This window comes from Pseudomonas sp. LFS044, from assembly GCF_047978245.1.
Taxonomy (GTDB): domain Bacteria; phylum Pseudomonadota; class Gammaproteobacteria; order Pseudomonadales; family Pseudomonadaceae; genus Aquipseudomonas.
Genome location: NZ_JBFPFX010000006.1, coordinates 1 through 57671 on the forward strand (window position 1 = coordinate 1; position 57671 = coordinate 57671).

The 57671-nt window shown below is 63.0% G+C and carries 43 protein-coding genes, 1 other RNA gene and 1 pseudogene (1 of these 45 running past the window's edge); 35 read left to right on the forward strand and 10 right to left on the reverse strand.

Annotated features, from left to right (window positions below; translation table 11 throughout):
• Positions 1–19: 19 nt before the first annotated feature.
• The 6 genes from ACNQPL_RS06455 (at position 20) to ACNQPL_RS06480 (ending at position 19361) form a co-directional block, all read left to right on the forward strand.
• Positions 20–14959, forward strand: coding sequence for a beta strand repeat-containing protein (locus tag ACNQPL_RS06455; RefSeq protein WP_416466252.1), 14940 nt, complete (start codon positions 20–22; stop codon positions 14957–14959).
• 154 nt (positions 14960–15113) lie between these two features.
• Positions 15114–15455 (forward strand): tryptophan synthase subunit beta, encoded by a 342-nt coding sequence (locus tag ACNQPL_RS06460; RefSeq protein ID WP_346615296.1) that lies wholly within the window; start codon positions 15114–15116, stop codon positions 15453–15455.
• Positions 15456–15677: 222 nt separating this feature from the next.
• The gene (locus ACNQPL_RS06465; protein ID WP_416466253.1) at positions 15678–16577 is read left to right on the forward strand and encodes a TauD/TfdA dioxygenase family protein; all 900 of its coding nucleotides are present in this window, start codon (positions 15678–15680) and stop codon (positions 16575–16577) included.
• Between the two features lie 17 nt (positions 16578–16594).
• Positions 16595–17614: an ABC transporter substrate-binding protein gene (locus ACNQPL_RS06470; protein WP_346615225.1), complete on the forward strand. Its 1020-nt coding sequence runs from the start codon at positions 16595–16597 to the stop codon at positions 17612–17614.
• Positions 17615–17620: 6 nt separating this feature from the next.
• Positions 17621–18484 (forward strand): ABC transporter ATP-binding protein, encoded by an 864-nt coding sequence (locus ACNQPL_RS06475; protein WP_346615226.1) that lies wholly within the window; start codon positions 17621–17623, stop codon positions 18482–18484.
• Positions 18485–18497: 13 nt separating this feature from the next.
• On the forward strand, positions 18498–19361 hold the full coding sequence (locus ACNQPL_RS06480; protein WP_416466254.1) for an ABC transporter permease: 864 nt from the start codon (positions 18498–18500) through the stop codon (positions 19359–19361).
• A gap of 55 nt (positions 19362–19416) precedes the next feature.
• Here the strand turns inward: ACNQPL_RS06480 and ACNQPL_RS06485 are convergent, their stop codons facing one another.
• Positions 19417–19974 (reverse strand): WYL domain-containing protein, encoded by a 558-nt coding sequence (locus ACNQPL_RS06485; RefSeq protein ID WP_346615228.1) that lies wholly within the window; start codon positions 19972–19974, stop codon positions 19417–19419.
• A 206-nt stretch (positions 19975–20180) separates the two neighbouring features.
• On the opposite strand from ACNQPL_RS06485, the gene ACNQPL_RS06490 reads away from it, so the two are divergent.
• From ACNQPL_RS06490 to ACNQPL_RS06535, 10 genes are all read left to right on the forward strand, one after another.
• Complete coding sequence (locus ACNQPL_RS06490; protein ID WP_346615229.1) at positions 20181–20975, forward strand: tetratricopeptide repeat protein; 795 nt, start codon at positions 20181–20183, stop codon at positions 20973–20975.
• A 226-nt stretch (positions 20976–21201) separates the two neighbouring features.
• Entirely contained in the window at positions 21202–21654 is a 453-nt protein-coding gene (locus ACNQPL_RS06495; protein ID WP_346615230.1) for a MarR family winged helix-turn-helix transcriptional regulator, read from the forward strand.
• Positions 21651–23738 carry an FUSC family protein gene (locus ACNQPL_RS06500; RefSeq protein WP_416466255.1) on the forward strand — a complete coding sequence of 696 codons (2088 nt, stop codon included), beginning with the start codon at positions 21651–21653 and terminating at the stop codon, positions 23736–23738. The genes ACNQPL_RS06495 and ACNQPL_RS06500 overlap by 4 nt, the downstream gene beginning before the upstream one ends.
• Entirely contained in the window at positions 23735–23947 is a 213-nt protein-coding gene (locus ACNQPL_RS06505) for a DUF1656 domain-containing protein (RefSeq protein WP_274908143.1), read from the forward strand. Before ACNQPL_RS06500 ends, ACNQPL_RS06505 begins: the two co-directional genes overlap by 4 nt.
• Positions 23944–24819 (forward strand): HlyD family secretion protein, encoded by an 876-nt coding sequence (locus ACNQPL_RS06510; protein WP_346615232.1) that lies wholly within the window; start codon positions 23944–23946, stop codon positions 24817–24819. The genes ACNQPL_RS06505 and ACNQPL_RS06510 overlap by 4 nt, the downstream gene beginning before the upstream one ends.
• Positions 24816–26234: a TolC family protein gene (locus ACNQPL_RS06515; protein WP_346615233.1), complete on the forward strand. Its 1419-nt coding sequence runs from the start codon at positions 24816–24818 to the stop codon at positions 26232–26234. The genes ACNQPL_RS06510 and ACNQPL_RS06515 overlap by 4 nt, the downstream gene beginning before the upstream one ends.
• A 509-nt stretch (positions 26235–26743) precedes the next feature.
• On the forward strand, positions 26744–27007 hold the full coding sequence (locus tag ACNQPL_RS06520; protein WP_416466256.1) for a hypothetical protein: 264 nt from the start codon (positions 26744–26746) through the stop codon (positions 27005–27007).
• 32 nt (positions 27008–27039) lie between these two features.
• Complete coding sequence (locus ACNQPL_RS06525; RefSeq protein WP_346615297.1) at positions 27040–27255, forward strand: DUF3077 domain-containing protein; 216 nt, start codon at positions 27040–27042, stop codon at positions 27253–27255.
• A gap of 200 nt (positions 27256–27455) precedes the next feature.
• A complete protein-coding gene (locus tag ACNQPL_RS06530; protein ID WP_416466257.1) occupies positions 27456–29396 on the forward strand; it encodes an FTR1 family protein in 1941 nt (646 codons plus the stop codon).
• A 134-nt stretch (positions 29397–29530) separates the two neighbouring features.
• Complete coding sequence (locus ACNQPL_RS06535; protein WP_346615236.1) at positions 29531–29983, forward strand: YaiI/YqxD family protein; 453 nt, start codon at positions 29531–29533, stop codon at positions 29981–29983.
• Here the strand turns inward: ACNQPL_RS06535 and elbB are convergent, their stop codons facing one another.
• Positions 29984–30649, reverse strand: coding sequence for an isoprenoid biosynthesis glyoxalase ElbB (elbB, locus tag ACNQPL_RS06540; protein WP_346615237.1), 666 nt, complete (start codon positions 30647–30649; stop codon positions 29984–29986).
• 113 nt (positions 30650–30762) lie between these two features.
• Here elbB and ACNQPL_RS06545 point away from each other — a divergent pair.
• Positions 30763–31389, forward strand: a pseudogene (locus tag ACNQPL_RS06545) (sterol desaturase family protein); the annotation flags it as partial.
• Between the two features lie 501 nt (positions 31390–31890).
• Here the strand turns inward: ACNQPL_RS06545 and ACNQPL_RS06550 are convergent.
• Positions 31891–32535: a DedA family protein gene (locus tag ACNQPL_RS06550; protein ID WP_416466258.1), complete on the reverse strand. Its 645-nt coding sequence runs from the start codon at positions 32533–32535 to the stop codon at positions 31891–31893.
• A 215-nt stretch (positions 32536–32750) separates the two neighbouring features.
• On the opposite strand from ACNQPL_RS06550, the gene ppk1 reads away from it, so the two are divergent.
• Positions 32751–34991 carry a polyphosphate kinase 1 gene (gene ppk1, locus ACNQPL_RS06555; protein WP_416466259.1) on the forward strand — a complete coding sequence of 747 codons (2241 nt, stop codon included), beginning with the start codon at positions 32751–32753 and terminating at the stop codon, positions 34989–34991.
• Here the strand turns inward: ppk1 and ppx are convergent.
• Entirely contained in the window at positions 34978–36480 is a 1503-nt protein-coding gene (ppx, locus tag ACNQPL_RS06560) for an exopolyphosphatase (RefSeq protein ID WP_346615240.1), read from the reverse strand. The genes ppk1 and ppx overlap by 14 nt on opposite strands.
• A 243-nt stretch (positions 36481–36723) precedes the next feature.
• Here ppx and trxA point away from each other — a divergent pair, with 243 nt between their 5' ends.
• The 5 genes from trxA to ACNQPL_RS06585 all read left to right on the forward strand — a co-directional run bounded on the left by trxA (position 36724) and on the right by ACNQPL_RS06585 (position 42076).
• Entirely contained in the window at positions 36724–37053 is a 330-nt protein-coding gene (trxA, locus tag ACNQPL_RS06565; RefSeq protein ID WP_009684153.1) for a thioredoxin TrxA, read from the forward strand.
• Between the two features lie 227 nt (positions 37054–37280).
• The gene (gene rho, locus ACNQPL_RS06570; RefSeq protein ID WP_003253661.1) at positions 37281–38540 is read left to right on the forward strand and encodes a transcription termination factor Rho; all 1260 of its coding nucleotides are present in this window, start codon (positions 37281–37283) and stop codon (positions 38538–38540) included.
• 204 nt (positions 38541–38744) lie between these two features.
• Positions 38745–40211 (forward strand): 4-hydroxy-3-polyprenylbenzoate decarboxylase, encoded by a 1467-nt coding sequence (ubiD, locus tag ACNQPL_RS06575; protein ID WP_346615241.1) that lies wholly within the window; start codon positions 38745–38747, stop codon positions 40209–40211.
• A complete protein-coding gene (locus ACNQPL_RS06580) occupies positions 40211–41179 on the forward strand; it encodes a CDP-6-deoxy-delta-3,4-glucoseen reductase (protein ID WP_416466260.1) in 969 nt (322 codons plus the stop codon). Before ubiD ends, ACNQPL_RS06580 begins: the two co-directional genes overlap by 1 nt.
• 246 nt (positions 41180–41425) lie before the next feature.
• A complete protein-coding gene (locus ACNQPL_RS06585) occupies positions 41426–42076 on the forward strand; it encodes a gamma-glutamylcyclotransferase (RefSeq protein WP_346615243.1) in 651 nt (216 codons plus the stop codon).
• A gap of 110 nt (positions 42077–42186) precedes the next feature.
• Here the strand turns inward: ACNQPL_RS06585 and ACNQPL_RS06590 are convergent, their stop codons facing one another.
• Positions 42187–43164: an NADPH:quinone oxidoreductase family protein gene (locus ACNQPL_RS06590; RefSeq protein ID WP_416466262.1), complete on the reverse strand. Its 978-nt coding sequence runs from the start codon at positions 43162–43164 to the stop codon at positions 42187–42189.
• Between the two features lie 157 nt (positions 43165–43321).
• Here ACNQPL_RS06590 and ACNQPL_RS06595 point away from each other — a divergent pair, with 157 nt between their 5' ends.
• Positions 43322–43726: a flagellar basal body-associated protein FliL gene (locus ACNQPL_RS06595; protein WP_387522970.1), complete on the forward strand. Its 405-nt coding sequence runs from the start codon at positions 43322–43324 to the stop codon at positions 43724–43726.
• Positions 43727–43795: 69 nt separating this feature from the next.
• On the opposite strand, the gene ACNQPL_RS06600 is transcribed toward ACNQPL_RS06595, so the two are convergent.
• Complete coding sequence (locus ACNQPL_RS06600) at positions 43796–44248, reverse strand: EVE domain-containing protein (RefSeq protein ID WP_346615246.1); 453 nt, start codon at positions 44246–44248, stop codon at positions 43796–43798.
• A gap of 178 nt (positions 44249–44426) precedes the next feature.
• On the opposite strand from ACNQPL_RS06600, the gene ACNQPL_RS06605 reads away from it, so the two are divergent.
• Positions 44427–44576 carry a hypothetical protein gene (locus ACNQPL_RS06605; RefSeq protein ID WP_346615247.1) on the forward strand — a complete coding sequence of 50 codons (150 nt, stop codon included), beginning with the start codon at positions 44427–44429 and terminating at the stop codon, positions 44574–44576.
• Positions 44577–44593: 17 nt separating this feature from the next.
• Here ACNQPL_RS06605 and ACNQPL_RS06610 read toward each other — a convergent pair whose 3' ends face one another.
• From ACNQPL_RS06610 to ACNQPL_RS06625, 4 genes are all read right to left on the reverse strand, one after another.
• The gene (locus tag ACNQPL_RS06610) at positions 44594–45202 is read right to left on the reverse strand and encodes a 5-formyltetrahydrofolate cyclo-ligase (protein WP_416466263.1); all 609 of its coding nucleotides are present in this window, start codon (positions 45200–45202) and stop codon (positions 44594–44596) included.
• A gap of 68 nt (positions 45203–45270) precedes the next feature.
• Positions 45271–45450, reverse strand: a non-coding RNA gene (ssrS, locus tag ACNQPL_RS06615) — 6S RNA.
• Between the two features lie 17 nt (positions 45451–45467).
• Positions 45468–45788 (reverse strand): cell division protein ZapA, encoded by a 321-nt coding sequence (locus ACNQPL_RS06620; RefSeq protein WP_346615249.1) that lies wholly within the window; start codon positions 45786–45788, stop codon positions 45468–45470.
• On the reverse strand, positions 45785–45967 hold the full coding sequence (locus tag ACNQPL_RS06625; protein WP_042112137.1) for a TIGR02449 family protein: 183 nt from the start codon (positions 45965–45967) through the stop codon (positions 45785–45787). Before ACNQPL_RS06625 ends, ACNQPL_RS06620 begins: the two co-directional genes overlap by 4 nt.
• A 182-nt stretch (positions 45968–46149) precedes the next feature.
• On the opposite strand from ACNQPL_RS06625, the gene ACNQPL_RS06630 reads away from it, so the two are divergent.
• From ACNQPL_RS06630 to gcvP, 10 genes are all read left to right on the forward strand, one after another.
• Entirely contained in the window at positions 46150–46704 is a 555-nt protein-coding gene (locus tag ACNQPL_RS06630) for a YecA family protein (protein WP_416466264.1), read from the forward strand.
• 22 nt (positions 46705–46726) lie between these two features.
• The gene (gene pepP / locus ACNQPL_RS06635) at positions 46727–48061 is read left to right on the forward strand and encodes a Xaa-Pro aminopeptidase (protein ID WP_346615251.1); all 1335 of its coding nucleotides are present in this window, start codon (positions 46727–46729) and stop codon (positions 48059–48061) included.
• Positions 48058–49257, forward strand: a complete 1200-nt coding sequence (ubiH, locus tag ACNQPL_RS06640) for a 2-octaprenyl-6-methoxyphenyl hydroxylase (protein WP_346615252.1) — start codon at positions 48058–48060, stop codon at positions 49255–49257. Before pepP ends, ubiH begins: the two co-directional genes overlap by 4 nt.
• Positions 49254–49736 carry a DUF4442 domain-containing protein gene (locus ACNQPL_RS06645; protein ID WP_346615253.1) on the forward strand — a complete coding sequence of 161 codons (483 nt, stop codon included), beginning with the start codon at positions 49254–49256 and terminating at the stop codon, positions 49734–49736. The genes ubiH and ACNQPL_RS06645 overlap by 4 nt, the downstream gene beginning before the upstream one ends.
• Before the next feature lie 9 nt (positions 49737–49745).
• Positions 49746–50963 (forward strand): 2-octaprenyl-3-methyl-6-methoxy-1,4-benzoquinol hydroxylase, encoded by a 1218-nt coding sequence (locus ACNQPL_RS06650; RefSeq protein WP_346615298.1) that lies wholly within the window; start codon positions 49746–49748, stop codon positions 50961–50963.
• A gap of 97 nt (positions 50964–51060) precedes the next feature.
• A complete protein-coding gene (locus tag ACNQPL_RS06655; protein WP_346615254.1) occupies positions 51061–52062 on the forward strand; it encodes an extracellular solute-binding protein in 1002 nt (333 codons plus the stop codon).
• A gap of 143 nt (positions 52063–52205) precedes the next feature.
• The gene (locus ACNQPL_RS06660; protein ID WP_346615255.1) at positions 52206–53828 is read left to right on the forward strand and encodes an iron ABC transporter permease; all 1623 of its coding nucleotides are present in this window, start codon (positions 52206–52208) and stop codon (positions 53826–53828) included.
• 123 nt (positions 53829–53951) lie between these two features.
• Positions 53952–55034: a glycine cleavage system aminomethyltransferase GcvT gene (gene gcvT, locus ACNQPL_RS06665; RefSeq protein ID WP_416466265.1), complete on the forward strand. Its 1083-nt coding sequence runs from the start codon at positions 53952–53954 to the stop codon at positions 55032–55034.
• Positions 55035–55081: 47 nt separating this feature from the next.
• Positions 55082–55465, forward strand: a complete 384-nt coding sequence (gene gcvH / locus ACNQPL_RS06670; RefSeq protein WP_346615257.1) for a glycine cleavage system protein GcvH — start codon at positions 55082–55084, stop codon at positions 55463–55465.
• A 176-nt stretch (positions 55466–55641) separates the two neighbouring features.
• On the forward strand, positions 55642–57671 hold the 5' portion of the coding sequence (gcvP, locus tag ACNQPL_RS06675) for an aminomethyl-transferring glycine dehydrogenase (RefSeq protein WP_346615258.1). The gene runs 844 nt beyond the window's last position; only the first 2030 of its 2874 coding nucleotides appear in the window; it begins with the start codon at positions 55642–55644; the stop codon falls past the right edge of the window.

Below are 57671 nucleotides of genomic sequence, written 5' to 3' on the forward strand. Positions count from 1 at the left end.
GGTCAATCCAGCCGAAGCCGTGACCAACGTCAGCGATACCATCGACACGTCGACCGTGACCCTGACCGCCACTCCAAGCGTGGTCGAGGGCGGCACCGTGGTGTACACCGCTTCGGTGTCGGCACCGGTCACCGGTTCGCCACTGGTCGTGACCTTGGCCAACGGTCAGAGCATTACCATCGGCGTGGGTGAGTCGTCCGGCTCGGTCAACTTCGTTGCGCCAAACAACGTCTACAACACCAATGCTCCGCTGACCAACAGCATTACCAAGGTCGAAGGCGGCAATTACGAGAAGCTCGAAACTGCGGGTAACCCGACCACTGCCGTCACCGACAGCCCGGATACCCAGGCCACCACCAACCTGGTGCTGAGTGCCACCGGCGATGTCGCTGAAGGCGGTCAGATCGTCTACACCGCCACGCTGAGCAACCCAGCCGGCACGGCAATGACCGTGACCTTGAGCAACGGCGCGACCATCAACATCGCGGCCGGTCAAACGACTGGCCAGGTGACGGTCGCAGCGCCAGCCGATGACGTCTACAAAGACGCCGGTCAAGTCAAAGCCACCATCACTGGCACCACCGGCGGTGACTTCGAGAGGCTGGCGGTCAACCCGGCTGAAGCCGTGACCAACGTCAGCGATACCATCGACACGTCGACAGTGACCCTCACTGCTAACGCTTCGGTCGTGGAAGGTGGCGTGATCACCTATACCGCTTCCGTTAGCGCCCCGGTTACCGGCAGCCCGCTGGTGGTCACCCTGGCCAACGGCCAGAGCATCACCATTGGCGTCGGTGAGTCCTCCGGTTCGGTCAACTTCACCGCGCCAAACAACGTCTACAACACCAATGCTCCGCTGACCAACAGCATCAGTGAAGTGTCGGGTGGTAACTACGAGAAGCTTGAAACCGCAGGTAACCCGACCACTACGGTCACCGACAGCCCGGACACCCAGGCCACCACCAACCTGGTGCTGAGTGCCACCGGCGATGTCGCTGAAGGCGGTCAGATCGTCTACACTGCCACGCTGAGCAACCCAGCCGGCACGGCGATGACCGTGACCCTGAGCAACGGCGCGACCATCAACATCGCCGCCGGTCAAACGACTGGCCAGGTCACTGTTGCCGCGCCGGCCGATGACGTCTACAAAGACGCCGGCCAAGTCAAAACCACCATTACTGGCACCACCGGTGGCGACTTCGAGAAGCTGGCGGTCAACCCGGCCGAAGCCGTGACTAACGTCAGCGATACCATCGATACCAGCACGGTCACGTTGACCGCCAATGCCTCAGTCATCGAAGGCGGCGTGGTCACTTACACCGCTTCCGTTAGCGCCCCGGTCACCGGTAGCCCGCTGGTGGTCACCCTGGCCAACGGCCAGAGCATCACCATCGGCGTCGGCGAGTCGTCCGGCTCGGTCAACTTCACCGCGCCGAACAACGTTTACAACACCAACGCTCCGCTGACCAACAGCATCAGCAAGGTCGAAGGCGGCAATTACGAGCAGCTCGAAACCGCAGGTAACCCGACTACTACCGTCACCGACAGCCCGGCCACTCAGGCCACCACCAATCTGGTGCTGAGCGCCACCGGTGATGTCGCCGAAGGCGGCCAGATCGTCTACACCGCGACCCTGAGCAACCCAGCGGGCACGGCGATGACCGTGACCCTGAGCAACGGCGCGACCATCGCTATCGCCGCCGGCCAAACTGTCGGTCAAGTCACCGTCGCGGCACCGGCCGATGACGTCTACAAAGACGCCGGTCAGGTCAAAGTAAGTGTCACCGGCACCACCGGTGGCGATTTCGAGAATCTGGCCGTTAATCCAGCCGAAGCCGTCACCAACGTCAGCGATACGATCGATACGTCGACCGTGACCCTCACTGCTAACGCTTCGGTCGTGGAAGGTGGCGTGGTCACCTATACCGCCTCGGTGTCGGCACCGGTCACCGGTTCGCCACTGGTCGTGACCTTGGCCAACGGTCAGAGCATCACCATCGGTGTCGGCGAGTCCTCCGGTTCGGTCAACTTCACCGCGCCGAACAACGTCTACAACACCAATGCTCCGCTGACCAACAGCATCAGCAAGGTTGAAGGCGGCAATTACGAGCAGCTCGAAACCGCAGGTAACCCGACCACTACCGTCACCGACAGCCCGGATACCCAGGCCACTACGGACCTGGTGCTGAGCGCCACCGGCGATGTCGCTGAAGGCGGTCAGATCGTCTACACCGCCACCCTGAGCAACCCGGCGGGCACGGCGATGACCGTGACCCTGAGCAACGGCGCGACCATTGCTATCGCTGCCGGCCAGTCCTCTGGCCAGGTAACGGTCGCGGCGCCGGCCGATGACGTCTACAAAGACGCCGGCCAGGTCAAAGTGAGTGTCACCGGCACCACCGGCGGTGACTTCGAGAAGCTGGCGGTCAACCCGGCCGAAGCCGTGACCAATGTCAGTGACACCATCGACACGTCGACCGTCACCTTGACCGCCACTCCAAGCGTGGTCGAGGGCGGCACCGTGGTGTACACCGCTTCGGTGTCGGCCCCGGTCACCGGCAGCCCGCTGGTGGTCACGCTGGCCAACGGTCAGAGCATCACCATCGGTGTCGGTGAGTCGTCCGGTTCGGTCAACTTCACCGCGCCAAACAACGTCTACAACACCAATGCTCCGCTGACCAACAGCATCAGCAAGGTTGAAGGCGGTAACTACGAGCAGCTCGACACTGCAGGTAATCCGACTACTAGCGTGACCGACGGTCCTGACACCCAGGCCACCACCAACCTGGTGCTGAGTGCCACCGGCGATGTCGCTGAAGGCGGGCAGATCGTCTACACCGCGACCCTGAGCAACCCAGCCGGCACGGCAATGACCGTGACCTTGAGCAACGGCGCGACCATCAACATCGCGGCCGGCCAGACCGCAGGCCAGGTAACGGTCGCCGCACCGGCGGATGACGTCTACAAAGACGCCGGCCAGGTCAAAGTGAGTGTCACCGGCACCACTGGCGGTGACTTCGAGAAGCTCGCGGTCAACCCGGCTGAAGCCGTCACCAACGTGAGCGATACCATCGACACGTCGACCGTGACCCTGACCGCCACTCCAAGCGTGGTCGAGGGCGGTACCGTGGTGTACACCGCTTCCGTCAGCGCCCCGGTCACCGGCAGCCCGCTGGTGGTAACCCTGGCCAACGGCCAGAGCATCACCATCGGCGTCGGCGAGTCGTCCGGTTCGGTCAACTTCACCGCACCGAACAACGTCTACAACACCAACGCCCCGCTGACCAACAGCATCACCAAGGTCGATGGCGGCAACTACGAGCAGCTCGAAACTGCGGGCAACCCGACCACTACCGTCACCGACAGCCCGGACACCCAGGCCACCACCAACCTGGTGCTGAGCGCTACCGGCGATGTCGCCGAAGGCGGGCAGATCGTCTACACCGCCACGCTGAGCAACCCAGCGGGTACGGCGATGACCGTGACCCTGAGCAACGGTTCGACCATCAACATCGCCGCCGGCCAGACCACTGGCCAGGTGACGGTCGCGGCGCCGGCCGATGACGTTTACAAAGACGCCGGTCAAGTCAAAGCCACCATTACTGGCACCACTGGCGGTGACTTCGAGAATCTGGCGGTTAATCCAGCCGAAGCTGTGACCAACGTCAGCGATACCATCGATACCAGCACGGTCACGTTGACCGCCAATGCTTCGGTCGTTGAAGGTGGCGTGGTCACCTACACCGCTTCCGTCAGCGCACCGGTCACCGGCAGCCCGCTGGTAGTCACCCTGGCCAACGGCCAGAGCATCACCATCGGCGTCGGCGAGTCGTCCGGCTCGGTCAACTTCACCGCGCCGAACAACGTCTACAACACCAACGCTCCGCTGACCAACAGCATCACCAAGGTTGAAGGCGGCAACTACGAGCAGCTCGAAACCGCAGGTAACCCGACCACCACCGTCACGGACAGCCCGGATACCCAGGCCACTACGGACCTGGTGCTGAGCGCGACCGGCGATGTCGCCGAAGGCGGGCAGATCGTCTACACCGCCACGCTGAGCAACCCAGCGGGTACGGCGATGACCGTGACCCTGAGCAACGGCGCGACCATCAACATCGCCGCCGGTCAGACCTCTGGCCAGGTGACGGTCGCGGCGCCGGCCGATGACGTCTACAAAGATGCCGGCCAGGTCAAAGTGAGTGTCACCGGTACCACCGGCGGCGACTTCGAGAAGCTGGCGGTCAATCCAGCCGAAGCCGTGACCAACGTCAGCGATACCATTGACACGTCGACTGTGACCCTGACCGCCACTCCAAGCGTGGTCGAGGGCGGTACTGTGGTGTACACCGCTTCGGTGTCGGCGCCGGTGACCGGTTCGCCACTGGTCGTGACCCTGGCCAACGGCCAGAGCATCACCATTGGCGTCGGTGAGTCGTCCGGTTCGGTCAACTTCGTTGCACCGAACAACGTCTACAACACCAATGCTCCGCTGACCAACAGCATCAGCAAGGTCGAAGGCGGTAACTACGAGCAGCTCGACACTGCAGGTAATCCGACTACTAGCGTGACCGACGGTCCTGACACCCAGGCCACCACCAACCTGGTGCTGAGTGCCACCGGCGATGTCGCTGAAGGCGGGCAGATCGTCTACACCGCGACCCTGAGCAACCCAGCCGGCACGGCAATGACCGTGACCTTGAGCAACGGCGCGACCATCAACATCGCGGCCGGCCAGACCTCTGGCCAGGTGACGGTCGCGGCGCCGGCCGATGACGTCTACAAAGACGCCGGTCAGGTCAAAGTGAGTGTCACCGGTACCACCGGCGGCGACTTCGAGAAGCTGGCGGTCAATCCAGCCGAAGCCGTGACCAACGTCAGCGATACCATCGACACGTCGACCGTGACCCTGACCGCCACTCCAAGCGTGGTCGAGGGCGGCACCGTGGTGTACACCGCCTCGGTGTCGGCACCTGTGACTGGTTCGCCGCTGGTTGTGACCTTGGCCAACGGTCAGAGCATTACCATCGGCGTCGGCGAGTCGTCCGGCTCGGTCAACTTCACCGCGCCGAACAACGTCTACAACACCAATGCCCCGCTGACCAACAGCATCACCAAGGTCGATGGCGGTAACTACGAGCAGCTCGACACTGCAGGTAATCCGACCACCACGGTTACCGACAGCCCAGCGACCCAAGCCACCACTGACCTGGTGCTGAGCGCCACCGGCGATGTCGCTGAGGGCGGCCAGATCGTCTACACCGCGACCCTGAGCAACCCGGCGGGCACGGCGATGACCGTGACCCTGAGCAACGGCGCGACCATCAACATCGCCGCCGGTCAAACGACTGGCCAAGTGACGGTCGCGGCGCCGGCCGATGACGTCTACAAAGACGCCGGTCAGGTCAAAGTGAGTGTCACCGGCACCACTGGTGGCGACTTCGAGAATCTGGCGGTCAACCCGGCCGAAGCCGTGACCAATGTCAGTGACACCATCGATACGTCGACCGTGACCCTCACTGCTAACGCTTCGGTCGTGGAAGGTGGCGTGGTCACCTATACCGCTTCCGTTAGCGCCCCGGTTACCGGCAGCCCGCTGGTGGTCACCCTGGCCAACGGCCAGAGCATCACCATTGGCGTCGGTGAGTCCTCCGGTTCGGTCAACTTCACCGCGCCAAACAACGTCTACAACACCAATGCTCCGCTGACCAACAGCATCAGTGAAGTGTCGGGTGGTAACTACGAGAAGCTTGAAACCGCAGGTAACCCGACCACTACGGTCACCGACAGCCCGGACACCCAGGCCACCACGGACCTGGTGCTGAGCGCCACCGGCGATGTCGCCGAGGGCGGCCAGATCGTCTACACCGCGACCCTGAGCAACCCGGCCGGCACGGCAATGACCGTGACCCTGAGCAACGGCGCGACCATCAACATCGCCGCCGGTCAAACGAGTGGCCAGGTAACGGTCGCGGCGCCAGCCGATGACGTTTACAAGGATGCTGGTCAAGTCAAAGCCACCATCACCGGTACCACCGGCGGTGACTTCGAGAAGCTGGCGGTCAACCCGGCCGAAGCTGTGACCAACGTCAGTGACACCATCGACACCAGCACGGTCACGTTGACCGCCAATGCTTCGGTCGTGGAAGGTGGCGTGGTCACCTACACCGCTTCCGTCAGCGCGCCGGTCACCGGCAGCCCGCTGGTCGTGACCCTGGCCAACGGCCAGAGCATCACCATCGGCGTCGGCGAGTCGTCCGGCTCGGTCAACTTCACCGCGCCGAACAACGTCTACAACACCAATGCTCCGCTGACCAACAGCATCATCAAGGTCGATGGCGGCAACTACGAGAAGCTGGTTTCTGTTGGCAACACTACAACCAGCGTCACCGACAGCCCGGCCACCCAAGCCACCACCAATCTGGTGCTGAGCGGCACTGGCGATGTCGCCGAGGGCGGCCAGATCGTCTATACCGCCACGCTGAGCAACCCAGCCGGCACGGCAATGACCGTGACCCTGAGCAACGGCGCGACCATCGCTATCGCTGCCGGCCAGACCACTGGCCAGGTGACCGTCGCGGCGCCAGCCGATGACGTCTACAAAGATGCCGGCCAGGTCAAAGTAAGTGTCACCGGCACCACCGGTGGCGACTTCGAGAAGCTCGCGGTCAACCCGGCTGAAGCTGTCACCAACGTCAGTGACACCATCGACACGTCGACCGTCACCCTGACCGCCACTCCAAGCGTGGTCGAGGGCGGTACTGTGGTGTACACCGCCTCGGTGTCGGCACCTGTGACTGGTTCGCCGCTGGTTGTGACCCTGGCTAATGGCCAGAGCATCACCATCGGTGTCGGCGAGTCGTCCGGCTCGGTCAACTTCACCGCGCCGAACAACGTTTACAACACCAACGCTCCGCTGACCAACAGCATCAGTGAAGTGTCGGGTGGTAACTACGAGAAGCTTGAAACCGCAGGTAACCCGACCACTACTGTCACCGACAGCCCGGATACCCAGGCCACTACGGACCTGGTGCTGAGCGCCACCGGCGATGTCGCTGAAGGCGGCCAAATCGTCTACACCGCGACGCTGAGCAACCCAGCCGGTACGGCGATGACCGTGACCCTGAGCAACGGCTCGACCATCAACATCGCCGCCGGTCAAACGACTGGCCAGGTCACTGTTGCCGCGCCGGCCGATGACGTCTACAAAGACGCCGGCCAGGTCAAAGTGAGTGTCACCGGCACCACCGGCGGCGACTTCGAGAATCTGGCCGTTAATCCAGCCGAAGCCGTCACCAACGTCAGCGATACCATCGATACGTCGACCGTGACCCTCACTGCCAATGCCTCGGTCGTGGAAGGTGGCGTGGTCACCTATACCGCCTCGGTGTCGGCACCGGTCACCGGTTCGCCACTGGTTGTGACCCTGGCCAACGGCCAGAGCATCACCATCGGCGTCGGTGAATCGTCTGGATCGGTCAACTTCACCGCACCGAACAACGTCTACAACACCAACGCTCCGCTGACCAACAGCATCAGCAAGGTTGAAGGCGGTAACTACGAGCAGCTCGACACTGCAGGTAATCCGACCACCACGGTTACCGACAGCCCAGCGACCCAAGCCACCACGGACCTGGTGCTGAGTGCCACCGGCGATGTCGCCGAAGGTGGTCAGATCGTCTACACCGCCACGCTGAGCAACCCGGCCGGCACGGCGATGACCGTGACCCTGAGCAACGGCGCGACCATCAACATCGCCGCCGGTCAAACGACTGGCCAGGTCACCGTCGCGGCCCCGGCCGATGACGTCTACAAAGACGCTGGCCAGGTCAAAGCCACCATCACTGGCACCACCGGCGGTGACTTCGAGAAGCTGGCGGTCAACCCGGCTGAAGCCGTGACCAACGTCAGCGATACCATCGATACGTCGACCGTGACCCTCACTGCCAATGCCTCGGTCGTGGAAGGTGGCGTGGTCACCTATACCGCCTCGGTGTCGGCTCCTGTGACCGGTTCGCCACTGGTCGTGACCCTGGCCAACGGCCAGAGCATCACCATTGGCGTAGGTGAGTCCTCCGGCTCGGTCAATTTCGTCGCGCCGAACAACGTCTACAACACCAATGCTCCGCTGACCAACAGCATCAGCAAGGTTGAAGGCGGCAATTACGAGCAGCTCGAAACTGCGGGCAACCCGACCACTACCGTCACCGACAGCCCGGATACCCAGGCCACCACCAATCTGGTGTTGACCGCTACCGGTGATGTCGCTGAAGGCGGTCAAATCGTCTACACCGCGACGCTGAGCAACCCGGCGGGCACGGCGATGACCGTGACCCTGAGCAACGGCGCGACCATCAACATCGCGGCCGGCCAGACCGCAGGCCAGGTGACGGTCGCGGCCCCGGCCGATGACGTCTACAAAGACGCCGGTCAAGTCAAAGCCACCATCACTGGCACCACCGGCGGTGACTTCGAGAAGCTGGCCGTTAACCCAGCCGCAGCCGTGACCAATGTCAGCGACACCATCGACACGTCGACAGTGACCCTCACTGCCAATGCTTCAGTCGTTGAAGGTGGCGTGGTCACCTACACCGCTTCTGTCAGTGCCCCAGTCACCGGCAGCCCGCTGGTGGTCACGCTGGCCAACGGCCAGAGCATCACCATTGGCGTGGGTGAGTCCTCCGGCTCGGTCAACTTCGTTGCACCGAACAACGTCTACAACACCAATGCTCCGCTGACCAACAGCATCACCAAGGTCGATGGCGGCAACTACGAGAAGCTGGTTTCTGTTGGCAACACCACAACCAGCGTCACCGACAGCCCGGCCACCCAAGCCACCACCAATCTGGTGCTGAGCGCCACTGGCGATGTCGCCGAGGGCGGCCAGATCGTCTACACCGCCACGCTGAGCAACCCAGCCGGCACGGCAATGACTGTGACCCTGAGCAACGGTGCGACCATCAATATCGCCGCCGGTCAAACGAGTGGCCAGGTAACGGTCGCGGCGCCAGCCGATGACGTTTACAAGGATGCTGGTCAAGTCAAAGCCACCATCACTGGCACCACCGGCGGTGACTTCGAGAAGCTGGCGGTCAACCCGGCCGAAGCTGTGACCAATGTCAGTGACACCATCGACACCAGCACGGTCACGTTGACCGCCAATGCTTCGGTAGTGGAAGGTGGCGTGGTCACCTACACCGCTTCCGTCAGCGCACCAGTCACCGGCAGCCCGCTGGTGGTCACGCTGGCCAACGGCCAGAGCATCACCATCGGCGTCGGTGAATCGTCTGGTTCGGTCAACTTCACCGCGCCGAACAACGTCTACAACACCAATGCCCCGCTGACCAACAGCATTACCAAGGTCGATGGCGGCAACTACGAGAAGCTGGTTTCTGTTGGCAACACCACAACCAACGTCACCGACAGCCCGGCCACTCAAGCCACCACCAATCTGGTGCTGAGCGCCACCGGCGATGTCGCCGAGGGCGGGCAGATCGTCTATACCGCCACGCTGAGCAACCCAGCGGGCACGGCAATGACTGTGACCTTGAGCAACGGCGCGACCATCAACATCGCCGCCGGTCAAACGAGTGGCCAGGTAACGGTCGCGGCGCCAGCCGATGACGTTTACAAGGATGCTGGTCAAGTCAAAGCCACCATCACCGGCACCACCGGCGGCGACTTCGAGAAGCTGGCGGTCAATCCAGCCGAAGCTGTGACCAACGTCAGTGACACCATCGACACCAGCACGGTCACGTTGACCGCCAATGCTTCGGTCGTGGAAGGTGGCGTGGTCACCTACACCGCTTCCGTCAGCGCGCCGGTCACCGGCAGCCCGCTGGTGGTCACCCTGGCCAACGGCCAGAGCATCACCATTGGCGTGGGTGAGTCCTCCGGCTCGGTCAATTTCGTCGCGCCGAACAACGTCTACAACACCAATGCCCCGCTGACCAACAGCATCACCAAGGTCGATGGCGGCAACTACGAGAAGCTGGTTTCTGTTGGCAACACCACAACCAGCGTCACCGACAGCCCAGCGACCCAAGCCACCACCAATCTGGTGCTGAGCGCCACCGGCGATGTTGCCGAGGGCGGTCAGATTGTCTACACCGCCACCTTGAGCAATCCGGCGGGTACGGCAATGACCGTGACCCTGAGCAACGGCGCGACCATCAACATCGCTGCCGGCCAGTCCTCTGGCCAGGTAACGGTCGCGGCGCCGGCTGATGACGTCTACAAAGATGCCGGCCAGGTCAAAGCCACCATTACAGGCACCACCGGCGGTGACTTCGAGAAGCTGGCGGTCAACCCGGCCGAAGCCGTGACCAACGTCAGCGACACGATCGATACGTCGACAGTGACCCTCACTGCCAATGCTTCGGTCGTGGAAGGCGGCGTGGTCACCTACACCGCTTCCGTCAGTGCCCCAGTCACCGGCAGCCCGCTGGTGGTAACGCTGGCCAACGGCCAGAGCATCACCATCGGCGTCGGCGAGTCGTCCGGTTCGGTCAACTTCACCGCGCCGAACAACGTCTACAACACCAACGCCCCGCTGACCAACAGCATCACCAAGGTCGATGGCGGCAACTACGAGAAGCTTGTCACCACCGGCACCCCGTCAACCACCGTAACGGATGTAGCGGGCACCAAAGACGCCACAAGCCTGGTCCTCAGCGCCACGTCGACGGTCGCCGAAGGCGGCAAGATCACCTATACCGCTACCTTGTCCAACAAGGCCGGGTCGGACATGACCATCAAGTTGAGCAATGGCGAGACCATCTCCATTGCCAAAGGCCAGACTGAAGGCAGCATCACCCTGAACGCGCCTGGTGATGATCCCTACATCGATGCTGGTTCGGTTCAGGTCAAGATCGACGGCAGCACCGGCGGCGATTTCGAATTGCTGGCAGTGGACGGCGCTTACGCTGTCACCAAGGTCACCGACACCATCGACACGACCAACTTGACGCTCAGCGCCACGCCGACAGTCGCCGAGGGCGGCCAAATCACCTATACCGCCACGTTGAGCAACCCGGCGGGTACGGCGATGACCGTGACCTTGAGCAATGGCCAGACCATCAACATTGCCGCAGGCAAGACGTCGGGCTCGGTGATCGTCGCCGCACCGGCGGACGATGTATACATCGATGCCGGTGATGTGTCGGCGAAGATCACCGGTACAACCGGCGGCAACTTTGAAAACCTCGCCGTCAGCAACTCGGCTGCCGTCACGACGGTGACCGACACCATCCAGACCACCACCCTGAGCATCGGTGGCACCACGGCCGTAGCCGAAGGCGGTAACGCCAGCTATACCGTGACCCTGAGCAACAATGCACAAACCGATGTAACGGTGAAGCTGACCTATACCGGCACCGCCACCAATGGCGTCGACTTCACGGGCGTTGCCACCGTCACGATCAAGGCCGGTAGCAACTCGGCCAACTTCACCATCCCGACGATCAAGGACAACGTCACCGAGGGCACCGAGCAGTTCACCGTCAAGATCGATTCCGCCACCGGCGGCAACTTCGAGAACCTGGCAATCAGTGGCAGCGCTGGCAGCGTTACCACGCAGATCTTCGAGCCGGCCCCGGTGCTGGACCTGGACGCCAACGACTCGAGCGGCAAGACCGGCGCCGACTACCAGACCACCTTCACCGAAAACCAGCCAGGCAGCGGCGTGTCGATCGGCGATATCGATGTCTCGATCACCGACTTCGACAGCTCGATGCTGACCGGCGCGACCGTGACCCTGACCAACCGTCAGCCAGGCGATGCCCTGAACCTGGGCAACAGCGTCAACGGCATCTCGATCAACGCGAACAGCACCGACGGTAAGGTGGTGCTGACCCTGAGCGGCACCGCTTCGCTGGCCGACTACATCCAGGCGATCAAGAACATCACCTTCATCAACACCAATGAAGACCCGAGCACAACGCCGCGGGTCATCACGGTCACGGTGACCGATGGCGTCAACACCTCGAACACCGCGACCACCACGGTCAACGTCATCGCCGTCAACGACGCGCCAACCACCACGGGTGGTGCAGTCACCGGTACGGAGGACACCGACCTGGTGCTGGGTTGGAATGATTTCAACGTCAGCGATGTCGACTCGCCGATCAGCAGCCTGGGCGTCACCATCACCAAGCTGCCGGACGCTGGCACCCTGAAGCTGTTCAACGGCACCAGCTGGGTCGATGTGAAAGCCGGCCAGACCATCAGCCAAGCCGACATTACCGCAGGCAAGCTTAAGTTCGTGCCGGTGGCCAACCAGTCCGGTGTGGACGGCTATGGCGGCAGCGGCGTGGGCAACAAGCAGGCTGACTATGCGCAGATCAAGTACAAGCCTACCGACGGCAAGGATGCAGGCAGCGAAGCCACGCTGAAGGTCGACATCACGCCGGTCGCCGACAAGCCGGACCTGAGCATTGGCAACAACAACGTCAACTCGCTCGGCCTGACCAAGGAAACCTGGACCAGCCTCAACGGCCTGGGCACGAACGGCAACGGCATCACTGGCGATGCCCTGAAGAATGTGTTCGCCAACTCCGGCAGCGCCAGCAAGAGCGAGCAGGTGACCACGGTCGACACCTCGGCCACCGTCACCCCGGGCACGGGCTCGAAGACGTCCGGCCTGATCTACCTGGAAGCCGGCAAGACCTACACCTTCAGCGGCACCGCCGACGACAGTCTGCAGATCGTCATCGGCGGCAAGAACGTCGCCGGCGCGACCTGGGGCTCGGCAAGCGGCAGCATCTCGGGCAGCTTCACGCCGACCACCAGCGGCTACTACACGCTGGAGATCTACAACGCCAACCAGGCCGGCCCTGGCAGCCTCGATGTCAACATCAAAGTGGGCAACGGTGCGGTCACCGACCTGAACAGCGCCAACATCCCGATGTACCCGAACCTCTCTGCGCTGGCCGGCGCCGGGGTGACGGTGTCCGACCTGCACGGCAGCAATGGCCAGGGTTACTACGACGGCTACAAGCTCAACGAAGGTGGCGAGAACGGCGCACCGGTCAAGCTGGTGAGCATCAGCACCGCACTGACCGACACGGACGGCTCGGAGAGCCTGAGCGTCAAGCTCAGTGGCATCCCGGCAGGCTCGGTGCTGGCTGACAACGCAGGCCATACCTTCACCGTCGGCTCCAGCGCGGTGGATGTCACTGGCTGGAACCTGGGCAGCCTGACCATCAAGCCGCCGGCCTACTACGCCGGCCAGTTCGACGTGAAGGTCACTTCCACCTCCACCGAGAGCGTTGGCGGCAGCACCGCGACCAACGAAGGCAGCATCAAGGTCACGGTCTACCCGCAGAGCTACACCACCAGCAACCTGTCGTCTGACAACGACACGGTCGCGGGCACCGATGGCAACGATATTGTCGTTGCCGATGTCAGCGGTCTGCATGTGGTGCCGGGGCAGGATTACAACATCGCCTTCATTGTCGACACCTCTGGCAGCATGGGCTCGTCGGGTGTGAATGCGGCGAAGTCTTCGCTGGAGTCGGTGTTCAAGACCCTGGCGGCGAGCGTCAAGGGCTCGCAGTCGGGTACGGTGAACATCCTGCTGGTCGACTTCGCGACCCAGGTAAAGAGCAGCGTATCGGTGACCCTCAACGACGCCGGCCTGCAGACGCTGCTCAATGCGCTGAACGGCCTGAAGTCCAATGGCGGCACCAACTACGAAGATGCCTTCAAGACCACCGCAAACTGGTTCCAGAGCCTCAAGGATGCTGGCAGCACGGGCGGTAACCAGACGTACTTCATTACCGACGGCCAGCCGACCTACTACCAGACTGGCGAGCAGACCAACCCGAAACTGGGCTACAGCAACGTCACGCTGGATACCTACCTGTCGTCGATCAACTACAAGATGGGCGATGTGGTCTACCGTGGCAGTGTGGACAGCAGTACCCGGGTGAACATCGACGCCGATGGCTCCATGGCGGTCCAGTACAAGTACGGAAACAGCTGGTACAACTACAGTTCGTACTCCATCCATGCCCAGGGCGATGGCACCTACGAGCTGTCATCGCTGGCGGGTACCGGCAGCAGCACCAACAACGCGACCTACAACAACTCGGTCGACAGCTTCAAACTGTTGTCGGGCCTGTCCAATGTCGAGGCCATCGGCCTCAACAACGACGTCAACACCAGCGACCTGAAGCCGTTCGACTCCGATGGCAAGCCGCAGACCAACATCGACCCAAGCAAGCTGGCAGACGCGATTCTCGGCCATACCGAGGTCACCAAGCCGGGTGACGACACGGTCAACGGTGGTGACGGCAACGACATCATCTTTGGCGACCTGCTGACCTTCCCATCGGTCGCCGGCACCGGTGTCGAGGCGATCCAGGGCTACGTCGCCAACAAGCTGGGCGTGGAGGCCGGTGATGTGGATGCCCGCGCGATGCACAAGTACATCAGCGAGCACTACACCGAGTTCGATGTTTCGGGCAGCAACGACGGCGCCGACACGCTGATGGGGGGTGCAGGCAATGACATCATCTTCGGCCAGGGTGGTAACGACACCCTCGACGGCGGCAAAGGCAATGACATCCTGCTGGGCGGCAGTGGCAACGACACGCTGATTGGCGGCCAGGGCAATGACATCCTGATCGGCGGCAGCGGTGCCGATACCTTTGTGTGGAAGGCCGGCGACATCGGCAATGACGTGATCAAGGACTTCAAAGTCAGCGAGGGTGACCGCCTCGACCTGCGCGACCTGCTGCAGGGCGAGAAGGCCAGCACCATCGACAACTTCCTGAAGATCACCACCGTCGATGGCTCTTCGACCCTGCAGGTGAGCACTGAAGGCAAGCTCAATGCCGCCGGTGGCCTGGCCAATGCCGACGTTTCGATCAAGCTGGAAGGGGTCAACTGGTCGAACACCACGATCAACTCGTTGATCAGCGGTGCCGACCCAACCATCAAGGTCGACAACAACTGACCCATACCCGCGGTGGCCGTAGCAGGCCACCGCGGGGCGGTCTTTTCTCCTACCCTCGCGCAGCGCATACTCACGCGCCGGGCTGTCACGCCTGGTGAACTTTGCCTATGCTGCTGTCTACCAACAAGGAATCATCGTGACGAGGGACGACGCCATGTTCTACGTGCAACGCGACGCCGAGGGCCGTTTGCTGCGGGTAGAACCTGCAGCCTTTGCAGAACACACCGAAATCATTCCGGCCGACAGTGCCGAAATCCAGGAATGGTTTGCCGACGATGTGGTCGAGAACAGCCTCAAGCAGCTCAAGCAGAGCGACCTGGACATGATCCGGGTGCTCGAGGACCTGATCGAGGTCCTCACTGCCAAGGGCGTGTTCAGCATTACCGACCTTCCACCTGGCGCCCAGGCCAAGCTGCTCAACCGCTCCACCGCGCGCAAGGCGCTCGGTAGCTTGAACAACCTGATCGAAGACGAAGAGGAGGGCGGGTTGATCTGAAACCCGCTGTGCTGCCTGGCCAGCACCAAAACAGCGCAATCGCCCCTTCATATCGTTATTCGTTAACGGTATTTAAACTATTTTTCTTATGACTTTATAGTCACCCCCACTGCGTACCCGTCGACCAATCGATGCGCCGCACGACTTGAACCCACACGGGAAAACCCCGTGCGTTTCTGATCGTTGCGCGCCCTGAAGTCGCGCACTGCGTGGGAGTGAAAAATGTCCGCCGCCTCGAACGCCTTGTCGTCCATCGACAGCGCCCAGCCGCAAACCTTCGAAATCCGCCCGTTCTCTGGTGCCGTCGGCGCCGAGATCACCGGCCTGGACCTGGCCAAACCAGTCAACGCCGAGGATTTCCAGCGTATTCATCGCGCTCACCTCGACCACCATGTGCTGGTGTTCCGCGACCAGCGCATCAGCCCTGAACAACAGATCAGCTTCAGCCGCCGCTTTGGCGAACTGCAGATTCATGTGCTCAAGCAGTTCCTGCTCGCCGGCCACCCCGAGATCCTGATCGTTTCCAACATCATCGAGAACGGCCAGAACGTCGGCCTGGGCGATGCTGGCAAGTTCTGGCATTCGGACCTGTCGTACAAGCCGCTCCCCAGCCTCGGTTCCATGCTGCACGCCCAGGAACTGCCCAGCGAAGGCGGCGACACCCTGTTCGCCGACATGCACAAAGCCTGGGACGCGGTACCCGATGCGCTGCGTCAAGTGGTCGAGGGCCGCAATGCCGCGCATTCCTACACCGCCCGTTACGCCGAGACCAAATTTGAAGGTAGCTGGCGCCCGACCCTGACCGCCGAACAGCTGGCGCAGGTGCAGGAAGTCATCCATCCAGTGGTACGCACCCACCCGGAGAATGGCCGCAAGGCGCTGTTCGTCAGCGAAGGTTTCACCACCCGCATCGTCGGCCTGCCAGACGATGAAAGCCGCGACGTGCTGCAGCAGCTGTATGCCCTGAGCGTGCTCGACCAGAACATCTACCGCCACCAATGGCAGCCCCACGACCTTGTGTTCTGGGACAACCGTTCGTTGATCCACCTGGCCACCGGTTGCCCTGCGCACCTGCGGCGCAAACTGTTCCGCACCACCATCCAGGGCGATGCCCCGTTCTGACGACTGAGGAAACCATCATGCGCAAATCCATCAGCCGCCTGGCGGCGAGTATCGGCCTGGGCGCAAGCCTGGTCGTTGGTAGCCTCGCGGCGCCGACCGTGGCCCACGCCGAAGGCGAAATCCGCATCGCCGAGCAGTTCGGCATCGTTTACCTGCTGCTCAACGTGGTGCGGGACCAGCACCTGATCGAGAAGCACGGCAAGGAGCAGGGCATCGACATCAAGGTCGACTGGGCCCAGCTGTCTGGCGGCGCGGCAATCAACGATGCGCTGTTGTCTGGCTCGGTGGACATCGCCGGTGCCGGGGTCGGCCCGCTGCTGACCGTGTGGGACCGTACCAAAGGCCGGCAGAACGTCAAGGCCGTGGCCTCGCTGGGCAACTTCCCGTACTACCTGGTCAGCAGCAACCCCAACGTGAAGACCATCGCCGACATCTCCAACAAGGACCGGATTGCCGTGCCGGCCGTGGGCGTTTCGGTGCAGTCGCGCTTCCTGCAGTACGCCGCGGCCCAGCAGTGGGGCGACAAGGAATTCAACCGCCTCGACAAGTACACCCTTGCCGTGCCGCATCCGGATGCCACCGCAGCCTTGCTGGCGGGCGGCACGGAGCTCAACGGGCACTTCTCCAACCCGCCGTTCCAAGACCAGGCGCTGGCCAACAAGGACGTGCACGTGGTGCTCAACAGCTATGACCTGCTGGGCCCCAACTCGCCGACCCTGTTGTTCGCCACCGAGAAATTCCGTAACGACAACCCCAAGACCTACAAGGCCTTCGTCGATGCGCTGGCAGAAGCCGCGGACTTTGCCCAGAAGGACAAGGCGGCCGCCGCCGACACCTACATTCGCGTGACCAAGGCCAAGATCGACCGCGACGCGCTGATCAAGCTGATCGACAACCCGCAGTACGAGTTCACCGTCACGCCGAAGAACACCTACAAGCTGGCCGACTTCCTGTACCGGGTAGGCGCCATCAAGCACAAGCCGGAATCGTGGAAGGATTATTTCTTCCAGGATGAACGCCCGTTGCAGGGGAGCTGACCGACCATGACCGCCCCATTGCCAGGCCACACGGCCAGCAACCTGAGCCGTGTCGCAACACCGGCGTTGCTCAAGGTGGACAACTTGAGCCTCGAATACCGCACCGCGCAGCGCGTGGTGCGGGCCACCCACCAGGTCAGCTTCGAAGTCGACCGTGCCGACCGTTTTGTACTGCTGGGCCCCTCAGGCTGTGGCAAATCCACCCTGCTCAAGGCCGTGGCCGGTTTTATCGAGCCACGCGAAGGGCAGATTCTGCTCGAGGGCCAGCCGGTGCGCGGCCCGGGGCCTGACCGCATCGTGGTGTTTCAGGAGTTCGACCAGCTGCCGCCGTGGAAGACGGTGAAGCAGAACGTGATGTTCCCGCTGCTGGTCTCGGGCCAGCTCAAGCGCGCTGAGGCCGAGGAGCGCGCCCTGCACTACCTCGAGAAGGTCGGCCTGGCCGCCTTCGCCGACGCCTACCCGCACACGCTGTCGGGCGGCATGAAGGCCCGCGTGGCCATCGCCCGAGCTTTGGCCACACAGCCGAAGATCCTGCTGATGGACGAGCCGTTCGCCGCACTCGACGCCCTGACCCGGCGCAAGATGCAGGAAGAACTTCTGCAGTTGTGGGAGGAAGTGCGCTTTACCCTGCTGTTCGTCACCCATTCCATCGAAGAAGCGCTGGTGGTGGGCAACCGCATCCTGCTGCTGTCGCCCCACCCAGGCCGGGTGCGCGCCGAAGTGCATAGCCACCAGTACGACCTCGGCAGCCTCGGCGCCAGTGACTTCCAGGCCAGCGCTCGGCGCATCCATCGCCTGCTGTTCGATGAAGCCGAGGCACCGGAGCAAACCGCTGACCTGGGTTTCAACGATATCCGCATCGCCTACTGACAGGAGCTTGAGCATGACGACGACACCTGCGCGCCAGGAATACGAAGTGCAGCTGCAGCCCCTGCCCGGGGTGCCGCTGGAGCGCGAATTGCCGCTGGCACAGCGGCTGTGGCAACAAGGCTGGCTGCGCAAGGCGCTGATTCTGGTGCTGCTGGCGATCCTCTGGGAGGTGGCCGCGCGGGTTACTGACAACGACCTGCTGCTGCCAAGCTTCCTGCAAACCGCCGTGGCGTTCTGGGACGGCTTGATCACTGGCGAGCTGCCGGCCAAGGTCGGGGTTTCGCTGGTGGTGCTGCTCAAGGGCTATGTGCTGGGCATCGTGCTGGCGTTCGGGCTGACCAGCCTGGCCGTCTCGACCCAATTTGGCCGCGACCTGCTCGGCACCCTCACCTCGATGTTCAACCCGTTGCCGGCCATCGCCTTGTTGCCGCTGGCGCTGCTGTGGTTCGGGCTGGGCGACAACAGCCTGATCTTCGTGCTGGTGCATTCGGTGCTGTGGGCGCTGGCGCTGAATACCTACCAAGGGTTCCAGGGCGTGTCCGAAACCCTGCGCATGGCCGGGCGCAACTATGGCCTGCGTGGCCTGCGCCTGGTGCTGCACGTGCTGGTGCCGGCGGCCCTGCCGTCGATCCTGTCGGGGTTGAAGATCGGCTGGGCGTTTGCCTGGCGCACGCTGATCGCTGCCGAACTGGTGTTCGGCGCCAGCAGCGGCAAGGGCGGGCTGGGCTGGTACATCTTCCAGAACCGCAACGAGCTGTATACCGACAAGGTATTTGCCGGGTTGGCGGTGGTGATCCTGATCGGGCTGCTGGTCGAGGGGTTGGTGTTCAATACCCTGGAGCGGTTGACGGTACGGCGTTGGGGCATGCAGCGGTAAATCCGCAGTGATGGCCCTACCGCCGGCAAGCCGGCGATAGGGCCGGAACAGGCAACTAATTCTGGTACTGGGCAGCCGCACTGCTCAGGGTCTTGGCGATTTCATCCCGCAGGCCAACCGGCTGCTCCACCTTCACCCCATCCCCCTGGCTCAACACCCACAAGCGCAACCCCCAACCATCCTCGACCGTGGCCCGCAGCCGATGGCCGTGCTCCAGCGCGGTCAGCTGCATGTCCACGCTCAAGGGTGTATCGCGCAACTGCTTCGCCACTGGGTCACTGACCCAGGCCTGCAGCTCCAGCCCATCACCTTGCGCCGGCTGTAGCGTGTCACCGCGCAAATACCCCAGCAGATCGAAATTCCCCCGCAAATCCCCCGCACCATTCGCCGACCAATGCCAGCCAAACGGGATGCTCTTGTCATTGCGCTCCAGCGGAAAGATCAGCGACAACTCGTTGAGGTCGCGTTCCACCGTGCGTTTGCTGACATTGAAGCCCACATCACGCAGCCGCCACACCAGCTCGGCACTGGTAATGCCTGGCGAGCGGCTAGGTAGCTGGCGCAGTAGTGCCCACTGGCGGCTGAGGGTGGCGCGGGTGGTGGCGAACGGCAAAAGGTAACGTCCTTGTCTAGGCTTGCGGCATCAGGATGGCGGCATGAGCAGGTCATGGCAATTAGCCACGACCCCCTCAGATCAAGGTTCCGCCATTTGGTTGCCTTGCGCCGAATCGTTCGCGACAGGTTTTGACGTGACGTCGCGCAGAATCACGCCTCATCACAGCCGCGGTCGGGGCTGTGGGCCGTTCAATGAGGATGAACATGTCTGCTGTCAGCAATATCCACTCGCTGCTCGCCCGTCTTCTGCCAGAGCAGGTCATCGCCGCGCCGACGCCAGCCGGGAGGCGCCAGCGGCTGTTCGCCGGGGTGGGCCTGCCGAGCCAGCGGTCGCTGCTGGTCAGCCGCCTGGACGAAGCACCGGACCTGCAGGCGGTGTACGTCGACCTGCGGCAGCAGGCGCTGGCCGGCAATGTGGCAGCGCTCAACGACCTCGGCTGGATCTGGCTCAATGGCAAGTACTGGCGCGCCGACACCGTGCTCGCCGGGCATCTGCTGCGCATGGCCGCTTTGCAGGGCAATGCCGCTGCCTGGTTCAACCTGGGGCAGCAGCATTACTTCGGCAAGGGTATCGATACCTCCTACGTGCAGGCTGCGGAATGTTACCGGCAGGCCTTTGACCGCGGCATGCTGCACGCCGCTGCTGCGCTCGGTGATCTGTTCGAGGAAGAAGTCTGCGATGCCGAACTGGGCTGGCAGGTAGATCTGATTCAGGCGTACCAGTGGTTTCGTCGTGGCGCCGAACGGGGCGAGGCGCGATGCCGGTTCGAGGTGGGTTACCGGCTGTTGCATGGCCTGCATGTGGAGGCGGACACCAAGGCGGCGCTCTACTGGCTGGAACTCGCGGCAGCGACCGGGGTGATGCAGGCAGCCGAGGAACTGGCGGTGCATTTCAGCAGGCGTGATGGCGCACGCTACCTGGACTGGCGCGACCGCGCGGTGCAGATGGGCAGCACCCTGGCGTTGGCAATGAAGCTCGAAGACCAGGTCCAGCCCTGAACTGGCTGTGCCTGAGCCACCCCTATCGCCGGCAAGCCGGCTCACACAGTTACGCCTTACCCTGTGGGAGCCGGCTTGCCGGCGATAGGGCCGGTGCAGACAGCCTCACTCCCATCAAGATGAACAACAATTCATCCACGCTCTCCGTCGCCTCGGGTTGACGACAGGGGGAGGGCGAGGCGTATATTGATAGTTAGCAAACTATGAATATCCTTGGTTCTCTTAGATGACGCTTGATTCCTTGCGCCTGCAAGTCAGCACCGGCATGGTCGTTGCTGCCCGCCACTGGCGGCGTATCTGCCATAGCGCTTTGACCAGCTACGGTATCTCCGAGGCGTGCGCCGCACCCTTGCTGATGATCGTGCGCCTGGGCGATGGCGTGCACCAGGTTGCCGTGGCCCAGGCTGCAGGCCTGGAAAGCCCCTCGCTGGTGCGCCTGCTCGACCAGTTGTGCAAGGCCGGGCTGGTGTGCCGCAGCGAAGACCCACTGGACCGCCGCGCCAAGGCCCTGAGCCTGACCGCCGAAGGCCGCGCCCTGGCCGAAGCCATCGAAGCCGAACTGGTGCGCGTGCGCCACGACGTGCTGCAGGGCATCGACGAGGCCGACCTGCAAGCCGCCTTGCGGGTGCTGCGTGCCTTCGAGGCCGCCGGCCTGGGCACCGCTGGCGGGGTGGCATGAACGGTTTCTTCAGCTCGGTACCGCCTGCCCGCGACTGGTTCTATGGCGTGCGCACCTTTGCCGCGTCGATGATCGCCCTGTACATCGCCTTGCTGATGCAGCTGCCGCGCCCTTACTGGGCGATGGCGACCGTCTACATCGTCTCCAGCCCCTTCGTCGGGCCAACCAGCTCCAAGGCCCTGTATCGCGCCGTGGGCACGCTGCTCGGTGCCGGCGGTGCCATCTTCCTGGTGCCGCCGCTGGTGCAGTCGCCGTTGTTGCTGACGGTGGCCATCGCCTTGTGGACCGGCACCTTGCTGTACCTGTCGCTGAACCTGCGTACGGCCAACAACTACGTGCTGATGCTGGCCGGCTACACGCTGCCGATGATCGCCCTGGCTGTGGTCGACAACCCCTTGGCGGTGTTCGATGTCGCCTCTTCCCGGGCTCAGGAAATCTGTTTAGGGATTGTCTGCGCAGCGGTGGTCGGCGCGATTTTCTGGCCACGCCGCCTCGCGCCTGTGGTGGTCGGCGCCACCGGCAGCTGGTTTACCGAGGCGATCCGCTACAGCGATACCTACCTGGCCCGCGATGTTGCGGCCGATAAAGTGGGAGGCATGCGTGGCGCCATGGTTGCCACCTTCAACTCGCTCGAATTGATGATTGGCCAGCTCGGCCATGAGGGCGCAGGCCCGCATACCCTGAAGAACGCTCGCGAACTGCGTGGGCGGATGATCCACCTGTTGCCGGTGATCGACGCCCTGGATGACGCCCTGGTGGCGCTCGAAGGCCGCGCGCCTGCACAATTCAACCAGTTGCAGCCGGTGCTGGCGGCCGCCCGAGAGTGGCTCAAGGGCACTGCTGAAAGCGCCTCGGTAGCACGCTGGGCCGCCCTGCACGAGCAGATCGACCGCCTGCAGCCCGGTGCCGCCGCCCTCGACCAGCGCGCCGAACTGCTGCTGTCCAATGCGCTTTACCGCCTGAGCGAATGGGCCGACCTCTGGCAGGATTGCTGCACCCTGCAGCATGCCTTGCGCGCGGATGACCCCAAGCCGTGGCGCGCGGTGTACCGTCACTGGCGGCTGGGCCGCCTGACGCCGTTCTTCGACCGAGGGTTGATGCTGTACTCGGTGTTGTCCACGGTGCTTGCGATCATCGTCGCCTGTGGCCTGTGGATCGGCCTGGGCTGGAACGACGGCGCCAGCGCCGTGATTCTGGCCGCGGTATCGTGCAGCTTCTTCGCAGCCATGGACGACCCGGCGCCGCAGATCTACCGGTTCTTTTTCTGGACGTTGATGTCGGTGATCTTCTCCAGCCTGTACCTGTTCCTGGTGCTGCCCAACCTTCACGACTTCCCGATGCTGGTGCTGGCGTTCGCTGTGCCGTTCATCTGCGTCGGCACCCTGACCGTGCAGCCGCGTTTTTACCTGGGCACCTTGCTGACCATCGTCAACACCTCGACCTTCATCAGCATCCAGGGCGCCTACGACGCCGACTTTTTCAGCTTCCTGAATGCCAACCTCGCGGGCCCGGTGGGTTTGCTGTTTGCCTTCATCTGGACCCTGGTAATGCGCCCGTTCGGTGTGGAGCTGGCAGCCAAGCGCATGACCCGCTTCGCCTGGCGCGACATCGTCGAGATGACCGAGCCGGCCACCCTGGCCGAACATCGCCAGGTCGGCGTGCAGATGCTCGACCGCCTGATGCAGCACATGCCGCGGTTGTCGCAAACCGGCCAGGACAGCGGCGTGGCCTTGCGCGACCTGCGTGTGGGCCTGAACCTGCTCGACCTGCTGGCCTACCTGCCGCGTGCTGGCAGCCAGGCCCGCGAGCGCCTGCAAACAGTGATCGATGAAGTCGGCGGCCATTACGCGGCCTGCCTGCGCGCCGGTGAACGCCTGCATGCCCCTGCGGCGCTGCTGCGCAACATGGAGCGCGCACGCCTGGCGCTGAACCTCGACGAACTGTACGAACGCGGCGATGCCCGCACCCACCTGCTGCATGCCCTGAGCGGCCTGCGCCTGGCGCTGCTGCCGGGTGTCGAGGTGATGCTCGAGCCAGCCGAACAACCGCAACTGCCCCCCGGCCTGGACGGAGCGCCCCTGTGATCGGTGAACTGGATATCAGCGGGGTGTTCCTGCCCACGCTGCTGGTGATGATGTTTGGCACCTACCTGCTGTTCCTTGGGGTGCACGCCGTGTTGGTGCGTGTGCATTTCTATCGCCTGGTCTGGCACCGGGCGCTGTTCAATGTTGCTTTGTATGCCGTGCTGCTTGGCGCGGTGGACCACTTTTGCCGAAGCCTGATGCTGCCATGAAAAAACCTTTGCTGACCTTGGGCCGTGTGGTCCTGACCTTGCTGGTAGTGACCTTCGCCGCCGTGCTCGTGTGGCAGATGGTGGTGTACTACATGTTCGCCCCCTGGACCCGCGACGGCCATATCCGCGCCGACGTCATCCAGATCGCCCCGGATGTGTCCGGGTTGATCCAGAAGGTCGAGGTGCGCGACAACCAGACCATCAAACGCGGCGATGTGCTGTTCACCATCGACCAGGACCGCTTCACCCTGGCGCTGCGCCAGGCCAAGGCGACCCTCGGCGAGCGCCAGGAAACCCTGGCCCAGGCTTCCCGCGAAGCACAGCGCAACCGCAAGCTGGGCAACCTGGTGGCGGCCGAGCAGCTGGAAGAAAGCCAGTCCCGCGAGGCGCGCGCCCGTTCGGCGGTCAGCGAGGCCCAGGTGGCCGTCGACAGCGCCCAGCTCAACCTTGACCGCTCGGTGGTGCGCAGCCCGGTAGACGGCTACCTCAACGACCGCGCCCCGCGTAACCACGAATTCGTTACCGCCGGCCGCCCCGTGCTGTCGGTGGTGGACAGCGCTTCGTACCACGTCGATGGTTACTTCGAAGAGACCAAGCTGGGCGGCATCCACATCGGCGATGCCGTGGACATCCGCGTGATGGGCGACAACACCCGCCTGCGTGGCCATGTGCAAAGCTTTGCCGCCGGTATCGAAGACCGCGACCGCAGCAGCGGTGCGAACCTGCTGCCCAACGTCAACCCGGCGTTCAGCTGGGTACGCCTGGCCCAGCGCATCCCGGTGCGCATCGCCTTCGATGAAGTACCGCAAGACTTCCGGATGATTGCCGGGCGTACCGCCACGGTGTCGATCATCGAGGGTCAGCAGCCATGAAACAGCTGATCCTGGCTGGCTTCTGCCTGTCTTTGGGTGCCTGCATGATGGTCGGCCCGGACTACGAAGTGCCAAAGGACGCCGCGGTGCAGCGCAGCGACCTCAATGGCTCGCTGCGCCAGGATGCCGATAGCGTGGTGTCGGCGCCGGTGCCCGAGGACTGGTGGCAGCTGTATCAGGATCAGCGCTTGAACGAACTGGTGCGCCAGGCGCTGAGCGCCAACACCGAACTGCGCGTGGCCGCGGCGAACATCGCCAAGGCCCGTGCGCAGGTCGAAGTGGCCGAGTCGCAGGGCGGCTTCAACGGTGGTATCAAAGCCGGGGCGCAACGCCTGCAAGAGTCGGGTGAAGCCTTCCTGCAGCCGGAGAAGGTACCTGTGGCCAACATCGGCGAGGCAATCATCAGTGCGTCGTACCAATTCGACCTGTGGGGTACTTTCAAGCGCGGTACCGAGGCCGCCAAGGCCAATGCCGATGCCGTGCAGGCGGCTGCCGACACCGCGCGCATCACCCTGGTGGCCGATGTGGTCAAGGCCTACACCCAGGTGTGTTCGGCCAATGAAGAATTCCACATCGCACGCGAGTCGCTCGACCTGCAGCAGCAGAGCGTGCAGCTCAACCAGCGCCTGCGCGATGCTGGCCGGGGCGATGAAACCCAGGTCACCCGCTCGCAGACCCAATTCAAATCGTTGCGCGCCGAGTTGCCGCGTTTCAAGGCCGAGCGCGAAACAGGCCTGTACACCCTGGCCGCGCTGCTGGCCAAGCCGGTGGACAAACTGCCTGCCGGCACCGCCGATTGCGCCGAGCTTCCGCACCTGAACCAGTTGGTTCCGGTCGGTGACGGCGCAGCATTGCTCAAGCGCCGCCCCGACGTGCGCCAGGCCGAGCGCCAGTTAGCGGCGTCTACAGCAACCATCGGTGTGGCCACGGGTGCGCTGTACCCGGACATCAGCATCGGCGCCCAGGTGGGCACCATCGGTATCCTCGAAAACCTCGGCGAGCCTTCGACCAACCGCTGGGGCTTTGGCCCGCAGATCAGCTGGAGCATCCCCACCAACGGCACCCGTGCGCGCATCCGTATGGCCGAGGCTTCTACCCAGGCCGCGCTGGCGCATTTTGATGGGGTGGTGCTGAACGCCATTCGCGAAACCCAGACGCGACTTGCGCAATACAGCGCTTTGCTGGACCGACGCGACGCGCTGGCCGAGGCGGAAAAATCGGCCAAGGAAGCGGCGGATCAAACGCATCGCTATTACCAGGCAGGGCGTGAGTCGTTCCTGGCAGACCTGCAGGCGACCCGCACTTACACCGACATGCGCGCGCAGTTGGCGGCGGCCAACAGCCAGGTGGCGATGGGGCAGATTGGGGTGTTCCTGGCGCTGGGTGGTGGCTGGAAAGATACCGCCAACCCTTGAGGCCCAATCGCCGGCAAGCCGGCTCCCACAGGTTCAGCGGTGCTCTCAGGCTGCAGCTTGGAACTGGCCAACTTTTGGGGGCAGCCCACTCATTGGGGCAGTCCAGGTATCGCAACAAGCCTGAGCCCTGCGCCGAACCGGTGGGAGCTGGCTTGCCGGCGATCGAGGGCAGAGCCCTCGCTTAAGTTCTAGAGCTGTAAGACATTTCCGAACCTGAAACCAAATGCTTCGGTTCTGTATCCCTATGGAATTATCCTACGATCGCTGTCGGACGGCGCTGACTTGGCTGGAATGTGCTCCGGGAATAACGTCCTCAGGTCGCCTTGCAAGGCGATCGGGCGTGAGACACCCGGCTGGTACAGGATGCATCGCTTATGGCGGTCGTGCACGGGCAGACTTTGGTCTGGCCGGGTCTCCTGTACCCCGGGTCTCACCCCGTGTAACGACTGCCACCCAAATTCGTGAGACAAGGCGGAGGGCAGAATTCTTCCATGTACAGGAGTTCGGCCATGAAAAAACTCGTTCCCGATCCGCCCCCATCCGTTCTGCTTCTGCTCGATCCACCCACCATCTCGCTCCCGGACCCACCCACCGCCAGAGAGTGCAGTGCGCTAATCCATGCACTGACCCAGGCCGTGCAGCAGACCACCAGCGTCCTGCTCGACATCCCGCAAGGGCCGCAGCGGGACGCCATGGGCATGAACATCCGCCTGCTATGCCGGATGATCAATGCGTTGAACGAGCATGTAGGTGCTCAAGGAGCCAGACCGTGAGCAAGCGCCCAAGCGATGCCTCGACGGCAGGCATTGAAACCTTCGACCTGTTCAGCCTGAAACCTGATGTGCCGTTCGACCATGCTTTCTCGCAACTCTCGGTGCTACTCGGCTGCATCCGTCACCTCACCACCGAAGCTGAGATGGAAAACGATCGTGTCGCCGGCAGTGCAGCGCGGATTCTCAGTGAGATGGCCAAGGCATTGATTGATGATCTGGAGCGGGGGATGAGCAAGGCTCTTCAGTGAGCTTGTCTATGGGGCCGCTCCGAGGCCCTATGGCCGGCAACCGGCGTCCGCAGTTACAGCGGCGAGCTCAAGTGGTGCGCTGTACGTGTGGGAGCCGGCTTGCCGGCGATGGGCTGCGAAGCAGACCCAAGCTGTTTTGTAGCAAGATTTTTCATGAAATCCGCCCACAAACCTTGAGGTAAGAAGAGTGGAAGTGAACAATGTTCTCTTTCGCATTCCCTTCGAGACTGGCCATGAAAACCCGTTCCCGTCTGCTCGCCTGGCTTCCAGCATTGCTGCTAGGCCCGGTGCTGGCGCTGTGCAGCAGCTTGGCCCACGCCGAAGCCCCCGCCGAGGCCACCAAGGCCTTGCACCTGCTGGACTACATCGGCGCCGACTACCCGCCGACCGTGCGCGACGGCAAAGTGATCGATAGCGGGGAGTACCGCGAGCAACAGGAATTCAGCGCCGTACTGGCCGACTTGGTCAAAGGCCTGCCGGAAAATGCCGAGCAAGCTGCACTGGAGCAAGGGGTGCAAGCCCTGCGCCAGGCCATCGAGCAACGTCAGGAGGGCACAGCAGTCGCCAAGCAGGCCCGTCAGCTAGGGGCTCGCCTGGCGGTGGCCTACGAGGTCAGCCAGGCGCCGGTGATTACACCTGATCCGGCCCGGGGCGCGTCGCTGTACGCACAGAACTGCTCGATCTGCCACGGTGACACTGGCGCAGGCGACGGCCCGGCTGGCGTCGGCCTGGAGCCGGCACCGGCGAACTTGCGTGATGTCGCACGCCTAGACCAGTTGAGCCTGTTCGACCTCTACAACACCCTGGCGCTTGGCATCGACGGCACCGAAATGCCGTCCTTCGCCGACCAACTCGATGACCGCCAGCGCTGGGACGTCGCCGCCTACATCGCCAGTTTCACCGCCGACCCGCAGGCTGCAAAGGGTGACAAGACCTGGAACCTGGCCGACCTGGCCCGCCAGACCCCGGCGGAAGTGGCCGCTAACGAAGGCGCCGCGTTCGTGGAAGCTTTCCGCGCCCAGCGTGCCCAGCCGCCACAGGTCAAGCGTGGCCCGGCGCAGTTGCTCGAATATACCGCCAGTACCCTGGACAAGAGCCTGGCAGCCTACCGCGCAGGCGATCACGATCAGGCCTACGACCTGTCGGTAGCGGCCTACCTGGAGGGCTTCGAACTGGTGGAAAGCTCGCTGGACAACATCGACACCCAGGCGCGCAAGGACACCGAAAAAACCCTGATGGCCTACCGGCAGGCGCTGCAGGACGGCCTGCCGGTGGCCCAGGCAGAACAGCGGCTGGCTGAGGCCAAGGCCAAGCTCGATCAAGCGTCCAGGTTGCTAGGCAGTGATGGCCTGAGTTGGTCGCTGAGCTACATTTCCGGCCTGCTGATTCTGCTGCGTGAGGGCCTTGAAGCCATTCTGGTGCTGGCTGCGATCCTGGCCTTCCTGCGCAACACTGGCCAGCAGTCGGCAGTGCGCAGCGTCAATATCGGCTGGGGCCTGGCGCTGATCGCCGGTTTTGCAACCTGGGCCCTGGCAGCTTATGTGATCAACGTCGGCGGCGCCCAGCGTGAACTGCTCGAAGGGTGCACCGCGCTGTTCGCGGCGGTGATGGTGCTGTGGCTTGGCGTGTGGATGCACGACCGCCGCCATGCCGCGGCTTGGCAGGACTACATCAAGAGCAGCCTGGTCAGCGGCGGCGGGCGTTTCGGCTTTGCCGTGCTGGCGTTTTTCTCGGTGTACCGCGAGCTGTTCGAAGTGATCCTGTTTTACGAAACCCTGTGGCTGCAGGCTGGGCCTGCAGGGCACCAAGCTGTACTGGCCGGTGGCGCAACGGCGCTGGTGCTGCTGGTCGGCCTGGCCTGGGTGATCCTGCGCGGTTCGGCCAAACTGCCGCTGTCGCTGTTCTTCAGCATCAACGCCGGGCTGCTGTGTGCGCTGTCGGTAGTGTTTGCCGGGCACGGCGTGAAGGCGTTGCAAGAGGCAGGCGTGCTGGGCACGCGGCCGGTGGCGTTCTTCGAGTTCGATTGGCTGGGGGTTCATGCCGATGCGTACTCGCTGGCGGCACAGGCGCTGGCGTTGCTGGCGATTGTGGTGCTTTATGGGCGCAGTCGCCTGGCCGAGAAGCGCCGGGCTGCGGTTTAGGTATTGATGCTGCTGGCCTCTTCGCGGGCAAGCCCGCTCCTACAGGTACAGCGCAAGCTTTGAGGCGGCGCGAACCTGTAGGAGCGGGCTTGCCCGCGAAGAGGCCGGTACAGCTCTGAAGAGAGAATTGCTACATGCGCATATGGATCGACGCCGACGCCTGCCCCAAGGCAGCCAAGGACCTGATCGTCAAATTCGCCCTCAAGCGCAAGCTCGAGGTCATCATGGTGGCCGGCCAGGCCGTGGCCAAGCCAGCGTTCGCCGTGGTGCGGCTGATCGTCGTGCCGAGCGGCATGGACGCCGCTGATGATTACCTGGTCGAACATGCCGCACCCGGCGAGCTGGTGATCTGCAGCGATGTGCCATTGGCCGACCGCCTGATCAAGAAGGGTGTCGCGGCGCTAGACCCGCGCGGCCGTGAGTTCGACGAGCGCAACATGGGTGATCGGCTGGCAGTGCGCAACCTGTTCACCGAACTGCGTGAGCAGGGCCAAGTCGGGGGCGGGCAGGCGCCTTATGGCGAACGCGAGAAGCAGGCGTTCGCCAATGCGCTGGACCGTATCCTCACGCGCCTGATCAAGGGCTGATCAGTCACCCTCGTGGGTCAGCTCCAGCACGCGATCCACCAGCTTGTAGATCCCGCCAGCCGCCTCGCTGATCGACGTGGCGACCATGTACGCAGGGGTGGTCACCAGTTTGCGCTGGGTGTCTTCGACGATGTCATGCACATCGCATTCTTCATGCGTACCGCCCATCTTGACCACTGCCGCAGCGGTATCTGCGTCCTTACCGATGGTGCAGACCACGCCTGGGCCGTAGATCTTCGCCGCCAGTGCCGGCGAGATGCAGATCAGCCCAACTGGCTTGCAGGCTTCGGCAAAGGCCTCGGCCAATGCCAGGAGCTCCGGTTGCACCGTGCACTCGGTGCCTTCCACGGCAAAATTGGACAGGTTCTTCGCCGCGCCGAAACCGCCCGGCACGATCAGCGCGTCGAAGTCTTCAACGTTGGCTTCACGGATATCTTTCACTTCGCCCCGGGCAATGCGCGCGGATTCCACCAGCACGTTGCGCGACTCGGGCATCTCCTCACCGGTCAGGTGGTTGATCACATGCATCTGCGCGATGTTCGGCGCAAAGCACTGCACCTGTGCGCCGCGCTGGTCGAGGCGCAGCAGGGTGATCACGCTTTCATGGATTTCGGCGCCGTCGTAGACGCCACAGCCGGAAAGAATCACCGCTACTTTTTTCGTCATGCTCATTACTCCCGTGTCGAGGCGCTAAATGTCCTCTAGTTTGGCAGATGTGGCCATAGGGATTCCCATGGGTGCATCCTAATCTCTGTGGACACCCTTCGAGGCTGCTGTCCATGGACCTGATATTGCTGGCCGTGCCGTTCTTCTTCGTGTTGATTGCGGTTGAGCTGGTTGCCGACCGTGTCCGCGGCCAGCGCAATTTCACCCTGGCCGACTCGATCAACAGCCTGAGCACCGGCGTGCTGTCCACCAGCACCGGGTTGCTGACCAAAGGGGTAGGGCTGCTGACCTATGCGCTGGCCTGGGAGCACCTGGCGCTGCTGCGTTTGCCACATGATGCCTGGTGGGTCTGGCTGCTGGCCTTCGTACTGTACGACTTCTGCTACTACTGGCTGCACCGCCTGGGCCACGAGCGCAACGTGCTGTGGGCAGCCCATTCGGTGCACCACCAGAGCGAGGAATACAACCTCACCACCGCGCTGCGTCAGACCAGCAGCGGCTTCATTTTTTCGTGGGTCTTCTACCTGCCGCTGGCGCTGATTGGCGTGCCGCCACTGGTGTTCATCACCGTGGCGTCGCTCAACCTGTTGTACCAGTTCTGGGTACATACCCGGCACGTTCCCAAGTTGGGCTGGCTCGAATGGGTGCTGATCACGCCGTCCAACCATCGCGTCCACCATGCGCAAAATCCTGTTTACTTGGATCGTAACTACGGCGGTGTGTTCATTTTCTGGGACCGCCTGTTCGGCACCTTCAAGGAAGAAGACCCGGCCGAACCCGTGGTGTTTGGCGTGACCACGCCGCTGGCCAGCTGGAACCCGCTGTGGGCCAACCTGCAGTTTTACGCCCAGCTTTGGGACGACGCCCGGCGCGCCGAGCGCTTCTGGGACAAGCTGCGTATCTGGTTCATGCCCACCGGATGGCGCCCGGCCGATGTGGCCGCGCGTTATCCACAGGCCAAGCAGAACCTGGCCCTGTTCCGCAAATTCGAGATTGCACTGGGGCGGGCGCAGCAGGGGTATGTGCTGCTGCAATTCGCCGTTTATGTGGCGCTGGGCAGTTACCTGATGGATGCCGCCGAGCGAGTGCCGGCAGCGGCCTTGGTGCTGGGCTGGTCGGTGATGGCGTTTGGGCTGTTCACGCTGGGGGCGGCACTGGAGGACAGGCCGTGGGCAGCGCGCCTGGAACTGGCACGCCTGCTGTCGAATGCGCCGGCCCTGTATCTGGCTGGCGCTTTGGGCTTATGGGCGGTTACGCCGCTGGCCTGGTTCCTGCTCGTGTTTTACAGCGTGCTCAGCCTCTGTGGCCTTGCTCTCTGCCGCCGCCTTGCGCTCCGCGCGCAACGTGCGAAAGCGCCTGCGCAGCCAGAGCACGGCGCCCAGCAGCAGCAGGCCACCGAGCACCCATAGCTCGTATTTCTTCACGTTGCCCAGCATGCCTTCGAGAATGGCACCGAAGTGGTACGCAGCAGCGCCCAGTGCCAAGGCCCAGACGGCCGCGCCGATGCCATTGAGCAGCAAGTAGCGGCGTGGTGGGTAGCCAGACAGGCCGATGGCCACGGGCATGACCGTGCGCAGGCCGTAGACGAAGCGGAAGCTCAGCACCCAGATATCGGGGTGGCGGCGAATATGCTCCAGCGCGCGATCGCCCATGGCCTGCCAGCGCGGCTTGCGTGCCAAAATCTTGCGCCCGTGGCGGCGGCCCATGAAGTACCACAGCTGGTCGCCGGCATAGCTGCCGAAGAACGCCACGATCACCACCAGGCTGATGTCCATGTACCCGCGGAACGCAAGAAATCCTGCAAGCACCAGGATGGTCTCGCCTTCGAAGAAGGTGCCTAGAAAAAGGGCAAAATAGCCGAAATCCTGCAGGAATTGTTGAAGCATTTTCTGAGGTGCTGGCGAAATGAACGCGCAGCCTACCCCTTCGCGGGCATTCGTGAAAGTGTCCAAATGTGTCTCGACGTGAACAATTCCTACAAGGACAATGGCTTTGCCCTCAAGCTGCGGCTTGCGTCAGTCTGTAACACAGGCGTCATAATGGCTGCTTATCGTCCCGCTCAATTGATGATAGGGCGTTAACGTCCTCCAGGAACGTCCAGATGAATAATGAAGTGCTAACACCTGTCGTGATCAAGGATGCCGAGGCAGTCCCTGAAGAAATGGTGCAGACCCCACCAGACCTGCCAGAGCTCCCGGAACCTGTAGTCGAGGCCGCCGTCGCGCCTGCCCCTGTGCATGCGCCCACGCCCGCCATCGCCACCCCGAGCCTGGACGACAGCAGCCTGTACATTCATCGCGAACTGTCGCAGTTGCAGTTCAACATTCGCGTGCTGGAGCAGGCACTGGATGAGTCCTACCCGCTGCTCGAGCGGCTGAAATTTCTGCTGATTTTCTCCAGCAACCTCGACGAGTTCTTCGAGATCCGCGTGGCGGGCCTGAAGAAGCAGATCAACTTCGCCCGCGAGCAGGCAGGTGCCGACGGCCTGCAGCCGCATCAGGCGCTGGCGCGCATCAGCGAGCTGGTGCACTTCGAAGTGGAGCGTCAGTACGCGATCCTCAACGATGTGTTGCTGCCGGAGCTTGAGAAGCACGCCATCCGCTTCATCCGCCGCCGTTATTGGACGCCCAAACTCAAGACCTGGGTGCGCCGCTACTTCCGCGACGAGATCGCGCCGATCATCACCCCGATCGGCCTCGACCCGACGCACCCGTTCCCGTTGCTGGTAAACAAGAGCCTCAACTTCATCGTCGAACTCGAAGGTGTCGACGCCTTTGGCCGCGACTCGGGCCTGGCGATCATCCCGGCGCCGCGCCTGCTGCCGCGGGTTATCCGTGTGCCTGAAGAGGTCGGCAGTGCTGGCGACAACTACGTGTTCCTGTCATCGATGATCCACGCCCACGCCGACGACCTGTTCCAAGGCATGAAGGTGAAGGGTTGCTATCAGTTCCGACTGACCCGTAACGCCGACCTGGCGCTGGATTCGGAAGAGGTCGACGACCTCGCCCGCGCCCTGCGCGGCGAGCTGTTCTCGCGCCGTTATGGCGATGCGGTGCGCCTGGAGGTGGCCGATACCTGCCCGAAACACCTGTCCGATTACCTGCTCAAGCAGTTCAGCCTGAGCGAGAGCGAGCTGTATCAGGTCAACGGCCCGGTCAACCTGACCCGCCTGTTCAGCATCACCAGCCTGGACAGCCACCCGGAGCTGCAGTACACGCCGTTCACGCCGGCGATCCCCAAGCTGCTGGTGAATGCCGACAACATCTTCAGTGTGATCAGCAAGCAGGACATCCTGCTGATGCACCCGTTCGAGTCCTTCACCCCGGTGGTCGACCTGCTGCGCCAGGCCGCCAAGGACCCGCATGTGCTCGCCGTGCGCCAGACCCTGTACCGCTCCGGCGCCAACTCGGAGATCGTCGACGCCTTGGTCGATGCCGCGCGTAACGGCAAGGAAGTCACCGCGGTGATCGAGTTGCGTGCGCGTTTCGACGAAGAGTCCAACCTGCAGATGGCCAGCCGCCTGCAGGCCGCGGGCGCGGTGGTGATCTACGGTGTGGTCGGCTTCAAGACCCACGCCAAGATGATGCTGATTCTGCGCCGTGAGCAGGGCGAGATCGTGCGCTATGCGCACCTGGGTACCGGTAACTACCATGCCGGTAACGCCCGCCTGTACACCGACTACAGCCTGCTGACTTCTGACGACGCGCTCACCGAGGACGTCGGCAAACTGTTCAGCCAGCTGATCGGCATGGGCAAGACGCTGCGCATGAAAAAGCTGCTGCACGCGCCGTTCACCCTGAAGAAGGGCATGCTCGACATGATTGCCCGGGAAACGCAGTTCGCCCTCGAGGGCAAACCCGCGCACATCATCGCCAAGTTCAACTCGTTGACCGATGCCAAGGTCATCAAGGCGCTGTACAAGGCCAGCCAGTCGGGCGTGAAGATCGACCTGGTGGTGCGTGGCATGTGCTGCCTGCGCCCAGGCATTCCGGGGGTGTCGCACAACATCCAGGTGCGGTCGATCATTGGCCGCTTCCTCGAGCACACCCGGGTGTTCTACTTCCTCAATGGCGGCGAAGAGCAGATTTACCTGTCCAGCGCCGACTGGATGGAGCGCAACCTCGACAAGCGTGTCGAGACCTGCTTCCCGGTGGAGGGCAAGAAGCTGCTGCTGCGGGTGAAGAAGGAGCTGGAAGGCTACCTGACCGACAACACCCACGCCTGGACGCTGCAGCCTGACGGGCGTTACGTGCGCAGCACGCCGACCGGTAACCAGAACCCGCGCAGTGCCCAGGCGACCCTGCTGGAGCGCCTGAGCAACCCGGTTCTTAACGTACGCTGAGGACGAAATTGACCCGGGCCAGCCACTCCGCCTCGTTGGCGAAGTCGGCCTGGGTCAGTTGGTTCTCTTCCAGCCAGCCCTTCGGGAAGACCACGTTCAGGCTGTTATCGGCAGCCTCGAGCTGCACCTTCGGCATCTGCTGGGTGCCGCGGATGTGGTGGAACAGGATGGCGAAACGCAGCAGCACGCACAGGCGCAGCAGCTTGACGCCTTCATCGCCCAACTCGGCGAACTTGTCCTTGGGAATGTTGCGGCGGTGGCCGCGCACCAGCAGGGCCATCATCTGCTGATCTTCACGGGAGAAGCCCGACAGGTCGGAGTGCTCGATCAGGTAGGCACCGTGCTTGTGGTAGTGGTAATGGGCGATATCCAGCCCGATTTCGTGAATTTTAGCAGCCCAGCCCAGTAGATCGCGCCAGTTTCCATCTTCCAGGTCCCACGCCTTGGCCACTTGGTCAAAGGCATGCAATGCCTTGCGCTCGACCCGTGCAGCCTGGCCCTGGTCAACGTGGTAGCGCTCCATCAGCGAGTTCAGGGTGCGTTCGCGCACGTCTTCGTGATGGTGGCGGCCCAGCAGGTCGAACAGCACGCCTTCACGCAGGGCGCCATCGCAGTGGTCCATGCGCTGCAGTTCCAGTGCATCGAAGATCGCTTCGAGAATCGCCATGCCAGCCGGGAAGATGGCGCGGCGGTCGGGCTTGACCCCGTCGAAATCGATCTTGTCGGCTTCACCCAGCTTGAACATCTTGCGCTTGACCCAGGCCAGGCCTTCGGCGTTGACCTCGCCACTGCCCAGGCCGCCGGCCTTGATCGCGGCGCCAATGGCACGGATGGTCCCGGACGAGCCGATGGCTTCATCCCAGGTCAGGCGGTGCAGGGCATTCTCGATGCTCATAAGCTCCAGGCGCGCAGCGGTGTAAGCCTGGGCGTAGCGGGCCGGGGTGATCTTGCCGTCGCGGAAATAGCGCTGGGTGAAGCTTACGCAGCCCATTTGCAGGCTTTCACGCAGCAGTGGCTCGAAACGTTGGCCAATGATGAACTCGGTGCTGCCACCGCCGATGTCGGCCACCAGGCGCTTGCCAGGGGTGTCGGCCAGGGTGTGGGACACGCCCAGGTAGATCAGGCGCGCTTCTTCACGGCCGGAAATCACTTCGACAGGGTGCCCGAGAATGGCCTCGGCACGCTGGATGAATTCGTTGCGGTTACGCGCTTCGCGCAGGGCGTTGGTGCCAACGATACGTACGGCGCCAGCGGGCATGCCGTTTATCAGCTGGGCAAAGCGCTTGAGGCATTCAAGGCCCCGTTCCATGGCTTCTTCGCTGAGCTTGCGCGCTTCGTCGATGCCGGCGGCCAGCTGAACCTTTTCGCCGAGACGCTCGAGAATGCGGATCTCGGTGTGGTGAGCCTTGGCCACGACCATGTGAAAACTGTTGGAGCCTAGGTCGATGGCGGCGATCAGAGACAGGTTCTTCGCGGAGGTATGCGGCATGATCTGAGGGTTCTCGGTCGTTAACCTGGCAATCGTGCCACGATACTTGGCTGTCGCCAACGCGCGGCACGCCAAGGGTTGATGCAAGGCAATGTGCCATTCGATGCTATGACACTTATGTGACAGTTTCGATTCGTGGCGTCTTGCACAACTATAGTGACACTCAATCGTCCGCGACTTCCTGTAGGGCGTGGGTGCGGCTATGATGGGCCACGTTTTTTGCTTACGACCCTGGAGATATCCATGAGCAGCGATCTGATCAAACACGTCACCGACGCCACCTTCGAGGCCGAAGTCCTGCAAGCCCAAGGCCCGGTGCTGGTCGACTACTGGGCTGAATGGTGTGGCCCATGCAAGATGATCGCTCCAGTCCTGGACGACATCGCTTCCACCTACGAGGGCAAACTGACCGTCGCCAAGCTGAACATCGACGACAACCAGGAAACCCCGGCCAAGCACGGCGTGCGTGGCATCCCGACGCTGATGCTGTTCAAGAACGGCAACGTCGAGGCCACCAAGGTGGGCGCACTGTCCAAATCCCAGCTGGCCGCGTTCCTCGACGCCCACCTGTGATGAGAAAAGCCCCGGAAACCCCGGGGCTTTTCTTTTCCAACCCACTAGACGTCGAAAAAAGCAAGTGTTACATTCGGCCTCGCACTGCTTCTCCAGTGCCCCCTGCACGCCGTCGCCGACGCACTCCTAATTAGAATCTGTGCGCGATCCTATCGCCTTCTAGCGGCGCGGCTTCATTAAGCCAGAAGCTTAATCCTCCCTTCATACATGATTACGTCACTCCCCTTATGAACCTGACTGAACTCAAGCAAAAGCCGATTACCGATCTGCTGGAAATGGCCGAACAGATGGGCATCGAAAACATGGCCCGTTCGCGCAAACAGGACGTGATTTTCGCCCTGCTGAAAAAGCACGCGAAAAGCGGCGAAGAGATCTCGGGTGACGGCGTGCTGGAGATTCTCCAGGATGGTTTCGGTTTCCTGCGTTCGGCTGATGCGTCCTACCTGGCCGGCCCTGACGACATCTACGTCTCGCCTAGCCAGATCCGCCGTTTCAACCTGCGTACCGGCGACACCATCGTCGGCAAGATCCGCCCGCCAAAGGAAGGGGAGCGTTACTTCGCCCTGCTGAAGGTCGACACGATCAACTTCGATCGCCCTGAAAACGCGAAGAACAAGATCCTGTTCGAAAACCTGACGCCGCTGTTCCCCAACAAGCGCCTGAAGATGGAAGCCGGCAACGGCTCCACCGAAGACCTGACCGGCCGCGTCATCGACCTGTGCGCCCCGATCGGCAAAGGCCAGCGTGGCCTGATCGTTGCTCCGCCGAAAGCGGGCAAGACGATCATGCTGCAGAACATCGCGGCGAACATCACCCGTAACAACCCCGAGTGCCACCTGATCGTTCTGCTGATCGACGAGCGTCCGGAAGAAGTGACCGAAATGCAGCGCACCGTGCGCGGCGAAGTGGTTGCCTCGACCTTCGACGAGCCGCCGACCCGTCACGTACAGGTTGCCGAGATGGTGATCGAGAAGGCCAAGCGCCTGGTCGAGCACAAAAAGGATGTGGTCATCCTGCTCGATTCCATCACCCGCCTGGCGCGTGCTTACAACACCGTGATCCCAAGCTCCGGCAAGGTGCTGACCGGTGGTGTCGACGCCCATGCCCTGGAGAAGCCGAAGCGCTTCTTCGGTGCCGCACGTAACATCGAGGAAGGCGGTTCGCTGACCATCATCGCCACCGCGCTGGTAGAAACCGGCTCGAAGATGGACGAAGTGATCTACGAAGAGTTCAAGGGTACCGGCAACATGGAACTGCCCCTGGACCGCCGCATCGCCGAGAAGCGCGTGTTCCCGGCCATCAACATCAACCGCTCCGGCACCCGCCGCGAAGAGCTGCTGACTGCCGATGACGAACTGCAGCGCATGTGGATCCTGCGCAAGCTGCTGCACCCGATGGACGAGATCGCCGCCATCGAGTTCCTGGTCGACAAGCTCAAGCAGACCAAGACCAACGACGAGTTCTTCCTGTCGATGAAGCGCAAGTAAGCGGTTAGATCGGTCAAGTAATGATTGGGGCTGCTTCGCAGCCCATCGCCGGCAAGCCGGCCCCCACAGGTCCTCTGCGAGCCTTGTGGGGGCTGGCTTGACGGCGATGGGAGGCGAAGCGGCCCCAAGTCATTTTTGGCCATTGCACGCCGTTCGGCGCTACACTCTGCACCCCGACCGATACGGCCAACACGAGGCTCATGCATGCAGTATCGCGATTTGCGCGACTTCATCCGTGGCCTGGAGCAGCGCGGCGAACTCAAGCGCATCCAGGTTCCTATCTCCCCTGTCCTGGAAATGACCGAGGTGTGCGACCGCACCCTGCGTGCCAAGGGCCCGGCCTTGCTGTTCGAAAAGCCCACAGGCTTCGATATGCCAGTGCTCGGCAACCTGTTCGGCACCCCGCAGCGGGTGGCCATGGGCATGGGCGCCGAATCGGTCGATGAGCTTCGCGAGATCGGCAAGCTGCTGGCCTTCCTCAAGGAGCCAGAGCCGCCGAAGGGCCTGAAAGATGCCTGGTCGAAGCTGCCGATCTTCAAGAAGGTCGTGTCGATGGCGCCGAAAGTGGTCAAGGATGCGGTGTGTCAGGAAGTCGTGGTCGAGGGCGATGATGTCGACCTCGGCCAGTTGCCGATCCAGCACTGCTGGCCAGGTGACGTGGCACCGCTGATCACCTGGGGCCTGACCGTGACCCGCGGCCCCAACAAGGACCGCCAGAACCTGGGCATCTATCGCCAGCAGGTCATCGGCCGCAACAAGGTCATCATGCGCTGGTTGAGCCACCGTGGCGGCGCGCTGGACTATCGCGAGTGGTGCGAAAAGAACCCTGGCCAGCCGTTCCCGGTTGCCGTGGCCCTGGGCGCGGACCCTGCGACCATTCTCGGTGCAGTGACGCCGGTGCCCGATACCCTGTCCGAATACGCCTTCGCCGGCCTGTTGCGCGGCAACCGTACCGAACTGGTGAAGTGCCGTGGCAGCAACCTGCAGGTGCCGGCAACTGCCGAGATCATCCTCGAAGGCGTGATCCATCCAGGCGAAATGGCGCCAGAAGGCCCTTACGGCGATCACACCGGCTACTACAACGAAGTGGACAGCTTCCCAGTGTTCACTGTCGAGCGCATCACCCATCGGCAAAAACCGATCTACCACAGCACCTACACCGGGCGGCCGCCTGATGAGCCGGCGATCCTCGGTGTGGCGTTGAACGAAGTGTTCGTGCCGATCCTGCAAAAGCAGTTCCCGGAGATCATCGACTTCTACCTGCCACCGGAAGGCTGCTCGTACCGCATGGCGGTGGTGACCATCAAGAAGCAGTACCCAGGCCACGCCAAGCGCGTGATGCTGGGTGTGTGGTCGTTCCTGCGACAGTTCATGTACACCAAATTCGTTATCGTCACCGACGACGATATCAATGCCCGTGACTGGAATGACGTGATCTGGGCCATCACCACGCGCATGGACCCCAAGCGTGATACGGTGATGATCGACAACACGCCGATCGACTACCTCGACTTCGCGTCGCCGGTATCGGGCCTGGGGTCGAAGATGGGCCTGGATGCCACGCACAAGTGGCCGGGCGAGACGACACGCGAATGGGGCCGGGTCATCGTCAAGGACGAGGCCGTCACCCGCCGCATCGATGAGCTGTGGGATCAGTTGGGAATAGATTGATGCAGGTAACGTTGCAGCCGTCCGGGGCAGTGCTGGCGCTTGAACCCGGGGAACGGATCCTGGATGGAGCGCGGCGGCTGGGCTATGACTGCCCGAACAGCTGCCGCAATGGCAATTGCCATGTCTGCGCCGCATTGTTGGTCGAAGGTCGCGTTCTACAGAACGGTGAAGAACGCGATCATGGCGAGCTGTTCACATGCATCGCCGAACCGCTGGAGGACTGTGTTTTGCTCTGGGATGGTGTGCTGGCCCTGGGCGAGCTGCCAGTGCGAAAGCTGGCATGCAGCGTTACTGAATGCGTTGATGTCGGCGGCGACGTCTGGCGCGTGCGCTTGCGCGCGCCGGCTGGCAAGCCGCTGCGCTATCACGCCGGGCAGTACCTGATGATCGAGCGCGAAGGTGGCAAGCAGGCGGCGTTTTCGCTGGCTTCGGCACCCCATAGCGGGCGTGATCTGGAGCTGCACGTGCTGGCGCGTGAAGCCAGCGCCTTGCAGTTGCTCGAGCAATTGCAGCGCGACGGCCTGGCACGCATAGAGATGCCTTTCGGTGACACTCATCTGGCCGAGCTACCCGATGGGCCGCTGGTGCTGATCGCCGCCGGTACCGGCATGGGGCAGATGCACAGCTTGGTAGAGCACTGCCGCGCCCAGGGTTTCAAGCACCCGGTGCACCTCTACTGGGGTGTGCGCCGCCCCGAAGACTTCTACGCCATCGAACACTGGGACGAATGGGAACGCTTGCCCAACCTGTTCCTGCACAAAGTGGTGAGTGATCTGTGTGGTTGGGAAGGCCGCTGCGGCATGCTGCACGAAGCGGTGTGTGAAGACGTTCAGGACCTCAACACGGTCCACGTCTACGCCAGCGGTTCACCTAACATGGTCTATGCCACCCTCGACGCCCTGGTCGAAGCCGGTATGGATGCCCACCGCATGCGTGCCGATGTGTTTGCCTACGCGCCGCGTGGTTAATAACCAAAGTTTCAGGTAGTGGGTATAAGGCGGTAATTATTACCGCCTTGGCTAATAACTTTCACTATACTCGGAACAATGCTCTCCAATCGTCGGAAGTTCGCGTAAAACTTAGGTCTCGGGGCTTGAGTGTTGGCGTGTTTCTATCCTAAGGTGAAGGCAAGCACCCTAGGTGTGGGGCTCTGGCCCCGTCTCGCAGCGACTTTCGCTACATCGGTAGTTCACAGGGAATAATGGCGGCAGCTTATGTCGGCAATTGAAAGTTTGTCCTGGAAAAGTGCTTATCCTCCGGCGCTCGACTTCGGCCAGCAATTGACCCGCGAGCAATTGATCAACTCCATGCAGATGACCATGTCACGCCATGAAGGTGGCCCGGTGTGGCTGTTTGCCTATGGTTCGTTGATCTGGCGCCCGGAATGCAGTTCGGTTGAACGCCAGCGCGCGCGCGTGCATGGCTATCACCGTGGGCTGTATTTGTGGTCGCACGAGCACCGTGGCACCCCGGAAACCCCGGGCCTGGTGTTCGGCCTGGACCGCGGCGGTTCGTGCAGTGGTTTTGCCTATCGCCTGGATGAGAGCAACCTCGATGACTCGCTGATGGCCCTGTGGCAAAGGGAGATGCCGTTCCCCGCCTATCGTCCGCATTGGCTCAGTTGCCGGTTGGGTGATGGCAGCAAGGTTCAGGCACTTGGTTTTGTGCTGGAACGGCACCTGCCGTGCTACGCCGGTAACCTGCCGGACACCTTGCTCAGCCAGATCCTGGCAAGCGCCAAGGGGCGTTATGGCACCACACGCGAGTATGTCGAGCAGACGTTGAATGCACTGCGCAATCACCAGATGCCGGATCGCAACCTGGAGGCGCGCTTCAGGCGCTGCCATAACCTGCGCGAGGTTTGATCCAGCCTGTTGCGGCCTCATCGCCGGCGAGTCGCTTAGGATTACGCCGGCACCTGGAGGCGCCAGCTTGCCGGCGATAGGGCCGGTGGAGGCACAATGGATCAGGACGCTTACCTGGCCAGCACCACCAACTTACCCACAGCCTTCCTTTGCCCCAATTGCTCGATTGCAGCACCCGCCTCGGCCAGTGGGTAAGTCTGAGAAACCAGCGGTTTCAGCTTGCCCTCGGCATGCCAGGCAAACAGCTGCCGGAAGTTGCCGGCATTATCCTCTGGCTGGCGCTGGGCGAACGAACCCCAGAACACCCCGAGCACCGCTGCGCCCTTGAGCAGCACCAGGTTAGCCGCCACCTGCGGGATCGTCCCGCTGGCAAAGCCCACCACAAGCAGCCGGCCATTCCACGCCAGCCCACGTACGGCCTGCTCGAACAGCTCACCCCCAACCGGGTCATAGATCACATCCACGCCTTGGCCACCGGTCAGGCGCTTGATTTCTTCCTTGAGGCTGACCTGGGTGTAATCGATCAGCTCATCCGCCCCGGCCGCCTTGGCGACGGCCAGCTTCTCGGCGCTGCTGGCCGCAGCGATCACCTTGGCGCCCATGGCCTTGCCGATTTCCACTGCCGCCAGGCCGACCCCACCGGATGCACCCAGCACCAGCAGGGTTTCCCCAGGCTGCAGCTGACCGCGTTGCTTGAGTGCATGCATCGAGGTGCCGTAGGTCATGCCAAAGGCGGCGGCGGTGGTGAAGTCCATGCTTTCGGGAATGGGCATCACGTTGTAGAACGGCACGGCCACCTGTTCGGCAAATGCACCCCAACCGGTCAGGGCCATCACCCTGTCGCCCACCTTGAACGCCCCAGCGCGCTCACCCACCGCGGCAACGACACCGGCAGCTTCGCCACCCGGCGAGAACGGCAGGGGCGGCTGAAATTGGTATTTGCCTTCGATGATCAAGGTGTCGGGGAAGTTGACCCCGGCTGCATGCACATCCAGCAGGATCTCGTTTTTCTTCGGCGCCGGGCTGGCCACCTCTTCCAGCACCAGGTCGCGTGCCGGGCCCAGGGTTTTGCACAACACAGCTTTCATCGGGGCTATTCCTTTGCGTGTAGTGGCCGATAAGTGTAAGAGGGCCGCCCGCCGGGTCAACGAGCATGGCCCGCCCTGATGGGCTGGCATAAGCCGGGGCTTGGGTTTGAGCGGTGTGCTGGGTAAGCTGGCGCCAATTGTTTTGAGGAGCGAATGAGTGAAAGCGTGGATCTTGATGGTGCTGGCCCTGATGCTGCCAGCGGCGGCCATGGCCGAAGAAGCCAAGGAAGGAGCCCCCAAGGTTTCCTACATCAGCCTGAGCCCGCCCTTCGTCGGCAACTACGCCCTCGACGGTGGCCCCAAGCTGCGTGTGTACAAGGCCGACGTCGCCCTGCGCGTGACCGGTGACGAAGCTGCCAAGGCGGTGAAGCACCACGAACCGCTGATTCGCAACCAGCTGGTGGCGCTGTTCACCCAACAGGGTGTGGATAACATGAGCAACGTCGAAGCCAAGGAGGCGCTGCGTCAGCAAGCGCTGAAGCAGGTGCAGCAGGTGATGGAAGCGGAAGAGGGCAAGCCGATTGTCGAGGACCTGCTGTTCAATAATCTGATTGTGCAGTGATCTGAGCAAACCGGGTTTGCGCGGTCCCTGGGCGGGCACTGCCCATGCGATAAGTGAAGGGGCCGCCGCTCACCGCGCCAGTGCGACAATAGCCGCCCACTGCTCCTCGGTAACTGGCATCACCGACAACCTCGTCCCTTTCTGCACCAGCGGCAACTCCGCCAGTGCGCTCTGCTGCTTGAGCAGCCCCAGCCCCAATACCTGCCTGAATGTCTTCACATGCGCCACATCCACTGCGCTCCACGGATTCTTATCGGGAGTGGCCTTGGCGTCGTGGTAGTGGCTTTGCGGGTCGAGCGCGGTCGGGTCCGGGTAGGCCGCCGCGATGATGCGGCCGATCCCGGCAATGCCCGGTTGCGGGCAGCTGGAGTGGTAAAAGAAGAACTCATCGCCTACGCTCATGGCCCGCAGGAAGTTGCGGGCCTGGTAGTTGCGTACGCCATCCCAGCGCGCCTCGCCCAAATGGCCCAGCCCTTCGATCGAGAGCTCGTCGGGCTCGGATTTCATCAGCCAGTAGGCCATGGATGCTGCTCCTGAAAAGGTTTGAAATAACCTGTTGCACGAAACCGACAGCCGGTTGGCGTCAACGTTTGCGTGTGGGCTCAGGTTGTCGGAAAATGCGCCGATTTTAACGCTAGCTGCTCCGGCGACACCAAAAAAGTCGTCGAGCCAGAACAGTATGCCGGGGGGGCATTCTTCGATGAATCAACGTAAACCGGACCTCCTTTGGGTCCTGGTCTTCATCTTTGGTCTGGGTGTGGTCACCACCGGTTATGCTCAGGGTATCTGGGAGCGCAAGCTCGATACCGCCTACCAAACCCCGGTCGACGCCGGCCAGCCGCAGCGCTGATCCCCTGCTGGCGCCGCTCAGTTCGGTGCCAGGTACCAGCCACGGTCCGAGACCGTGCCCTGCAGTGGTACATCCCAACTGGCTTGCGCCAGCCGCTCGACCTTCTGGCATTCATGCGCCAGCCCTAGCAGCAGCGGTTTTTTCCACGTTTTACGGCGTGCCTGGTAAGCCAGGCTGCGGTCGTAGAAACCGCCGCCCATGCCGAGCCGCCCGCCGACCTCATCAAAGCCCACCAGCGGTAGCAGGATCAGGTCCAGCGCCCAGACAGGGCGTTGGCGCCTGCGGTCGGTCAATGGCTCTGGAATACGGAAGCGGTTGGGCTTGAGTTTTTCACCCTTTTCAAAACGCTGGAACACCATGCGTGTGCGCGGCCAGGCGTGCAATACCGGCAGGTAGACGCGTTTACCGCGGCGCTGGGCCTCGCGCAGCAGCAGCTGCGGGTCGATTTCACCGTCGTTGGGCAAGTACAGGGCAATGTGCCGGGCGCGCCGGAACAGTGGGTTCTGCGCCAATTGGCGATACAGGCCCAGGGAGGCTTGCTGTTGCTGTGCGGGGGTGAGTGCGCGGCGGGCATTGCGCAGCAGGCGACGAAGCTGGGGGCGGGTGAGCGGCGCGGTGTCGGTCATGGCACAGGCGTCCCAGTTGTCGCCACTGGTGTGGAATCTGCCTGCGGCAGGGCAGGCAAAGAAGAATGAGGCTCCCCGATAAGACCGCTATCGGTGTAGCCCTTGAACCCGAAAGTTCAAGGTGGAGATTGCAGGGGGCGTTAAGGCTTTCCGTCGGGCGGACATGCACACCGGCCCCAGCGTGCAACCCCCGTGGTTGTGCGTATCGGCTCAGGGACATAACCGACTGGCGCATCCCCCAGGGAGTGGCGCCAGTATACCAATCTCAGCCGATTTTGGTATCCGCATCGTCGGACAACGCCTTATCGACGCGATCGAGCAAGTCACGAACCTGCTCGCGGGTGGCGTTGCCAGCGGGGGCGTCGGTGCGATCTTCCTGGCGGTGCAGCATCTCGTGGGTGATGTTCAATGCGGCCATCACAGCGATACGGTCGGCACCGATCACCTTGCCGCTGCTACGGATCTCACGCATCTTGCCGTCCAGGTAGCGTGCGGCGCTGACCAGGTTGTTGCGTTCTTCCGGCGGGCAGATGATCGAGTACTCCTTGTCCAGAATCTGCACGGTGACGCTATTGCTTGAACTCATGAGTCTTGCTCCAGGGCCTTGAGGCGTAAGATCATCGACTCGACCTTGCGCTTGGCGATCTCGTTCTTTTCGATGAGGTGGGCGCGCTCTTCGCGCCAGGATTTTTCCTGAGCTACTAGGAGTGCATTCTGCCGTTTTAGTTGCTCGACGCGTTCGATCAGCGACTCAAACCGGCTCATCAATGCTTGCAGGTCGTTCTCTTGCGTGGGTTGCACTCGATTCGCTCCGTCATTGAATCACCCGTCGATGATGCCTCTCCCTGAGCGGTGACGGCCAGTGCCGATGGTCTTGGCGCGCCTGCCGGTGCTAGGATACAAGGCCTTCATTCTAGTCAAATGCGCCGCCTGGCGCCTAGCCGACCATGCCTAATACCCAATCGCCTTACGTTGCCTTCGCCATGCTGCTTTCGAGCAATGGCCATCCTGTCACTCCTGCCGAGCTGCATGGCTTGCTGGTCGGGCGCAGTTGCGCCGGTGCCGGCTTCGATGCCGATGCCTGGCTGGCCGACGCCGCCCAACTGCTTGAAATCGAGCCCGGTGACACTGTCCGCAACGCCCTGATCGGCCTGCAAGAGATGGTCAAGGGCGAGCTGACCAGCGATGACATGGCCATCGTCCTGTTGCTGCCGACCGATGACGCTGCGCTGGCCGACCGTGCTGCCGCATTGGGCCAGTGGTGCCAAGGTTTCATCGCCGGTTTCGGCCTGAACTCCGGTGGCAAGGACCTTTCCACCGAAGCCAAGGACGTCCTGCAGGACCTGGTTGCGATTTCCCAGGTTCAGGAAGCCCTCGAAGAGTCCGAAGACGGCGAGAGCGACTACATGGAAGTCATGGAATACCTGCGCGTGGCGCCTCTGCTGCTGTTCTCCGAGCTGGCCAAGCCAGCGGCACCCGCGTCCAAGCCATCGCTGCACTGATCAACCGGGGGTAGTTCTGCCCATGAGCCATATACCCAAGGCCGAGTATGCCCGTCGGCGCAAGGCGCTGATGGCGCAGATGGTCCCCAACAGCATCGCCATCCTGCCGGCGGCCGCAGTTGCCATCCGTAACCGCGATGTCGAGCATGTGTACCGCCAAGACAGCGATTTCCAGTACCTCAGCGGCTTTCCCGAGCCCGAGGCGGTTATCGCCTTGATCCCGGGGCGCGAGCATGGCGAGTACGTGCTGTTCTGCCGCGAGCGCAACCCTGAGCGCGAGCAATGGGACGGCCTGCGTGCCGGCCAGGAAGGTGCAGTCCGCGACTTTGGCGCGGATGATGCCTTTCCGATCACCGACATCGACGAGATCCTGCCGGGCCTGATCGAAGGCCGCGAGCGGGTGTACAGCGCCATGGGCAGCAACCCCGAGTTCGACCGCCGGCTGATGGACTGGATCAACGTGATCCGCTCCAAGGCCCGCCTCGGCGCGCAGCCACCGAACGAGTTCGTTGCGCTGGATCACCTGCTGCATGACATGCGTCTGTATAAATCGGCGGCAGAGGTGAAGGTGATGCGCGCCGCGGCGGACATTTCTGCGCGCGCCCATGTGCGGGCGATGCAGGCCTGCCGTGCGGGCCTGCACGAGTACAGCCTCGAAGCCGAACTGGACTACGAATTCCGTAAAGGCGGGGCGAAGATGCCCGCGTATGGTTCGATCGTCGCCGCTGGCCGTAACGGCTGCATCCTGCACTATCAGCAGAACGATGCGCCACTCAAGGACGGCGACCTGGTGCTGATCGACGCTGGCTGCGAAATCGACTGTTATGCCAGCGACATCACCCGCACCTTCCCGGTCAGCGGGCGTTTTTCGCCCGAGCAGAAGGCCATTTACGAGCTGGTGCTAAAGGCCCAGGCCGCAGCTTTCGCCGAAATTGCCCCGGGTAAGCACTGGAACCACGCGCATGAAGCGACCGTGCGGGTCATCACCGAAGGCCTGGTGGAACTGGGCCTGCTCAAGGGCGAGGTGCAGGCGCTGATCGACAGCGAAGCCCATCGTGCGTTCTACATGCACCGCGCCGGGCACTGGCTGGGCATGGATGTGCACGATGTAGGCGAATACAAGGTGGGTGGCCAGTGGCGGGTGCTGGAGCCAGGCATGGCATTGACCGTCGAACCGGGCATCTACATTGCCGCCGACAACCAGACTGTCGCGAAAAAATGGCGCGGCATCGGCGTAAGGATCGAGGACGACGTGGTGGTGACCAAGCATGGTTGTGAAATTCTGACCTCGGGCGTGCCCAGGACGGTCGCCGAGATCGAGGCGCTGATGCAGGCGGCACGTAAGGACGCGGCATGAACCGAGTCAACCTGGCGATCATCGGCGGCGGCCTGGTCGGCGCCAGCCTGGCCCTGGCCCTGCAGGCCGGCGCAAAGGCGCGTGGCTGGAAAATCCTGCTGATCGAGCCTTTCGCCCCTGGCGACAGCTTCCAGCCCAGCTACGACGCGCGCTCCTCGGCATTGTCGTTCGGTACCCAGCAGATCTATCAGCAACTGGGCCTGTGGCAGGCCATCAGCCCGCGCGCCGAGCCGATTCGGCAGATTCAGGTTTCCGACCGCGGCCGCTTCGGCTCCACCCGCCTTGATGCAATGGAAGAAGGGGTGCCGGCGCTGGGCTACGTGGTCGAGAACGCCTGGCTTGGCCAATGCCTGTGGCAAGGCCTGGACAGTGAGGTGGTGAGCTGGCGTTGCCCGGCCGAAGTGAAGGCGATGCAGGCGATTGCCGGTGGTTATCGCTTGCAACTGGACGACGACACCAGCCTGGAGTGCGACCTGGCGGTGCTGGCTGACGGTGGCCGGTCCGGGTTACGCGAGCAACTGGGCATTCATGTGCGCCGAACGCCCTACGAGCAGAGTGCCCTGATCGCCAATATCACCCCGGGCGAAGCCCACGGTGGCCAAGCCTTCGAACGCTTCACCGAGCAAGGCCCCATGGCCCTGCTGCCGCTACCTGATAACCGCTGCGCACTGGTATGGACCCGGCAAGGGATGGACGCCAAACGCCTGGCCGAGGTCGACGAACGCAGCTTCCTGCGTGAGCTGCAAAACGCCTTTGGCTATCGTCTTGGCGCTCTGCGCCAAGTCGGTGTGCGGCACCTCTACCCGCTGGCGCTGGTCGAGGCCGATGAACAAGTGCGCCCGCACCTGGTGGTGCTGGGTAATGCCGCGCATAGCCTGCACCCTATCGCCGGGCAGGGGTTCAACCTGTCGTTGCGCGATGTGCAGTCGCTGGCCGACGCGTTGCTTAAGGGCCCGCAGCAGCCAGGCGACCTTGCGACCCTGCAGGCGTACCACCAGCGTCAGCGGCTTGATCAGGCCCTGACCATCGGGTTCTCCGACCAGGTCACGCGGCTGTTCGGCAGCAACCAGCCGCTGCTGGCTGCTGGCCGCAACATCGGCTTGCTCGGGCTCGACCTGCTGCCACCGGCCAAAAGCTGGTTCGCCCGCCAGGCCATGGGCCTGGGCACTCGCCCAGATCCGCGAGGCCAGGCATGAGCAGCCCGCGCCGGCTGGCGCGTCGGGCGCGCATGTTGCGTTGGCTGCTGAATTTCTACCCGCCGTACCTCGGCGCTGGCATACGCATCCAGCACATCAGCCCGGACATGCGCAGCGTCAAGGTACGCATGAAACTCACCCGCTGGAACCGCAATTACGTCGGTACCCAGTTCGGTGGCAGCCTGTACTCCATGGTCGATCCGTTCTACATGCTGCTGCTGATCGAACAGCTGGGGCGTGAGTACATCGTCTGGGACAAGGCTGCCAGTATCGACTTCATCAGCCCGGGCAAGGGGCCGGTGTACGCCGAATTCCACGTCGATGACGCACTGCTGGAAGAAATTCGCCTGCAGACGGCCAGCGGCAAGAAGTACCTGCCACGTTTGCAGGTCGATATCCGCGACGGCGCCGGCGAACTGGTAGCGCGGGTCGATAAAACTTTATACGTGCGGCTCAAGCCGCAAGCGAGGCAGGCGTAAGGCATGGAAATGCGCGCAGATCTGTTGATTGTCGGTGCCGGTATGGTCGGCAGCGCCCTGGCCTTGGCATTGCGCCACAGCGGCCTGGAAATTCTCCTGCTCGACGGTGGCCCGCTGTCGGTGAAGCCGTTCGACGACGCTGCACCGTTCGAGCCGCGGGTCAGTGCCCTGTCGGCGGCCAGCCAGCGCATTCTCGAGCGCCTGGGCGCCTGGGATGGCATCGCCAGGCGCCGCGTTTCACCGTATTCGGACATGCATGTGTGGGACGGCAGCGGCACCGGCCAGATCCACTTTTCGGCGGCCAGCGTGCATGCGCAGGTGCTCGGCCATATCGTCGAGAACCGGGTAGTCCAGGATGGCCTGCTGGAACGCCTGCACGACAGCGATATCGGCTTGCTGCCCAACGCCCGCCTGGAGCAGATGCGCCGTTCTGGCGATGAGTGGCTGCTGACCTTGGCCGATGGCCGCCGCCTGCGCGCCCCGCTGGTGGTGGCTGCCGACGGTGCCAACTCGGCGGTGCGGCGCCTGGCCGGTTGCGAAACACGCGAGTGGGACTACTTGCACCACGCCATCGTCACCAGCGTGCGCTGCAGCGCGGCCCACCAGGCCACGGCCTGGCAACGCTTCACCGATGAAGGGCCGCTGGCCTTCCTGCCGCTGGCGCGTGACGGCCGGCAGGACTGGTGCTCGATTGTCTGGTCGACCACGCCGGAGCACGCCGAGCAGCTCATGGCGTTGGATGATCAAGCCTTCCTCAAGGCGCTGGAACGCGCCTTTGAGGGGCGATTGGGCGATGTGCTGCAGGCCGACCCGCGAGTGTGCGTGCCGCTGCGCCAGCGCCACGCCAAGCGCTATGTGGACGAAGGGCTGGCGCTGATCGGCGATGCCGCACACACCATTCACCCGCTAGCCGGGCAGGGCGTCAACCTGGGCTTCCTCGATGCCGCGGTGCTGGCCGAGGTGCTGGTCAATGCCTGTGACCGCGCAGAGCGGTTGGCGGATGTGAAAGTGCTCAGCCGTTATGAGCGCCGGCGCATGCCGCACAACCTGGCGTTGATGGCGGCAATGGAGGGCTTTGAGCGGCTGTTCCAGGCCAACCCGCTGCCGCTGCGCTGGTTGCGCAACAGTGGCTTGAAAATGGTCGAAAAGCTGCCGGAGGCCAAGGCGTTGTTCGTGCGGCAGGCGTTGGGCCTGACAGGGGATCTGCCAGAACTGGCCAAGCCCTGAAGGTCATCTGCAACATCCGGTAACTGCTGGGTGGATGAGTCGTAAAATGGGATTCACTACCATTTGCGCCTCTCATACGATCCGAGGAGTGCTTTCCATGTTGCCACGCAAGCCCCTACTGGCCGCCCTGGCCCTGACCCTGTTCGGCGGTACAGCCCAGGCGGCGGACGAAGTGGTGGTGTACTCCTCGCGCATCGACGAGCTGATCAAGCCGGTGTTCGACGCCTACACCGCCAAGACCGGCGTCAAGATCAAGTTCATCACCGACAAGGAAGCCCCGCTGATGCAGCGCATCAAGGCCGAGGGCGAAAACGGCGTGGCCGACCTGCTGTTGACAGTTGACGCCGGTAACCTTTGGCAGGCGGAGCAGATGGGCATCCTGCAGCCGATCAAGTCGGACGTCATCGACCAGAACATCCCGCCGCAGTACCGTGCTTCGTCCCACGACTGGACCGGCCTGAGCCTGCGCGCACGGACCATCATCTACTCCACCGAGCGGGTCAAACCGGCAGAGTTGAGCACCTATGAAGCCCTCGCCGACCAGCACTGGGAAGGCCGCCTGTGCCTGCGCACGGCCAAGAAGGTCTACAACCAGTCGCTGACCGCCACCCTGATCGAAAACCACGGCGAAGCCAAGACCGAACAGATCGTCAAAGGCTGGGTGAACAACCTGTCTACCGATGTGTTCTCCGATGACAACGCGGTAATCCAGGCCATCGAGGCCGGCCAGTGCGACGTGGGTGTGGTCAATACCTACTACTACGGCCGCTTGCACAAGCAGAACCCAAGCCTGCCGGTGAAGATCTTCTGGCCTAACCAGGGCGACCGTGGCGTGCACGTCAACCTGTCGGGTATCGGCCTGACCAAACATGCCCCGCACCCGGAGGCCGCCAAGAAGCTGGTGGAATGGATGACCGGCGAAGAGGCGCAGAAGCTGTTTGCCGACATCAACCAGGAGTTCCCGGCCAACCCGAAGGTCAAGCCATCGGATGAAGTTGCGGCATGGGGCAGCTTCAAGGCTGACAGCATTCCGGTGGAAATCGCTGGCAAGCGCCAGGCAGAGGCGATTCGTCTGATGGATCGGGCTGGCTGGAACTAAGCGCCAGGGCTTATCCTTCCGGGGCCTGCAAAGGCCCTATCGCGAGCAAGCCCGCTCCTGCAGGCCAGCGCCTATCCCTGTAGGAGCGGGCTTGCCCGCGAACGACCGCGCAGCGGTCGCAAACCGCCACCGAGACATTCGCCTTGCCCCACACCCCCCAACGCCGCTGGTACCTCCCGGTCACCCTGACCGCCGCCCTGGTGCTCCTGCCCATAAGCGTCCTGCTGCTGTCCTGGCAGTCGATAGACCTGCAAATCTGGTCGCACCTGCTCGACACCCAGATGAGCCGCCTGCTCGGCAACACCCTCACGCTGGTGCTGGGTGTCGGCGTAGGCGTCACCGTGCTCGGCGTAAGCCTGGCCTGGCTCACCAGCCTCTGTGAATTCCCCGGGAGGCGCTGGCTGGACTGGGCACTGATGCTACCGTTTGCGATCCCGGCCTACGTGCTGGCATTCGTCTTTGTCGGCCTGCTGGACTTTGCCGGCCCTGTGCAAAGCGCCTTGCGCGAAGTGTTCGGCCCGATGCGCCTGCCGCGGGTGCGTTCCACCGGTGGGGTGATCATCGTTCTGGTGTTGGTGTTCTACCCCTACGTCTACCTGCTGGCGCGCACTGCCTTCCTGGCCCAGGGCAAGGGCCTGATGGAAGCGGCGCGGGTGTTGGGCCTGTCGCCACTGCAAGCCTTCTGGCGGGTTGCCCTGCCCATGGCCCGGCCGGCCATTGGCGCCGGCATCGCGCTGGCGCTGATGGAGACGCTGGCAGATTTCGGTGCCGTCGCGGTGTTCAACTTCGATACTTTCACCACGGCCATCTACAAGACCTGGTACGGGTTCTTCAGCCTGTCCAGCGCGGCGCAGCTGGCCAGCCTGCTGTTGCTGGCGGTGATGCTGGTGCTGTACGGCGAACGGCGTGCCCGCGGCGCGACGCGCAGCAGTAACGAACGCCCACGCGGGCAGGCGCTGTACCACCTGCGTGGTATCAAGGCACTGCTGGCCAGCGGCTGGTGCCTGCTGGTGTTCGCCTGCGCCTTCGTCATCCCGCTGCTGCAGTTGCTCGCGTGGTTCTGGCAACGTGGGCGGCATGACCTGGACGAGCGCTACATCGGGTTGGTACTGCACACCCTGTACCTGGGGGGCATGGCGGCCTTGATCACGGTCTGCGTGGCATTGTTGCTGGCATTTGCGCGGCGTCAGGCGCCAACCGGGGGTATCCGTGCCGGCGTTGGCCTGGCCAATCTGGGTTATGCATTGCCCGGTTCGGTGCTGGCAGTGTCGATCATGCTGGCCTTCAGTTACCTCGACAATCACTTGGTGATTCCGCTTTCCACGTGGCTCGGCGGAGCTGGCAAGCCACTGCTGCTGGGCAGCCTGGCGGCCTTGCTGCTGGCCTACCTGGTACGCTTCATCGCTGTGGCCTACGGGCCGCTGGAAGGCAGCCTGGAGCGTATCCGCCCGTCGTTGCCGGAGGCTTCGCGCAGCTTGGGCGTCGGTGGTGCGAGATTGTTTTTCAAGGTGTATCTGCCGCTACTGGTCCCCGGCGCGCTCAGCGCCGCGCTGCTGGTTTTTGTCGATGTGCTCAAGGAGATGCCCGCCACCCTGCTGATGCGCCCGTTCGGCTGGGACACCCTCGCCGTCCGCGTGTTCGAAATGACCAGTGAAGGCGAGTGGGCGCGCGCCTCGCTGCCCGCGTTGACCTTGGTGCTGGTGGGCCTGCTGCCAGTCATCGGCCTGATCCGCCGTTCAGCCAAACGCCCCGGTCACAGTCACTGAGGGTGCCAGCCTGCGCCCATGCGGCTACAATGCGCGGCATTCGCGCGACGGGTCCTACAAGAAGAGCTGACGACCAAACGTCATCGACCGCCGCCGCTTCGCCACGCCCGGAAGGAGAAACCCATGGGACAGCGCACGCTTTTATACGACCTGCACCTGGCGCTTGGCGCCAAGACAGTCGATTTCGGTGGCTGGGACTTGCCCCTGCACTATGGCTCGCAGGTCGAGGAGCACCATCAGGTGCGCAGTGACTGTGGGGTCTTCGATGTTTCCCACATGACCGTGATCGACGTCGATGGCAGCGACGCCACCGTTTGGCTACAGCGCCTGCTGGCCAACGACGTTGCCCGCCTCGACAGTGTCGGCAAAGCACTCTACAGCCCGCTGCTCAACGAAGCGGGCGGGGTGATTGACGACCTGATCGTCTACCGTACGGAAAATGGCTACCGCCTGGTCACCAACGCCGCCACCCGCGCCAAGGTACTGGCTTGGCTGGAAAGTCAGAGTGCCGATTTTTCGGTCGGTATCGAGGTCCGTCCCGACCTGGCCATTCTCGCCATCCAGGGCCCCCAGGCCCGCGACAAGGTTGCAGCCTTGCTCAGCGCCTCGCGCGCCGCGCTGATTCGGGAGCTACGCCCGTTTGAAGGGCTGGTCGAGGGGGACTGGTTCATTGCCCGTACCGGCTACACCGGTGAAGACGGGCTGGAGATCATTTTCCCGGGGAATGAGGCCGTGGCGTTCTACAACGACCTAGTTGGCGCCGGTATCGCCCCCAGCGGCCTGGGCGCCCGCGACACGCTGCGCCTGGAGGCCGGCATGAACCTCTACGGCCAGGACATCGACGAAAGCCACACCCCGCTGACGTCCAACCTGGGCTGGAGCATCGCCTGGGAGCCGGCTGAGCGCGACTTCATCGGCCGCGCTGGCTTACTGGCGGAAATCGAGCAAGGCGTGCAGGACAAGCTCGTCGGCCTGGTACTGGAAGAGCGCGGTGTTTTGCGTGCCCACCAGGTGGTTCGTGTGGCCGGGATTGGCGAAGGGGAGATCACCAGTGGTAGTTTCTCCCCTACGCTGAGCAAATCCATTGCCCTGGCGCGTGTACCCATGGCCACCGGCGACCGTGCCGAGGTCGAAATTCGCGGCAAGTGGTACCCGGTGCGGGTGGTCAAGCCGACCTTCGTGCGCCACGGCAAGATTCTGATCTGAAACTTTAACGGCGGGCCGACCGCTGACCCAATCGAGGAATACAAGACATGAGCAATATCCCCGCCGATCTGCGTTTTGCCGAAAGCCATGAATGGGCCCGCCTGGAAAGTGACGGCACAGTGACCGTTGGCATCAGCGACCACGCTCAGCAAGCCCTGGGTGATGTGGTGTTCGTTGAACTGGCAGAAGTTGGCAAGGTGTTCGCCGCTGGCGATGCGGCGGGCGTGGTCGAGTCGGTAAAGGCGGCTTCGGACATCTACGCCCCGGTGGGTGGTGAAGTGATCGCCGTCAACGAAGAGCTCGCCGACAGCCCGGAGCAGCTCAACGATGAACCTTACTCCGCGTGGATCTTCAAGCTCAAGCCAAGCAACCCGGCTGAGCTGGACAAGCTGCTGGATGCTGCCGGTTACAAAGCCGCTATCGGCGAGTGATAGCGCGCTGGCTTCATCGCGGGCAAGCCCGCTCCTGCAGGTTCAGCTCCGGCCTATAGGAGCGGGCTTGCCCGCGAAAGGGCCGGTACTGCCAAAGCAAGTTTTCCCGCAGTATCGGCAATCCTTCCTAGACTTATAAGTCTCCATGAGACCTGGTCTAGGAAGAGAGCGTCGTCATGTCCCAGTCGCCATCCCTGCATCAACTGCAAGAGCTCAACCCTTTCCTGCGCCGCCACCTGGGGCCCGATGCCTCGGAGCAGCAGGCCATGCTCAGCGCCCTTGGCCTCGCCAGCCGCAGCGAGCTGATCGAGCAGACCGTCCCGCCGGGCATCCGCTTCAACCGCGCACTCGACCTGCCGCCGGCACTGGACGAACAGGCCGCGCTGGCCAAGCTCGCCGGCTACGCCGAGCAGAACCAGGTGTGGACCAGCCTGATCGGCATGGGCTACCACGGCACCGTCACGCCCACCGTCATCCTGCGCAACGTGCTGGAAAATCCTGGCTGGTACACCGCCTATACCCCTTATCAGCCGGAAATCGCCCAAGGCCGGCTGGAAGCCCTGCTCAACTTCCAGCAGATGGTCATCGACTTGACCGGCCTGGCCCTGGCCAATGCCTCGCTGCTCGATGAAGCCACTGCAGCTGCCGAAGCCATGGCCCTGGCCAAGCGCGTGGCGCGCAACAAGAGCAATGCGTTCTTCGCAGACGAGCACTGCCACCCGCAGACGCTTTCGGTACTGAAAACCCGTGCCGAGGGGTTTGGCTTCGAGTTGATCGTCGACTCTGTGGATAACCTGGGCAAGCATGCGGTCTTCGGCGCCTTGCTGCAGTACCCGGACACCCACGGCGAGGTGCGCGACCTGCGCCCGCTGATCGAGCAGTTGCACAACCAGCAGGCGCTGGCCTGCGTGGCGGCTGATCTGCTCAGCCTGGTGGTGCTGACCCCGCCTGGCGAGCTCGGTGCCGATGTAGTGTTGGGCTCGACCCAGCGCTTTGGCGTGCCCATGGGCTACGGTGGCCCGCATGCCGCCTATTTTGCCTGCCGCGACGACTACAAGCGGGCGATGCCGGGCCGCATCATCGGTGTCTCGCGCGATGCGCGTGGCAACACGGCTCTGCGCATGGCCCTGCAGACCCGCGAACAGCATATTCGCCGCGAGAAGGCCAACTCCAACATCTGCACGGCGCAGGTGCTGCTGGCCAATATCGCTGGGTTCTACGCGGTGTACCACGGCCCTGAAGGCTTGCAGCGCATCGCCCAGCGTGTGCACCGGCTTACCTTCGTGCTGGCTGCCGGCCTCGAAGCCAAGGGCATCAAACGCCTCAACCAGCACTTCTTCGACACCCTTACCCTGGATGTCGGCGGCGCGCAGGCGGCAATTATCGAAAGCGCGGAAGCGGCGAGGATCAACCTGCGCATTCTTGGACGGGGCCATTTGGGCGTGAGCCTGGATGAAACCTGCAATGAGGCCACCGTGTTGCGGCTGTTCGACATTTTCCTCGGCGTGGACCACGGCCTGGACATCACCGCACTCGATCAGCAGGCCCTGCCGGAGGGCATCCCCGCCGCGCTGGTGCGGCGCACGCCGTTTCTCGCCCACCCGGTATTCAATTTGCACCACAGCGAAACCGAGATGCTGCGCTACCTCAAGCAGCTGGAGAACAAGGACCTGGCGCTGAACCAGTCGATGATCCCGCTGGGCTCCTGCACCATGAAACTCAATGCCACCAGCGAGATGATCCCCATCACCTGGCCAGCGTTCGCCAACCTTCATCCCTTCGCCCCAGCCGCGCAGGCTACGGGTTACAAGGCAATGATCGACGAGCTGGAAAGCTGGTTGTGTGCCATCACCGGGTTCGACGCCATTTGCATGCAGCCCAACTCCGGCGCCCAGGGTGAATACGCCGGGCTCATGGCGATCACGCGCTATCACCGCAGCCGTCATCAGCCCCAGCGCACCCTGTGCCTGATCCCGTCGTCGGCCCACGGCACCAACCCGGCCTCGGCGCAGATGGCTGGCATGGAGGTAGTGATCGTCGACTGTGACGATGCCGGCAACGTCGACCTCCAAGACCTCAAGGCCAAGGCCCATGCCGCGGGCGACAAGCTGTCATGCCTGATGGTCACCTACCCTTCTACCCATGGCGTCTACGAAGAAGGCATTCGTGAAATCTGCGAAGTCGTGCATCAGCACGGCGGCCAGGT

Excerpts from the sequence above, each read along its gene's own strand:
- ppk1 (WP_416466259.1), top strand. The coding sequence starts at position 32,751 with ATGAATAATGAAGTGCTAACACCTGTCGTGATCAAGGATGCCGAGGCA.
- ACNQPL_RS06535 (WP_346615236.1), top strand. The coding sequence starts at position 29,531 with ATGCGCATATGGATCGACGCCGACGCCTGCCCCAAGGCAGCCAAGGAC.
- rho (WP_003253661.1), top strand. The coding sequence starts at position 37,281 with ATGAACCTGACTGAACTCAAGCAAAAGCCGATTACCGATCTGCTGGAA.
- ACNQPL_RS06515 (WP_346615233.1), top strand. The coding sequence starts at position 24,816 with ATGAAACAGCTGATCCTGGCTGGCTTCTGCCTGTCTTTGGGTGCCTGC.
- ACNQPL_RS06550 (WP_416466258.1), bottom strand. The coding sequence starts at position 32,535 with ATGCTTCAACAATTCCTGCAGGATTTCGGCTATTTTGCCCTTTTTCTA.
- ACNQPL_RS06500 (WP_416466255.1), top strand. The coding sequence starts at position 21,651 with ATGAACGGTTTCTTCAGCTCGGTACCGCCTGCCCGCGACTGGTTCTAT.
- elbB (WP_346615237.1), bottom strand. The coding sequence starts at position 30,649 with ATGACGAAAAAAGTAGCGGTGATTCTTTCCGGCTGTGGCGTCTACGAC.
- ACNQPL_RS06475 (WP_346615226.1), top strand. The coding sequence starts at position 17,621 with ATGACCGCCCCATTGCCAGGCCACACGGCCAGCAACCTGAGCCGTGTC.
- ppx (WP_346615240.1), bottom strand. The coding sequence starts at position 36,480 with ATGCCGCATACCTCCGCGAAGAACCTGTCTCTGATCGCCGCCATCGAC.
- ACNQPL_RS06655 (WP_346615254.1), top strand. The coding sequence starts at position 51,061 with ATGTTGCCACGCAAGCCCCTACTGGCCGCCCTGGCCCTGACCCTGTTC.
- ACNQPL_RS06530 (WP_416466257.1), top strand. The coding sequence starts at position 27,456 with ATGTTCTCTTTCGCATTCCCTTCGAGACTGGCCATGAAAACCCGTTCC.
- ACNQPL_RS06590 (WP_416466262.1), bottom strand. The coding sequence starts at position 43,164 with ATGAAAGCTGTGTTGTGCAAAACCCTGGGCCCGGCACGCGACCTGGTG.
- ACNQPL_RS06490 (WP_346615229.1), top strand. The coding sequence starts at position 20,181 with ATGTCTGCTGTCAGCAATATCCACTCGCTGCTCGCCCGTCTTCTGCCA.
- ACNQPL_RS06460 (WP_346615296.1), top strand. The coding sequence starts at position 15,114 with ATGTTCTACGTGCAACGCGACGCCGAGGGCCGTTTGCTGCGGGTAGAA.
- ACNQPL_RS06585 (WP_346615243.1), top strand. The coding sequence starts at position 41,426 with ATGTCGGCAATTGAAAGTTTGTCCTGGAAAAGTGCTTATCCTCCGGCG.
- ACNQPL_RS06645 (WP_346615253.1), top strand. The coding sequence starts at position 49,254 with ATGAGCAGCCCGCGCCGGCTGGCGCGTCGGGCGCGCATGTTGCGTTGG.
- pepP (WP_346615251.1), top strand. The coding sequence starts at position 46,727 with ATGAGCCATATACCCAAGGCCGAGTATGCCCGTCGGCGCAAGGCGCTG.
- ACNQPL_RS06480 (WP_416466254.1), top strand. The coding sequence starts at position 18,498 with ATGACGACGACACCTGCGCGCCAGGAATACGAAGTGCAGCTGCAGCCC.
- ACNQPL_RS06495 (WP_346615230.1), top strand. The coding sequence starts at position 21,202 with ATGACGCTTGATTCCTTGCGCCTGCAAGTCAGCACCGGCATGGTCGTT.
- ACNQPL_RS06600 (WP_346615246.1), bottom strand. The coding sequence starts at position 44,248 with ATGGCCTACTGGCTGATGAAATCCGAGCCCGACGAGCTCTCGATCGAA.
- ACNQPL_RS06630 (WP_416466264.1), top strand. The coding sequence starts at position 46,150 with ATGCCTAATACCCAATCGCCTTACGTTGCCTTCGCCATGCTGCTTTCG.
- ACNQPL_RS06650 (WP_346615298.1), top strand. The coding sequence starts at position 49,746 with ATGCGCGCAGATCTGTTGATTGTCGGTGCCGGTATGGTCGGCAGCGCC.
- ACNQPL_RS06620 (WP_346615249.1), bottom strand. The coding sequence starts at position 45,788 with ATGAGTTCAAGCAATAGCGTCACCGTGCAGATTCTGGACAAGGAGTAC.
- ACNQPL_RS06610 (WP_416466263.1), bottom strand. The coding sequence starts at position 45,202 with ATGACCGACACCGCGCCGCTCACCCGCCCCCAGCTTCGTCGCCTGCTG.
- ACNQPL_RS06465 (WP_416466253.1), top strand. The coding sequence starts at position 15,678 with ATGTCCGCCGCCTCGAACGCCTTGTCGTCCATCGACAGCGCCCAGCCG.
- gcvH (WP_346615257.1), top strand. The coding sequence starts at position 55,082 with ATGAGCAATATCCCCGCCGATCTGCGTTTTGCCGAAAGCCATGAATGG.
- ACNQPL_RS06470 (WP_346615225.1), top strand. The coding sequence starts at position 16,595 with ATGCGCAAATCCATCAGCCGCCTGGCGGCGAGTATCGGCCTGGGCGCA.
- ubiH (WP_346615252.1), top strand. The coding sequence starts at position 48,058 with ATGAACCGAGTCAACCTGGCGATCATCGGCGGCGGCCTGGTCGGCGCC.
- ACNQPL_RS06520 (WP_416466256.1), top strand. The coding sequence starts at position 26,744 with ATGAAAAAACTCGTTCCCGATCCGCCCCCATCCGTTCTGCTTCTGCTC.
- ACNQPL_RS06510 (WP_346615232.1), top strand. The coding sequence starts at position 23,944 with ATGAAAAAACCTTTGCTGACCTTGGGCCGTGTGGTCCTGACCTTGCTG.
- ACNQPL_RS06625 (WP_042112137.1), bottom strand. The coding sequence starts at position 45,967 with ATGAGCCGGTTTGAGTCGCTGATCGAACGCGTCGAGCAACTAAAACGG.
- gcvT (WP_416466265.1), top strand. The coding sequence starts at position 53,952 with ATGGGACAGCGCACGCTTTTATACGACCTGCACCTGGCGCTTGGCGCC.
- trxA (WP_009684153.1), top strand. The coding sequence starts at position 36,724 with ATGAGCAGCGATCTGATCAAACACGTCACCGACGCCACCTTCGAGGCC.
- ubiD (WP_346615241.1), top strand. The coding sequence starts at position 38,745 with ATGCAGTATCGCGATTTGCGCGACTTCATCCGTGGCCTGGAGCAGCGC.
- ACNQPL_RS06605 (WP_346615247.1), top strand. The coding sequence starts at position 44,427 with ATGAATCAACGTAAACCGGACCTCCTTTGGGTCCTGGTCTTCATCTTT.
- ACNQPL_RS06580 (WP_416466260.1), top strand. The coding sequence starts at position 40,211 with ATGCAGGTAACGTTGCAGCCGTCCGGGGCAGTGCTGGCGCTTGAACCC.